Raw genomic sequence first — 49,826 nt, forward strand, 5'->3', positions numbered from 1 at the left:
CTGAAGTAGGCGAGCAAGGCCGCTACCAGCAGGTCGTACTCGCGCGGGGCCTGCAGCAGCATGAAACCGGAGTCGTAGAAGCCGGGACTTTCGTCTTCATGGCACCACAGGCAGCTGGCGGTGAGATTGATGCGTTGCCAACTGCCGGCCTGGCCGGGAATGCGCAACTGAAGTTCGAAGTCGGGTCCGACCAGCAAAGGCAGGGTACTGATCAGCATCAGGCCGTCTTCCGATGCATTGCCCAGATACCCGATGGGCTGCTCGGTAAAACGGTTGTAGACCTTGAGGAAATAGGGAAGCAGATGTCGCTCGATTCGGCGCTCGGTATACATGGCAGTGGGTCGCAATGGATAACCCTTAGAGCAGGGTCGCGCTAGTGCCGTCTTGTACAGGTGCACGCTCTTTGTACACAGTCTGTTTCAATCAGAGTAGCGCAGACCGGGGCAAGGCTTCCAGCGCAAAATTGCCCCGCCCGGCACTCAACGCAGTGGCGCAAGTGGCGCCGGACGCGGCGTCGCGGCCTCGCCTTCACGATAATGTCCAAGCTGTTCAAGCGTTTGCAGACGGGCGCGGGCCCGGTAGGCGTACTCGTTGCCCGGATAGCGCTGAATGATGAATTGATAGGTCTGCGCGGCGTCGACGAACAGCTTCTGCCGCTCCAGGCACTGGCCTCGCAGCAGCGCCGTTTCCGGCCAGATGAACGGCCTTGCACGACTGGTGCGGTCAACCTGCGACAGTTCGAGGGTGACCCGTTCGCAATCGCCGCGATCGTAGGCCCGGTAGGCATTGTTCAGATGGTGGTCCATGGACCAGCGGGTACAACCGACGACACTGGTGGCCAGGGCCAGGACTAGCAGGGCGCGCATGGGAGATCTCCTTTGATAGGCAGTGTATCGGCGGCCGGCGGCCATTCTTCAATCTTTAGCTTCAAGCCTCAAGCAGCAAGATAGAGCGCGGATCGCTGTTTCTTGTAACTTGCCGGTTGTAGCTTGCTGCTCCCCGGCCCGTTCAAACGCCCGCCCTGCCCCCTCCCAAGGTAGTGCAAAGGAACAATGACTACAGCGTTTTTCAGGAGTAGCCTCTCGCTGCGCTTCACTACAGGAGTCTGTGCATGACCATCCGCCGTACCAAAATCGTCGCCACCCTCGGCCCCGCCAGCAATTCACCGGAAGTGATCGAACAACTGATCCTCGCCGGCCTGGATGTCGCCCGCCTGAACTTCTCCCACGGCACCCCGGACGAGCACAAGGCTCGCGCCCGGCTGATCCGTGACATCGCTGCCCGCCACAACCGCCACGTGGCACTGCTGGGCGATCTGCAGGGTCCGAAGATCCGCATCGCCAAGTTCACCAACAAACGAATCGAACTGAAGGTGGGCGACCGCTTCACCTTCTCCACCGCGCACCCGCTGACCGCCGGTACCCAGGAAATCGTCGGTATCGACTATCCGGACCTGGTCAAGGACTGCGGCGTCGGTGACGAACTGCTGCTCGACGACGGCCGCGTGGTCATGCGCGTCGAAACCGCCACCGACGACTCGCTGCACTGCGTGGTCCTGATCGGCGGCCCGCTGTCCGACCACAAGGGCATCAACCGCAAGGGTGGCGGCCTGACCGCCCCGGCCCTGACCGAAAAAGACAAGGCCGACATCAAGCTGGCCGCGGAAATGGACCTGGACTACCTGGCCGTGTCCTTCCCGCGTGACGCCTCCGACATGGAATACGCCCGTCGCCTGCGCGACGAAGCCGGCGGCACCGCCTGGCTGGTGGCCAAGATCGAACGCGCCGAAGCGGTCGCCGACGACGAGACCCTCGACGGCCTGATCCGCGCCAGTGACGCAGTGATGGTGGCCCGTGGCGACCTCGGCGTGGAAATCGGCGATGCCGAGCTGGTCGGTATCCAGAAGAAAATCATTCTGCACTCGCGCCGCCACAACAAGGCGGTGATCGTCGCGACCCAGATGATGGAGTCGATGATCCAGAACCCGATGCCGACCCGCGCCGAAGTGTCCGACGTGTCCAACGCCGTGCTGGACTACACCGACGCCGTCATGCTCTCGGCAGAAAGCGCCGCCGGTGCCTACCCGCTGGAAGCCGTGCAGGCCATGGCACGGATCTGCCTCGGTGCCGAAAAGCACCCAACCAGCAAGACCTCCAGCCACCGCATGGGCACCCAGTTCAGCCGTTGCGACGAGAGCATCGCGCTGGCCGCCATGTACACCGCCAACCACTTCCCGGGCGTGAAGGCGATCATCGCCCTGACCGAAAGTGGCTACACCCCGCTGATCATGTCGCGGATCCGCTCCTCGATCCCGATCTTCGCCTTCTCCCCGCACCGCGAGACCCAGGCCCGCGTCGCCATGTTCCGTGGCGTCTACACCGTGCCATTCGATCCGGCTGCGCTGCCGCCGGAAAAGGTCAGCCAGGCTGCGGTGGACGAGCTGCTCAAGCTGGGCGTGGTCGAACAGGGTGACTGGGTCATCCTGACCAAGGGCGACAGCTACCACACCATCGGTGGCACCAACGGCATGAAGATCCTGCATGTCGGTGATCCGCTGGTTTGATGTTGCTGCTGTAAATGAAAACGCCCGGACTTGAGCCGGGCGTTTTTCATTGTTCTTCCGGGCCCTATCGCTGGCAAGCCAGCTCCCACAGGTGCGGTGCATACATTACCTGGGGGAGCTGGCTTGTCGGATCGCCGCACCGCAGCGATGAGGGCTAGGCATGCCCGACGAACAAATCGGAATAAACCTGATTCCTCGGCACCCCCGCCAAAAACAGCCTGCGGGAAAACTGCTCGACACTCCCCGGCGACCCGCACACCTGCGCCACCGTCTGCCGCGATTGCACCTTCAACCCCGCCAGCGCCACCTGCAGGTCATCCGGGGTGACCAGGTCCACCTGCAACTGCGGATGCAACTCCGCCCTCGCCTTCAGTTCATCCGCCAGATAGTGCCCCTCCCGGTCCCGGGCAAGATGCAGCAGCCGAACCGGCCCGCGATGTTCCTGGCGCAACGCCTCGCGCAGGATGCCCCACAACGGCGCCAGCCCGGTGCCCGCCGCCAGCAGCCAGAGCGGCCGCTCCTGCCAGTCCGGGTCGTAATGCAGGGCGCCGGCACGCAGCTCGCCGAGGCGCAGCTCATCGCCGACCAGCAACTGCCGGGCCGGCGTGCAGAAGGCCCCCGGCTGCCGGCAGTCGATATGAAACTCCAGCCACGGGTCTTCCCCCGGCACGCTGGCCAGGGAATACGGCCGGGCCACCCCCAGCGCATTCCACAACAGCACGTGTTGTCCCGCCTGGTAACGCAGCCCGTTCAGCGGTTGCAGGCGCAAACGCAGGACATCGCCGAACCAGTCCGCCGCCAGCACCCGCGCCGGCTGGCCGTCGCTTTTCGGATCGAACAGCGCCACCCGCAGGTCCATGCCGACCCGGCACTGGCACGCCAGACGCCAGCCCGCCTCGCGCTGCGCCGCACTCAAGGCCTCGGGCCGACCATCCTCCGGGTCGCCCTCGACACAGCGCACCAGGCAGGCATGGCAGCTCCCGGCCCGACAGCTATAAGGCACGCCACAGCCCGCATCATTCAGGGCATCGAGCAGATTGCTGCCGGGCGCAACGGACCACTGGCGTTCGCCGACATGCAGTTCAGGCATTGCTGTTCATCTCCAGGGAATATTCATGCGCCAATCTAGGCTCGTTCTGATCTTCAGGCCAAGAGGAACAGCAAAAACGATGCCGTGCGATCACCGACCATGGTTGGACCACTGGCGCGTGTACCGAAAGCCGAGCCGCGCTATACTGCCGCGCCTTTTTTGCGTCGGACATATTGTCGCGGCGCGTCTGAAAGGTCGTTTCGACACCTCGGCCTGTCCGCGTCGGAATACCTATTGAATGTTCCCGTGTTTAAGAGGAGCGCGCTGCATGACCGTGATCAAGCAAGACGACCTGATTCAGAGCGTCGCCGATGCCCTGCAATTCATTTCGTACTACCACCCCGTCGATTTCATCCAGGCAATGCACGAAGCCTATCTGCGTGAAGAGTCGCCCGCCGCACGCGATTCCATCGCGCAGATCCTGATCAACTCGCGCATGTGCGCCACCGGCCACCGCCCGATCTGCCAGGACACCGGTATCGTCACCGTGTTCGTCCGCGTCGGCATGGACGTGAGCTGGGCCGGCGCCACCATGAGCGTCGACGACATGATCAACGAAGGCGTGCGTCGCGCCTACAACCTGCCGGACAACGTCCTGCGCGCCTCGATCCTGGCCGACCCGGCCGGTGCGCGTAAAAACACCAAGGACAACACCCCGGCGGTCATCCACTACTCCATCGTCCCGGGCAACACCGTGGAAGTGGACGTGGCGGCCAAGGGCGGCGGTTCCGAGAACAAGTCGAAGATGGCCATGCTCAACCCGTCCGACTCGATCGTCGACTGGGTACTGAAGACCGTTCCGACCATGGGCGCCGGCTGGTGCCCGCCTGGCATGCTCGGCATCGGCATCGGCGGTACCGCCGAGAAGGCCGCGGTGATGGCCAAGGAAGTTCTGATGGAGTCGATCGACATCCACGAACTGAAAGCCCGTGGCCCGCAGAACCGCATCGAGGAACTGCGCCTTGAGCTGTTCGACAAGGTCAACCAGCTGGGTATCGGTGCCCAGGGCCTCGGCGGCCTGACCACCGTGCTCGACGTGAAGATCATGGACTACCCGACCCACGCCGCCTCGCTGCCGGTGTGCATGATCCCCAACTGCGCCGCCACCCGTCACGCCCACTTCGTGCTGGACGGCTCCGGCCCGGCCGAACTGGAAGCGCCGTCGCTGGACGCCTACCCGGAAATCGTCTGGGAAGCTGGTCCGTCGGCCCGCCGTGTCAACCTCGACACCCTGACCCCGGAAGAAGTGCAGAGCTGGAAACCGGGCGAGACCATTCTGCTCAACGGCAAGATGCTCACCGGCCGCGACGCGGCGCACAAGCGCATGGTCGAGATGCTCAACCGTGGCGAAGAACTGCCGGTGGACCTCAAAGGCCGCTTCATCTACTACGTCGGCCCGGTCGATCCGGTGCGTGAAGAGGTTGTTGGCCCAGCGGGTCCGACCACCGCGACCCGCATGGACAAGTTCACCCGCCAGATCCTCGAGCAGACCGGTCTGCTGGGCATGATCGGCAAGTCCGAGCGCGGCCCGACCGCAATCGACGCGATCAAGGACAACAAGGCCGTGTACCTGATGGCCGTGGGTGGCGCTGCCTACCTCGTCGCTCAAGCGATCAAGAAATCCCAGGTCCTGGCCTTCGCTGAACTGGGCATGGAAGCGATCTACGAGTTCGAGGTCAAGGACATGCCGGTCACCGTCGCGGTGGACAGCAACGGTGAGTCGGTACACATCACCGGCCCTGCGATCTGGCAGAGCAAGATCGCCGAAAGCCTGGCGGTGGAAGTGAAGTAAGCCTCAAGCGGCAAGTTTCAAGCTGAAAGCAAAAGCGGCGTGGGTGTCCCCCTCGCCGCTTTTTTATTGCCTGCAGAACAGACGCGGGCCCTGTGGGACCTGGCTTGCCAGCGATAGGCATGGGTATCTACACATCTCTGCCATGCTCCCACAGGTACTCGGCGGCCTGTAGCTTCATGGCTGATCTGAAGTTGTGTAGATACCTATGCAGCGATAGGGCCAGACCTGACCCACTCTTTGTCATTGCCGGCCTCATCGCTGGCAAGCCAGCTCCCACAGGGTCCGCGTCGCTTCCTTACGCGAGATCAGTCGCGCCGGTCGAGCAGGTTCACCACCAGGCGGTCCAGCCAGCCCCAGATCCGCTGCTGCACCCGCCGCCACAATGGCCGGGCGCGCCAGTCGTCGAGGCTGACCTCGCTGCTCAAGGCGAAATCACGGACGAAGCTTTCGCTCACCGCCCGGTTCAACCCCGGGTCGATGGCCTCGACATTGGCTTCGAGGTTGAAGCGCAGGTTCCAGTGATCGAAGTTGCACGAGCCGATGCTGACCCAGTCGTCCACCACCACCATCTTCAGGTGCAGGAAACACGGCTGGTATTCGAAGATCCTCACCCCGGCACGCAACAGGCGCGGGTAATAGCGATGCCCGGCGTAGCGCACCGACGGGTGATCGGTACGCGGACCGGTCAGCAGCAGGCGCACGTCGATACCCCGCGAGGCAGCACGGCGCAGGGCACGGCGGACCTTCCAGGTCGGCAGGAAGTACGGGGTCGCCAGCCAGATCCGTTGCTGCCCGCTGTTCAGGGCACGCACCAGCGATTGCAGGATGTCGCGGTGCTGGCGGGCGTCGGCGTAGGCCACCCGGCCCAGCCCTTCGCCGCTGGGAGGCAGGCGTGGCAGGCGCGGCAGGCCGAAATGGGTCGGCGGACGCCAGGCGACCCGGCGCAGGTTGGCCCGCCATTGGCGGTCGAAGAGCATCTGCCAGTCCGCCACCAGCGGGCCCTGGATCTGCACCATGACTTCGTGCCATTCACTGGTGTTCTCGACAGGCTGCCAGAACTCGTCGGTGACCCCGGTACCGCCGACCCAGGCAGCGGACTGGTCGACCAGGAGGATCTTGCGGTGGTCGCGGTACAGGTTGCGCAAGCCCCGTCGCCAGCGCAGCCGGTTGTACCAGCGCAGCTCGACGCCCGCGGCCTGCAAGCGCTGGCGCAGGCCGAGGGTGAAGGCCAGCGAACCGTAGTCATCGAACAGGCAGCGCACCTGCACGCCGCGCTCGGCAGCGCTGACCAGGGCCAGGACCATGGCTTCGGCGCAGGCCCCCGCCTCCACCAGGTACAGCTCCAGGTCGACCTGGAACTCGGCCCGGGCGATGGCGGTGAGCATGAGCGGGAAAAACGCCGGCCCGTCGATCAGCAGTTCGAATTGATTGCCGGAACGCCAAGGGAAGACCGGCCCGGCCATGTCAGCGCGCCGTGAAGATCAGCACCGCACCCACCGGCACCGAGAGATTGATCGACTTGAGCCCGGCCGCCTTGCGCAGGGTTTCCAGGCCCGGCGTCAGGTCGAAATGCTCGGCGCGCAGCACCAGGGGTTCGAGGGTCACCACCTGGAAACGCCGCTCGTCGAGGCGGGTCGCCAGCAACTGGGCGTTGTAGCTGTGGGTCTTGCCGTGCAGAGTCACGCTCAGCGGCAGACGCAGTTCCAGCTGGGCGCCATTGGCCAGGTCGTTGATCGGGCGCAGGTCGAGTTGGGCATTGATGGTCGCTTCGGAGAAAGCTGCGACATTGAACAGGTCCTTGCGCATGCGCTCGTCGCGCAGCGGGATGCCGCTGCTGACCGACTCCATCTCGACCTCGAGTTCTGCCGCGCCCTTGCGATCGACCTTGCCGTGCAGCACCAGGAAGCGGTGTACTTCCGACACATCGCCGTTCTTGCTGGTGATAAAGGAAAGGCGGGATGACTCGTTGTCCAGGTACCAGTTGGCCTGGGCGGGAAGGCAGACGATCGCCAGCAGGGCGAGCAGAAGGCGGAGCGGGCTGAACATGCGAAATCCTGAAACACTTTGGCGCTCAACCTTACCCGCCCGCCCTCACGGCAGCAAGCGACAGCCCTCGCGCGGGCCTTGCCAGCGGGCGCGGGCGTCGCGGCCAAGGCCACTGGCAAACACCTCCCGGGCCTGCTCATCGTCACGCAGAGCGCTGAGCGGCAGCCATTGCTTCACATAGCCCAGGCAGTACTCGGGGTCGAAGCCCGTGACATAGCGACACGAGCAATATTCCTTCGCCGTGTAGGCGCTGAGGATGCCGGGAAAGGCGCTCAGCGCCTCACGTTCGGACCAGCCCCACAGCAGCAGGCCGAGGACGATCAGCAACAGCAGGCGCTTCATGGCTGCTCTCCGGGAAACGCGGCCAGTACCTGGCGCAGCAGGGTGTTGTGCTGGAAGCTGCCGTCGCGGTCGTCGGCGTAGCGCACGATCACCAGCCTTTGCTTAGGCAGCACGTAGAGGGCCTGGCCCCAATGGCCGAGGGCGGCGAAGGTGTCGCCGGGCGCGTCGGGCCAGGCGGCGTTGCTGTTCAGCCACCAGTGGCCGCCGGGCATGGCTTCGTTGACTGGAATGCCGGCCCCGGCGAATGGACGCAGGTTGAAAGCAACCCACTGTGCCGGGAGCAACTGGTGCCCCTGCCAACGACCGTCGTCGAGCATCAGCTGGCCGACCTTCGCCAGCTCGCGGGCGGTCATGTAGAGGTAGGAAGAGCCGACGAAGGTGCCCTGGGCATCCCGCTCCCAGACCGCCTTGTCGATACCGAGGGGGGCAAACAGCGCGGTCCAGGGATAGTCGGCGTAGCGCTCGGCCCCGACCATCTGGCGCAAGGCTGCAGCCAGGACATTGCTGTCGCCGCTGGAATAGAGGAAGCGCTCGCCCGGAGCGGCAGCCCTGTCATGCCCGGCGGTGAACCCGGCCATATCGCTGCGCCCCGTGGTGTAGAGCATCGCCACCACCGAGGACTTCAGCGGGGCGTACTCGTAGTCTTCCTGCCAGTCGAGGCCGCTTGCCCAGTGCAGCAGGTCCTGGATGCGGATCTCGGGATGGTCCTTCATCGGCGGGTAAAAATTCGCCACCGGATCGTCCAGTTTGAAGCGGCCTTCACCGTAGGCAACACCGAGGACGGTGGCCAGCACGCTCTTGCTGATGGACCAGGTCAGGTGCGGGGTATCCGGGCCGGTCGGGGCGGCGTACTGCTCGAACACCACCTGGCCGTCCTGGATCACCAGCAGGGCATCGGTGCGGATGCCTTCGCGGGTCTGTTCGTTGCGCGGCGGGAAGGCGTAGGCCCGGAGGTCTGCCTCATTGGCAAAGGTTGGGCTGGAGAGGAAGAACAGGATGGCAAGGAGCGCGGTGCGCATGGTCTGTACCCGGGGAGCGTGACCGGGCAAGGATAGACGGGCTTCATGACAGGATGGTGGGTGTCGTTTCGGGCCTCATCGCCGGCAACGCCGGCTCCCACAGGTTCAGTGGCGCACACAAAAACCTGTGGGAGCTGGCATTGCCAGCGATGAGGGCAGCAGCCACAACTCAGGAAAAACCTGCCAACCCCCAGGCCTTGGCCAAACGCTTGGCCCGCGCCGCACTGGCAATCTCCAGAATCCCCTGGTCACGCATCCACAGGTTGGCCCACTCGCCCTCGGTCCCCGCCAGCGCCTTGTTGATCTCGTCGCGCATTTCGCCGAACTGGGCGAACAACCCGCCCAGCAGCAGATGGCAAGCCGGCGATTCGGCACTCTGCCGGCTGCCCTCGGCACAGCCGGCCAACAACGCCAGCAGGCGCAGCATCAGGCTCTGGGCCCAGCCATTGGTACGGCCGATACCGTACAACCAGGCTGCCAGGGCGCTAAGGACATACAGGTCTTCCAGCGAGCGAAACGGCTTCACATAGGCATCCCAGCCATCACCGGCCAGCCGCTCGCACAGTGCCTGCTCCAGATGCAGTCGCGCATGCCCCACCTCCGGCATCAGCGGCAGTGCCGGCAGCGGATCGAGGCGTACCCCGGGTTCGCCGGGATAGACCACCGCCAGGCTGATCTGCGGCGCCTCCCCCGGCGCCTCGCTGCGCGCTGCCACCAGCAACCAGTCGGCCTCGTGCCCGCCAGTGACGAAGTCCTTGCTGCCATTCAGGCGCAGCGCCTCCAGGTCCAGGCGCATGTGCATGTCCGCCGGGCGCACGCTGCGTTTCTCGCTGGCGCACAGCGCGCCAAGGCTGTCCGGCGCGCTGGGCCAGAGCACCCGCAGCGCCGCCTGGTAGCCGGTCAGGAACGCCAGGCCCGGAGTCGGCATGGCCTTGCCGCCGAGCACCGCCAGCTCGAACGGCGACACCGGACCCAGGCGGTCGAGCAGCGCCGCCCAGGTTTCATCCAGGCTGTTCAGCAGAGGTTGGGAAAAGGATTGATCGAGACGTTCCAGCCAGCTCATCGAGGGGACTCCTTGGGGCCTGTCATACAAGCATCACCAAACATTCACGGGGGTGACACCCCCTCTACCTAGTCTGAGCTTGCACAACAAAGTCGACCGGCCGCAACCCCATGGCTGGCTTATGGAGACACGCAATGACTCAGATCGCTCGCTCTGGCGACAACAGCACTGAACGCCGTCTGCAAGCCGAACGCCTGGTTGGCCCGGCTGCCCTGCGCGAGGCCCAGGCCCTGCGCTTCAGCGTTTTCAGTGGTGAATTCAAGGCCAAGCTGAAAGGCGCGGAACTCGGCCTGGACATGGACGACTACGACGACCACTGCATGCATATCGGCGTGCGCGACCTCAATAGCGGTCGCCTGGTCGCCACCACCCGACTGCTCGACCATCGCGCCGCCAGCAGCCTGGGCCGCTTCTATAGCGAAGAGGAATTCAGCCTGCACGGCCTGGTCCAGTTGCAGGGCCCGATCCTCGAACTTGGCCGCACCTGCGTGGATGCCGCCTACCGCAACGGCGGGACCATCGCCGTGCTGTGGAGCGAGCTGGCCGAGATCCTCAACGAAGGTCATTACCGCTACCTGATGGGCTGCGCCAGCATCCCGATGCAGGACGGCGGCGTGCAGGCCCACGCGATCATGCAGCGCCTGCGCGAACAACACCTGTGCACCGAACACCTGCGCGCCGAGCCGAAGAACCCGCTGCCGAGCCTGGCTCTGCCAGGCAACGTGGTGGCGCAGATGCCGCCGCTGCTCAAGGCCTACATGCGCCTGGGCGCGAAGATCTGTGGCGAGCCGTGCTGGGACGAGGATTTCCAGGTCGCCGATGTGTTCATCCTGCTCAAGCGCGACGAACTCTGCCCGCGCTACGCCCGTCACTTCAAGGCGGCGGTGTGATGCAGCGCCTGCGGGTGTTCGCCCGCATCAATCGGGTGCTGCTGGTGGTGTTGCTCGGGCTCGGCATGGCCTCGCTGTTCGGCCTGTTCGAGCGCCTGGGCATCAACGCCTCGGCGCAACGCCGGCAGCGCTGGTCGCAGATCTTCATGAAGCGCCTGGTCAATGCCCTGCCGTTCCGCGTGCGGGTTATCGGCCAGTTGCCGCAACAGCCGATGCTGTGGGTCAGCAACCATGTGTCGTGGACCGATATCCCGGTGCTCGGCATGCTTGCCCCGCTGTCCTTCCTGTCCAAGGCCGAAGTGCGCACCTGGCCGGTGGCCGGCTGGCTGGCGCACAAGGCCGGGACCCTGTTCATCCGCCGCGGCGGTGGCGACAGCCAACTGCTGCGTCGGCAGATCAGCCAGCACCTGCAACAGCAATGTCCGCTGCTGATCTTCCCCGAAGGCACCACCACCGATGGCCGCAGCCTGCGCACCTTCCACGGTCGCCTTCTGGCCAGCGCCATCGATAGCGAGGTGCCGCTGCAACCGGTGGCCGTGCGTTACCTGCGTGAAGGCAAGCCGGACCCGATCGCCCCGTTCATCGGTGATGACGACCTGCTCTCGCACCTGATGCGCCTGTTCGCCCAGCCTTGTGCCGAGGTCGAAGTGCAGTTGCTAGAGCCGATCGCCTGCAAGGGTGAAGAGCGTGCCGCCCTGGCCTTCCAGGCGCAGCAGGCAGTCAGCCGGGCGCTGTTCGGCGAAGCTGTGGAACCCTTGCCTCAGCGCCGCGCCAAGGCGGCCTGAGGGTCTTCCAGCGCAGCGGCGGCGAAGGCCTGCAGCTGCGGATAGAATTGGCGGAAGTCCTCCAGCAGCAACGGATACAGGGCTTCCACCTCGGCCATCGCCCCGGCCATGCCTTCCGGCCGTGACAGCCGTCGGGCGATGCCGTTGAACACCTGCTCCAGCACGGCGAATTCGCGATACGAGCCCAGCCAGTCGTGCGCCGCCATCAAGGGCGCGATATGCGCCAACCGTCCTGGCAACTCCGGCTCCGTTGTCAGCACCTGGTACACCCGCGCGGTGAACTGCGGCAGCGGCTGGGTCGCGTAGTCGTGCCAGTGCAGGGCCAGGCAGTGGTCGAAGAACACATCGAGGATGATCCCGGCAAAGCGCCGGCGCTCGGCCGGAAAACGCGCCAGGGCAGCGAGCACCAGCGGATGGCTGTCGGTGAAGCTGTCGATATGCCGGTGCAGGCGGATCGCCCTCTCTAGTGGCAGGGAGAAACGGCCTTCCAGCGGGCCTTTGACGAAGTCGCCATAGAGACTGCCGAGCAGTTGCTCGGGCTGGTCGCCGCCGAGGTGGAGGTGGGCTAGGTAGTTCATGGGGTGTGAGTCTAAGGCATTTGTGTTGCTCTCACCGGCCTCATCGCCGGCAATGCCGGCTCCCACAGGTTTTGTGTACACCATCGCACACTGTGGGAGCTGGCGTTGCCAGCGATGAGGCCCGCAAGAACATCCCATATATCGATTTTCTCGACGCCCCAAACCTTTTCATATTTGTATATCGCGAAATACCGATTTATATTTCGCCCCATCGCGATATACCGCTACACATCCCACGAGCCCGACCATGCCTATTGATCTCGACGAAATAATAAAAGCCCTTGCCCACCCCGTGCGGCGAGAAATCCTCGGCTGGCTGAAAGACCCGCAGAACTGCTTCCCCGAACAGCACCACAGCCTGGAAAACGGCGTCTGCGCCGGCCAGATCGATCAACGCTGCGGCCTGTCGCAGTCGACCGTCTCGGCCCACCTGGCAACGCTGCAACGGGCAGGACTGGTGAGCAGCCAGAAGGTCGGACAGTGGAACTTCTTCAAACGCAACGAGGACACCATCCAGGCGTTCCTCGCGCAACTGAGCCGCGAGCTCTGAACAAGGATTCCCCATGCCCCTCTCACTCCTGATCCTGGCGCTCAGCGCCTTCGCCATCGGCACCACCGAGTTCGTCATCATGGGCCTGCTGCCGGACGTGGCCCAGGACCTCGGTGTGTCGATTCCCGGCGCCGGCTGGCTGGTGACCGGCTATGCCCTGGGCGTCGCCATCGGCGCGCCGTTCATGGCCATGGCTACCTCCCGCCTGCCGCGCAAGCTGGCACTGGTCACCCTGATGGGCGTGTTCATCCTCGGCAACCTGCTGTGTGCGGTGGCCAGCGACTACAACCTGCTGATGTTCGCCCGGGTGGTCACCGCCCTCTGCCACGGCGCCTTCTTCGGCATCGGTTCGGTGGTGGCGGCCAGCCTGGTGCCGGCCAACCGCCGTGCTTCGGCAGTGGCCCTGATGTTCACCGGCCTGACCCTGGCCAACGTCCTCGGCGTACCGCTGGGCACCGCGCTGGGCCAGGTCGCCGGCTGGCGCTCGACCTTCTGGGCCGTGACCGGTATCGGCGTGATCGCGCTGATCGGCCTGGTGCGCTTCCTGCCGCTGCGCCATGACGAGGAAAAACTCGACATGCGCGCCGAACTGGCCGCCCTGAAAGGCGCCGGGATCTGGCTGTCGCTGTCGATGACCGTGCTGTTCTCGGCGTCGATGTTCGCCCTGTTCACCTACGTCGCGCCGCTGCTCGGCGATGTCACCGGCGTGTCGCCGCGCGGCGTGACCTGGACCCTGCTGCTGATCGGCCTGGGCCTGACCCTGGGCAATATCCTCGGCGGCAAGATGGCCGATCGGCGCCTCGGTGCCACCCTGGTCGGTGTGTTCGCCGCCATGGCCATCGTTTCCACCGTGTTGAGCTGGACCAGCGCCGCGCTGATCCCGGCGGAGATCACCCTGTTCCTCTGGGCCACCGCCGCCTTTGCCGCCGTGCCAGCGTTGCAGGTCAACGTGGTGACCTTCGGCAAGGCCGCGCCGAACCTGGTCTCGACCCTGAATATCGGCGCCTTCAACCTGGGCAACGCCCTGGGTGCCTGGGTCGGTGGCGTGGTCATCGAGCAGGGCCTGGGCCTGACCCGCGTGCCACTGGCCGCGGCAGCCCTCGCGGTGCTGGCGCTGATCATCACCCTTATCACCTTCAGCCAGGGCGGCAACAAAGCCGAACTGGCCCCCGCAGCCAACTGAGGTTTGAGCAATGACGACCCTGTTTGATCCGATCACCCTCGGCGACCTCGAATTGCCGAACCGCATCATCATGGCTCCACTGACCCGCTGCCGCGCCGACGAGGGCCGGGTGCCCAACGCATTGATGGCCGAGTACTACGTGCAGCGTGCCAGCGCCGGGCTGATCCTCACCGAAGCGACGTCGGTGATGCCGATGGGCGTGGGCTACCCGAATACCCCCGGCATCTGGTCCAACGACCAGGTCCGCGGCTGGACCAACGTGACCAAGGCCGTGCATGCCGCCGGCGGGCACATCTTCATGCAGCTCTGGCATGTCGGCCGCATCTCCCACTCCAGCTACCTCGATGGCGAACAGCCGGTGGCGCCGAGCGCGATCCAGCCCAAGGGCCATGTCAGCCTGGTGCGGCCGATCACCGACTACCCGACCCCGCGTGCACTGGAAACCGCTGAGCTGGGCGATATCGTCGATGCCTACCGCACCGCGGCGGAGAACGCCAAGGCCGCCGGTTTCGACGGCGTGGAGGTGCATGCGGCGAACGGCTACCTGATCGACCAGTTCCTGCAAAGCAGCACCAACCAGCGCAGCGACCTCTACGGCGGCTCGCTGGAAAACCGCGCGCGCTTGCTGCTGGAAGTCACCGATGCAGTGATCGAAGTGTGGGGCGCCAACCGTGTGGGCGTGCACCTGGCGCCACGCATGGATGCCCATGACATGGGCGATGCCAATCCGCTGGAAACCTTCACCTATGTCGCCCGGGAACTGGGCAAGCGCGGCATCGCTTTCATCTGCTCGCGGGAGAAGGAAGCCGACGACAGCATCGGACGGCAGATCAAGGCGGCGTTCGGCGGACCGTATATCGCCAACGAGAAGTTCGACAAACAGAGTGCCAATGCCGCCCTGGCCGATGGCTGGGCCGATGCGGTGGCCTTTGGTGTGCCGTTCATCGCCAACCCGGACCTGCCGGCACGGCTGGCGGCGGACGCAGCGCTGAACGAGCCGCGGCCGGAGAGCTTCCATGGTGGTGGTGCGGTGGGTTACATCGATTATCCGCGGCTGTAACTGCTCGACCCTATGGCCTCATCGCCGGCAATGCCGGCTCCCACAGGTTTCAGCGGCGCTCGCGAACCTGTGGGAGCCGGCGTTGCCGGCGATGAGGCCCTCAAGGCCACTCAGTTTTTGGCATTGATCTGCTGTTGCAGATTCTGCACCTGGCTTTGCAGCGTATTGATGTTGCGCGTGATCTGCCCGCGGAAGGCATCGAACTCGGCAGTCGAGGCTCCACCCGCCGCTGCTGCAGGCGCCGGACGATTCTCCTGCTCGCTCTTGAGCACGATCAGGTCCTGCTCCAGGCGCTGGGTCGCCGCCGCCTGGTTCTTCAACTGGGTGTCGATCTTGCCACCGTCCACCCGCGCCGCCTTCAGACCCGCCACTTCTTCGTTCACGCTCTTGAACTGCGCCTCGATCTTGCCGCCGTCCAGTTGCGCGGCCTTCAGGGTGGTCAATTCTTTCGCCACCGCCGCCAGCTGGCTTTGCAACTCGTTCTGCAACTGGGCGTTGGCCGCCTGCTGCTGGCTGACCTGGGCCATGGCCGCCTCCAGGCGCTTGCCCAGCTCGCCGGCCTGCCCGGCGACGCCTTCCTGCTGCTTGCCCTGCTCGCTGAGGCTGGCCTGCAACTGCCGCACTTGCAGCTTGAGCGCTTCATTCTCGGTGTTGGCCGACGACTCGCTGGCCGTGACCTTGCCGGAAATCGCCTGCAAGCGCCCCGCCGCCTCCTCGCTGATACGGGCGAAGCTTTCCTGGGTCGCCACCAGTTGCTGCTCCATCAGGGAAATCTGCTGGAAGCTCCACCAGGCCACCCCGGCCAGGGCGATGAAGGAAGCACCGAGCAAGGCCCACAGCGGCCCGACCATCGGTGCCTTCGCGGCCTGTTTGCGCGCGGTGCGCGGATGCGCCGCCGGCGCGAATTCATCATCATCGCGCTCCACCGCCTGGAGGGTGGGCACGTCGTCAAAATCGTCTCGGGCATCGTTACGCATGGGCAGTCGTCAACCACGGTGATAGCAAAATGGGCGCTAGTATAAACCGCTTGGGCGGTGCCCTCATCGACCATGAAGGAAGATTCAGGTTCAGTGACCGCCCTGCTGCGCCTGCCACCAGGCACAGAATTCATCCAGCGCGGCCCAGATGCTGACCTGCGGGCGGTAATCCAGGTAATGCCGGGCGCGGCTGATATCGAGGCTGAAGTCCTTGCTCATCACCTGCACGCCAAGGCGGCTGAGGGTCGGCTGCGGGCGCCCGGGCCAGAGCATGCAGCAGCCTTCGTTGAGCGCTGCGGCCGTGTAGGCGAGGCCGACCGAACGGTAGCGGGTGACCTGCGGCAGCGACATCCGCCGCATCACGTAATTGACCACGTCCCACACCGGCAGCGGCTGCCCGTTGCTGATGTTGTAGGCCTGGCCCAGCGCCTCGGGACCGGCGTTGATCGCGCTGAGCAGAGCCTCGTTGAGGTTCTGCACGCTGGTGAAGTCGACCTTGTTCAGACCGTTGCCGATGATCGCCAGGCGCTTCTTGCGCTGCATCTGCATCAGCCGCGGGAAGATGCTGACATCGCCGGCACCGGTGACGAAGCGCGGACGCAGGGCCAGCACTTCGAGACCGAATTCCTGGGCGCCGAAGACCTTTTGCTCGGCCAGGTGCTTGGTCGCCCCGTAGTGATCGTAGAAGCGCCGCGGCACCTGGTCCTCGGTGATGCCGGTGCGCGAACGACCGGTGAAGTAGATCGACGGCGACGAAAGATGCACCAGGCGCCGCACGTGCTCCTTGAGGCAGGCTTCGACGACGTTCTCGGTGAGCACCACGTTGCCCTGGTAGAAGTCCTGGTAACGCCCCCAGTTGCCCACCGCCCCGGCGCAATGCACCACGGTGTCGATGCCCTGGCACAGGCGCCGGGCCACTTCCGGGTCGGACAGGTCGCCCGGAATGAACTGCGCGCCACGCCGCACCAGATGCTCGACGCCTTCGGCGCGACGGCCGTTGACCCGCACCTGCAGGCCCTGCTCCAGGGCGAACCGCGCAAAGCGACCGCCAATGAAGCCGCTTGCGCCGGTGACCAGAATTGCCATGAACACTCCGCCTACTGTTTTTTTCCTGAGGGTGCAGACGCCGCCTGGGCGTCCCACGGCACCAGCCATTGCCCGGCGCTGCGGCGCAGATGGTCGGTGAGCTGACCGAGGAGCTGCCCGCCGCTGCGCCAGTGATGCCAGTACAAGGGCACATCGATCGGCCGCTCCGGGACGATCTCCACCAGCCTGCCGCTCGCCAGTTGCTCGCGGGCCTGCAACTCGGGGACCAGGCCCCAGCCCAGACCGGCCTCGGTCAGGCGCAGGAAGCCTTCGGATGAAGGGCACAGATGATGCAGGAAACCGTCGCTGATGCCTAATGAAGCCAGGTAGCGATGCTGAAGAAAATCGTCCGGACCGAAGACGATGGCCGGGGTCCGTGCCAGGCGCTGCGGATCGACACCCTCGTGAAAATGCCGGGCCATGAACGCGGGGCTGGCCAGCGCACGATAGCGCATGGCCCCGAGCAGTTCGCTGCGTGCCCCGGCCACCGGGCGTTCGCTGGCGCACAGGCAGCCGGCCACCTCGCCAGCGCGCATACGCTTGAGGCCGACTTCCTGGTCTTCCACCACCAGGTCCAGCAGCACCCCGGTCTCGGCGCAGAACGCCTGTACCGCTTCGGCCCACCAGGTCGCCAGGCTGTCGGCGTTGAGCGCCACCCGCAGGCGCTCGGGCAAGCCCTCCTCGTCCAGGGCCGGCACCTGGCCTTGCAGGTCGCGTTCGAGCAGGCGCACCTGCTGCACATGGTTGAGCAGACGCCGGCCGATCTCGGTGGGAGCCGGCGGCGTGGCGCGTATCAGCACCGGCTGGCCGACCCGGGCTTCGAGCAACTTGATCCGCTGCGAAACGGCCGACTGCGACAGGCCGAGCAACTGGGCTGCACGCTCGAAGCCGGCCTGTTCGATCACTGCGGCGAGGGCGGAAAGCAGCTTGTAGTCGAACATCAGTATTCCTAATGCGGGATGAGGTTTATTGGTTTTTCTTATAGCGCCTTATCCGGGAGAATTGCTAGTCATTGAGGGCCTCATCGCTGGCAACGCCAGCTCCCACAATGACCGCATGTGCCGCCAAACCTGTGGGAGCCGGCGTTGCCGGCGATGAGGCCCTGGAAAGCACTGAAGATCAGGAGTCATCCCCCATGTGGCAAAGCTACCTCAACGGCCTCCTCGTCGCCTTCGGCCTGATCATGGCCATCGGCACCCAGAACGCCTTCGTCCTCGCCCAGAGCCTGCGCCGTGAACATCACCTGCCGGTGGCCGCGCTGTGCGTGCTGTGCGATGCGATCCTGGTCGCCCTCGGTGTGTTCGGCCTGGCCACCGTGCTGGCACAGAACCCCACCCTGCTCGCGGTGGCGCGCTGGGGTGGCGCGGTGTTCCTGGTCTGGTACGGCACCAAGGCGCTGATGCGCGCCTGCTCGAAGCAGAGCCTGGAACAGGGCGAAGGCCAGGGCCTGCGTTCACGCCGCGCGGTGCTGCTCAGCGCCCTGGCGGTGACCCTGCTCAACCCGCACGTGTACCTCGACACCGTGCTCCTGATCGGCTCCCTCGGCGCCCAGCAGACGGTACCCGGCGCCTATGTCGCCGGCGCCGCCAGTGCCTCGCTGCTGTGGTTCTTCACCCTTGCCCTCGGCGCCGCCTGGCTGGCTCCCTGGCTGGCGCGACCGAGCACCTGGCGCCTGCTCGACCTGATGGTGGCGGTGATGATGTTCGCCGTGGCAGCGCAACTGATCTTCACCTGATCGCCATTCATCCGCCGCCGGAAAAGGCTCTGGAACCTCTTGTCCATACACTTGTTGCGTGGTTTAGCCACCGGCCCGGTGCTATGATCCCGAGCCTGCGTCGCAAAGAGTACAAACTCGCCGATGCATTCCGGCCGCCCGTGATCGGCCTTGCGTTCACCGCACCAGACCTGATTAGGAGATTTCACCATGGCTTTTGAATTGCCGCCGCTGCCTTACGCCCACGACGCCCTGCAGCCGCACATTTCCAAGGAAACCCTGGAATTCCACCACGACAAGCACCACAACACCTACGTCGTGAACCTGAACAACCTGGTCCCAGGTACCGAATTCGAAGGCAAGACCCTGGAAGAGATCGTCAAGACCTCTTCGGGCGGCATCTTCAACAACGCCGCTCAAGTGTGGAACCACACCTTCTACTGGAACTGCCTGGCACCAAACGCCGGCGGCCAGCCAACCGGCGCCCTGGCTGAAGCCATCAACGCTGCGTTCGGCTCCTTCGACAAGTTCAAGGAAGAGTTCACCAAGACTTCCGTCGGCACCTTCGGTTCCGGCTGGGGCTGGCTGGTGAAGAAGGCCGACGGCTCCCTGGCCCTGGCCAGCACCATCGGCGCCGGCTGCCCGCTGACCAGCGGCGACACCCCGCTGCTGACCTGCGACGTCTGGGAACACGCCTACTACATCGACTACCGCAACGTCCGTCCGAAGTACGTCGAGGCGTTCTGGAACCTGGTCAACTGGAAGTTCGTCGCCGAGCAGTTCGAAGGCAAGACCTTCACTGCCTGAGTCACGCGCTCCTGAAAAAACCCGGCCCTGGCCGGGTTTTTTTTGCCTGGGCGAAAGCCCGGCGTGCTTGCTGCCAGCACAAGGCGCGCTAACATCAAAGCCTTGGAAATCTTTCGTCGCCCGGCACTCAAGTCCCGCGACAGGTCAACCGATACAGTGCTGAAGGTCCGCCGGACGAGAGGGACCAGGCTGCGGGGGCAGGCAAATCTGCGCAGCGTTCCCGTATAAAAGCCGATAGTGGATTGTCATGGTTGATGGCAAAATGATGCCATGCGCATGGATTAAGGAACTCCCATTGAAGCTGGAATTCAAGAACAGCTTATCGGTCAAGTTGCTCAGGGTTGTCCTGCTTTCGGCGCTGATCGTCGGAGTGGTGCTCAGCTGTGCGCAGATCGTGTTCGATGCCTACAAGACCCGCCAGGCCGTGGCCAGCGATGCCCAGCGCATCCTCGACATGTTCCGCGACCCGTCGACCCAGGCGGTGTACAGCCTCGACCGGGAAATGGGCATGCAGGTCATCGAGGGGCTGTTCCAGGACCAGGCCGTGCGTATGGCCTCCATCGGCCATCCCAACGAAACCATGCTCGCGGAAAAATCCCGTCCGCTGCAGGTCAACAACACCCGCTGGCTCACCGACCTGATCCTCGGCCAGGAACGCTCCTTCACCACCCAGCTGGTTGGACGCGGCCCCTATAGCGAGTACTACGGCGACCTCAATATCACCCTGGACACCGCCAGCTACGGCCAGGGCTTCATCTTCAGCTCGGTGATCATCTTCGTTTCCGGCGTGCTGCGCGCCCTGGCCATGGGCCTGGTGCTGTACCTGGTCTATCACTGGCTGCTGACCAAGCCGCTGTCGCGGATCATCGAGCACCTCACCCAGATCAATCCCGATCGCCCCAGCGAGCACCAGTTGCCACTGCTCAAGGGCCACGAGACCAACGAACTGGGGCTGTGGATCAATACCCACAACCAGTTGCTGGCCTCGATCGAGCGCAATACCCACCTGCGCCACGAGGCGGAAAACAGCCTGCTGCGCATGGCCCAGTACGACTTCCTCACCGGCCTGCCCAATCGCCAGCAGTTGCAACAGCAACTGGACAAGATCCTCATAGATGCCGGGCGCTTGCAGCGCCGGGTCGCGGTGATCTGCGTCGGCCTCGACGACTTCAAGGGCATCAACGAGCAATTCAGCTACCAGGCCGGCGACCAGTTGCTGCTGGCCCTGGCCGACCGCCTGCGCGCTCACAGCGGTCGCCTCGGCGCCCTGGCCCGGCTCGGCGGCGACCAGTTCGCCCTGGTCCAGGCCGATATCGAACAGCCCTACGAGGCGGCGGAACTGGCGCAAAGCATCCTCGACGACCTGGAAGCGCCCTTCGCCCTCGACCTCCAGGAAATCCGCCTGCGCGCCACCATCGGCATCACCCTGTTCCCGGAAGACGGCGACAGCACCGAGAAGCTGCTGCAAAAGGCCGAGCAGACCATGACCCTGGCCAAGTCCCGCTCGCGCAACCGCTACCAGTTCTACATCGCCAGCGTCGACAGCGAGATGCGCCGCCGTCGCGAGCTGGAAAAAGACCTGCGCGAAGCGCTGCCGCGCAACCAGCTGTTCCTCGTCTACCAACCACAGATCAGCTACCGCGACCAGCGCGTGGTCGGGGTCGAGGCGCTATTGCGCTGGCAGCATCCGGAGCTGGGCATGGTCCCGCCGGACCAGTTCATTCCGCTGGCCGAGCAGAACGGCAATATCGTCGCCATCGGCGAATGGGTGCTGGACCAGGCCTGCCGCCAGCTGCGCGAATGGCACGACCAGGGCTTCAGCGAGCTGCGCATGGCGGTCAACCTGTCCACCGTGCAACTGCACCACAGCGAGTTGCCGCGGGTGGTCAACAACCTGCTGCAGATCTACCGCCTGCCGCCGCGCAGCCTGGAACTGGAGGTCACCGAAACCGGCCTGATGGAAGACATCAGCACCGCCGCCCAGCACCTGCTGAGCCTGCGCCGTTCTGGCGCGCTGATCGCCATCGACGACTTCGGTACCGGCTACTCGTCCCTCAGCTACCTGAAGTCGCTGCCGCTGGACAAGATCAAGATCGACAAGAGCTTCGTCCAGGACCTGCTCGACGATGACGACGACGCCACCATCGTCCGCGCCATCATCCAGCTCGGCAAAAGCCTGGGCATGCAGGTCATCGCCGAGGGCGTGGAGACGGCCGAGCAGGAGGCCTACATCGTTGCCCAGGGCTGCCACGAGGGTCAGGGCTACCACTACAGCAAGCCGCTGCCGGCCCGCGAACTGACCGCCTTCCTCAAACAGGCGCAACGCAACCAGGTCTCCATACTCTGAGGCCGACATCACGGTTGTCCGGGGACGACAAGGCGGGATTATTTCCGTGATGGCCTCTTTACATAAAATGCAAATCTTTCGCATTATGTCGCAGCTTTTTTTCGCGTGCGGCCTTCTGCACGCCTGTTCAACCCATCGACGCAGGAATTCGCCATGATTCGTATGCCTCTGGCCACCGCCAGTCTGTTGGCCATTGCCATCTCCCTCGCCGGCTGCGGCGATAGCAGCAAGGACAAGGCTGCCGCTCCGCAAGCCCAGGCTCCGGCAGCCGCCGCCACCCCGGCTGCTGCTCCGGCCGCCGCTGGCGCGGTTGACGAGGCTGCCGCCCAGGCCGTGGTCAAGCACTACAGCGAGATCGTCTATGCCGTGTACAGCGACTCGCTGAGCACCGCGAAAACCCTGCAAGGCGCGGTCGATGCCTTCCTCGCCAACCCGAACGACGACACCCTGAAAGCCGCCAAGGAAGCCTGGTTCGCCTCGCGCGTTCCGTACCTGCAGAGCGAGGCGTTCCGCTTCGGCAACACCATCATCGACGACTGGGAAGGTCAGGTGAACGCCTGGCCGCTGGACGAAGGCCTGATCGACTACGTCGACAAGAGCTACGAGCACGCCCTGGGCAACCCGGCTGCCAACGCCAACATCATCGCCAACACCGAGATTCAGGTCGGCGAAGACAAGATCGACGTGAAGGACATCACCCCGGAAAAACTGGCCACCCTGAACGAGCTGGGCGGTTCCGAGGCCAACGTCGCCACCGGCTACCACGCCATCGAATTCCTGCTCTGGGGCCAGGACCTGAACGGCACCGGCCCTGGCGCTGGCAACCGTCCGGCGTCGGACTACCTGGAAGGCAAAGGCGCTACCGGCGGCCACAACGACCGTCGCCGTGCCTACCTGAAGTCGGTGACCGACCTGCTGGTCAGCGACCTGGAAGAAATGGTCAAGAACTGGGCGCCGAACGTCACCGACAACTACCGCGCCAGCCTGGAGGCCGAACCGGTCGCCAACGGCCTGCGCAAGATGCTGTTCGGCATGGGCAGCCTGTCGCTGGGTGAACTGGCAGGCGAGCGCATGAAGGTTTCCCTGGAAGCCAACTCGCCAGAAGACGAGCACGACTGCTTCAGCGACAACACCCACTACTCGCACTTCTACGACGCCAAGGGTATCCGCAACGTCTACCTGGGCGAGTACACCCGTCCCGACGGCACCAAGCTGACCGGCCCGAGCCTGTCGTCGCTGGTGGCCAAGGTCGATCCGGCTACCGACAAGACCCTGCAGGACGACCTGGCGGCGACCGAAGCCAAGATCCAGATCATCGTCGACCACGCCCTCAAGGGTGAGCACTACGACCAACTGATCGCCGCCGACAACGCTGCCGGCAACCAGATCGTGCGTGACGCCATCGCTTCGCTGGTCAAGCAGACCGGCGCGATCGAACAGGCTGCCAGCAAGCTGGGCATCACCGACCTGAACCCGGACACCGCCGATCACGAATTCTGATCAGCGCCGGTAACGGACAAGAAAGGCGACCTTCGGGTCGCCTTTTTTATTGGCCGGTATCTGGCGGTGCCGCGGCTGGCCTCATCGCCGGCAACGCCGGCTCCCACAGGTACCGCGCCGAGCACAGATCCTGTGGCTTGCCCGAAACCTGTGGGAGCTGGCATTGCCAGCGATGAGGCCAACAGATCATTGCGCCTGGTCAAAACTCCCACAAACCTGACACCAATTTCATGCAGCAAACGCAAATCCCTCTTATTCACTTCGCCCGCTCCTGTTAAGCTTGCGGGCTGTTTTTTCGAACACCGCCCGGGATCGTCCATGCCCTCGTTGCTTCGCCGCCTTCTTCCACTGCTGCTGGCCTTGCCCCTGGCCGCCTGCGACGAAGCCCCGCGCTTCACCCAGGCCGAGCCGGGCGAAGCCCGTGCCGGTGGCGATACCACGGTGAACCGCGGCGACCGCGGGGCCTACCAGATGCCCGCCGCCAACCTGACGCCCGCCCGGCGCCTGGACTTCAACGTCGGCAACAGCTTCTTCCGCAATCCCTGGGTCATCGCCCCCTCCACCACCACCGCCCGCGACGGCCTCGGCCCGCTGTTCAACACCAACGCCTGCCAGAACTGCCATATCCGCGACGGCCGCGGCCATCCGCCGGAGCCCGGCGACAGCAACGCGGTGTCGATGCTGGTGCGCCTGTCGATTCCCGACCAGCCGGAATACGCCAAGCTCATCGAGCGCATGGGCATCGTTCCCGAGCCGGTGTATGGCGGCCAGTTGCAGGACATGGCGATCCCCGGCGTGGCCCCGGAAGGCAAGGTGCGGGTCGAGTACGAGCCGGTCAGCGTCGCCTTCAAGGACGGCACCCAGGTCGAATTGCGCCAGCCGAAGCTGATGATCACCCAGCTCGGCTACGGCCCGATGCACCCGGACACGCGCTTCTCCGCACGCATCGCCCCGCCGATGATCGGCCTCGGCCTGCTCGAAGCCATCCCCGAGGAGGCCATCCTCGCCAACGCCGATCCCGACGATCGCAACGGCGACGGAATCCGTGGCCGACCGAACCGGGTGTGGGACGATGCCGAACACAAGACCGTGCTGGGGCGCTTCGGCTGGAAAGCCGGACAACCAAACCTCAACCAGCAGAATGTCCACGCGCTGTCCGGCGACATGGGCCTGACCACCACCCTGCGCCCGTTCGACGATTGCACCGCGGCCCAGACCGCCTGCAAGGAAGCGCCCAACGGCAACGGCGCCAATGGCGAGCAGGAAGTCAGCGACAACATCCTGCGCCTGATCCTCTACTACACCCGCAACCTGGCCGTGCCCGCGCGCAAGGACGTCGATTCGCCCCAGGTGCTGGCGGGCAAGAACCTGTTCTACCAGGCCGGTTGCCAGGGTTGCCACACGCCCAAGTTCGTCACCTCGGCCAATGCCGCCGAGCCGGAACTGGCCAACCAGACCATCTGGCCCTATAGCGACCTGCTCCTGCACGACATGGGCCCGGGCCTCGCCGACCAGCGCAGCGAATTCGCCGCCGGCGGCCAGGACTGGCGCACCCCGCCGCTGTGGGGCATCGGCAAGAACCAGATTGTCAGCGGCCACACCCAGTTTCTTCACGATGGCCGGGCGCGCAACCTGCTCGAAGCCGTGCTCTGGCACGGCGGCGAAGCGGAGGCCGCCCGGCAACACGTCCTGACCTTCGATGCCAGCCAACGGGAAGCGTTGCTGGCGTTCCTGAATTCACTCTGAGAGAGGAACCGGACATGTTCCGTCCCAAGCTGTTGTTCACCAGCCTCGCCGCCCTCGCGCTGGGCGCCTGCTCGCCGCAAGACCCGCAGGCGGTGACCTCCGCCGCCATCGCCAAGCAGGTGATCATGCCGACCTACAGCCGCTGGGTCGAAGCCGACCGTCAGCTGTCTGTCAGCGCCCTGGCCTACTGCGAAGGCAAGGCCAGCCTGGAAACCGCCCGCGCCGACTTCCTCCACGCGCAGAAAGCCTGGGCCGAACTGCAACCGCTGCTGATCGGCCCGTTGGCCGAGGGCAACCGCGCCTGGCAGGTACAGTTCTGGCCGGACAAGAAGAACCTGGTCGGTCGCCAGGTCGAAGCCCTGGTCGGCGGCGACAAACCGGTGGACGCCGCCACCGTGGCCAACTCCAGCGTGGTGGTGCGCGGTCTGTCCGCCTACGAGTACATCCTCTTCGACAGCAAGCCGGACGCTGCCAACCCCGAGCAGAAGGCGCGCTACTGCCCGCTGCTGGTGGCCATCGCCGACTACCAGAAGACCTTCGCCGAAGACATCCTGAAGAACTGGAACAGCAGCAAAGGCATGCTCGCCCAGATGACCGAGTTCCCCAACGATCGCTACGCCGACTCCCACGAGGCCATCGCCGATCTGCTGCGCGCCCAGGTCACCGCCCTGGACACCCTGAAGAAAAAGCTCGGCACGCCGATGGGCCGCATGAGCAAGGGCATTCCGCAGCCGCTGCAAGCCGAAGCCTGGCGCAGCCAGTCGTCGCTGAAGAGCATCAGCGCCAGCCTGGCCGCAGCGCAGACCGTCTGGGTCGGCGTCGACAACAAGGGCCTGCGTGGCCTGCTGGGCAGCGACCAGAAAACCCTGGCGGACAAGATCGACGCCGCCTACGCTGCCTCGACCAAGCTGCTGGAAGGCAACCAGCGCACCCTCGACGAACTGCTCCAGGACGAAGCCGGTCGCCAGCAGCTCAACGCCATCTACGACAGCCTGAACGTGGTGCACCGCCTGCACGAAGGCGAGCTGGCCAAGGCGCTGAACATCCAACTCGGCTTCAACGCCAACGACGGTGACTGATCATGCTGCGACGCCAGGCCCTGAAACTCGGTAGCGTTCTGCTCAGCGCCCTGACCCTGGGCGGCTGGACCCTGCTGCGGCGAAAGGATCAGCCGCCACTGCTGCTGTCTGCCCGCGACGACGCGGACGGCCAGCATTACGCGGTCGGCTATCGCCTGGACGGCACCCAGGTGTTCGCCACCCGGGTGGCCCAGCGTTGCCACGACATCATCAATCACCCCGACCTGCCCATCGCCCTGTTCGTCGCCCGCCGACCGGGAACCGAAAGCTACCTGGTCGACTTGCGCGACGGGCGTCTGCTGCAGACCCTCGTGTCGCAGCCGAACCGGCACTTCTACGGCCATGCGGTAATCCACAAGAGCGGCGAATGGCTGTACGCCACCGAGAACGACACCACCGATCCGGGACGTGGCGTGCTCGGCGTCTACCGCTTCGAAGGCGAGCGCCTGGTGCATAGCGGCGAGATTTCCACCCACGGCATCGGTCCGCACCAAGTCAGTTGGCTGCCCGACGGGGAAACCCTGGTGGTGGCCAACGGCGGCATCCGCACCGAAGCGGAAAGCCGGGTGGAAATGAACCTCAACGCGATGGAGCCGAGCCTGGTGCTGATGCGCCGCGACGGCAGCCTGATCAGCAAGGAAACCCTTGGCCAGCAGATGAACAGCGTGCGCCACCTGGCCATCGGCAGCGATGGCACGGTGGTCGCCTGTCAGCAGTTCATGGGCGATGCCCACGAAACCGCCGAGCTGTTGGCGATCAAGCGCCCGGGCCAGCCCTTCGAGGCCTTCCCGGTGCCGGAGCACCAGCTGCAATCCATGGCCCAGTACACCGCCAGCGTTGCCGTGCACAGCGAGCTGCGCCTGGTGGCGATGACGGCGCCGCGGGCCAACCGCCTGTTCATCTGGAACCTCGACGACGCCAGCGTGAAACTCGATGCGCCAATGCCGGATTGCGCTGGCGTGGGTGCGGTGGCCGATGGCTTCGTGGTCACCTCCGGACAAGGCCGCTGCCGTCTCTACGACTGCCGCCAGGAAACCCTGGTCGGACAGCCGCTGCAATTGCCTTCGGGGCTGTGGGACAACCACCTGCATCTGGTCTGAAGACAGAACGCCGGGCGTAGGGCAAAAGGACTAAACTTCGCCAACTCGTATCCAAGGAAATGGACTTTATGCTGCGCCGTCGCATGCTGATCATGTTGGGCATCGTGCTGCTGATCGTGTTGATCCTGGGAGGCTATAAAGGCTTCTCGATCTACAAGCAGATCCAGATGTTCTCCGCACCGAAACCCGCCGTCAGCGTGGCGGCGACCGAGGCGCGGGAGCTCTCCTGGCAAAGTCGCTTGCCGGCGGTGGGCAGTCTCAAGGCGCTGCAGGGCGTCGATCTGAGCCTGGAAACCGATGGCACGGTGACCAAGCTGATGTTCGAGTCCGGCCAGCAGGTCAAGCAGGGCCAGCCCTTGCTGGAACTGGACGGCAAAGTGGAAACCGCCCTGCTCGGCACCGCCGAGGCGGACCTCAAGCTGGCGCAGATGGACTACGGTCGCGGCAGCCAGCTGGTGGGCAGCCAGGCCATCTCCAAGGGCGAATTCGATCGCCTGACTTCGCAGTTCCGCCGCAACCAGGCGGTGGTCGACCAGCTCAAGGCGTCCCTGGCCAAGAAAAGCATCGCCGCCCCCTTCAGCGGCACCATCGGCATCCGCCAGGTGGATGTCGGCGAGTACCTGCCCAGCGGCACGGTGATCGCCACCCTGCAGGACCTCAGCAGCCTCTATGTCGACTTCTCGGTGCCGGAACAGAGCCTGCCGAAAGTCGCGATCGGCCAGGATGTGCAGGTCGGCGTTGCCGCGTTCCCCGGCGAGGCCTTCGCTGCCCGGGTCAGCGCGATCAACCCCAAAGTCGAGGACGCCACCCGCAACGTGCTGGTGCGCGCCACCCTGGCCAACCCCGACGGCAAGCTGCTGCCGGGAATGTTCGCCAATGTCCAGGTGCTGCTGCCCAACCCGCGCAATGAAGTGGTGGTGCCGCAAAGCGCGGTGACCTACACCCTGTACGGCAATTCGGTGTACGTCGCGGTGCCGAAGAAGGCCGAGAACGGCGAGCCGGAGAAGGACGCCGACGGCAAGCCGGCACTGATGGCCGAACGGCGCTTCGTCGGCACCGGCGAACACCGTGATGGCCTGGTGGTGATCAGCAAGGGCCTGACGGCCGGCGAACAGGTGGTCACCGCCGGGCAGCTCAAGCTGACCCAGGGCGCGCATATCACCATCAGTCCGGACAAGACCCTGGAAAAACAACCGGACAGCCAGCCCGGCGCCAACTGACAAGGAGGCACCATGGCTTTTACCGATCCGTTCATTCGCCGTCCGGTGCTGGCCAGCGTGGTCAGCCTGCTGATCGTCCTGCTCGGCTTCCAGGCCTGGAGCAAGCTGCCGATCCGCCAGTATCCGCAGATGGAAAACGCCCTGATCACGGTGACCACCGCCTACCCCGGTGCCAACGCCGAGACCATCCAGGGCTACATCACCCAACCCATGCAGCAGAGCCTGGCCAGCGCCGAAGGCATCGACTACATGACCTCGGTGAGCCGGCAGAATTTCTCGGTGATCTCGATCTACGCGCGCATCGGCTCGGACAGCGACCGCCTGTTCACCGAGCTGCTGGCCAAGGCCAACGAGGTGAAGAACAAGCTGCCTCAGGACGCCGAAGACCCGGTGCTGAGCAAGGAAGCCGCCGACGCCTCGGCGCTGATGTACATCAGCTTCTACAGCAGCGAGCTGAGCAACCCGCAGATCACCGATTACCTGTCGCGGGTGATCCAGCCCAAGCTGGCCACTCTGCCGGGCATGGCCGAGGCGGAAATCCTCGGCAACCAGCTGTTCGCCATGCGCCTCTGGCTCGACCCGGTGCGCCTGGCCGGCTACGGCCTCAGCGCCAGCGACGTGACCGAGGCGGTGCGCCGCTACAACTTCCTCTCCGCCGCCGGCGAGGTGAAGGGCGAGTACGTGGTCACCAGCATCAACGCCAATACCGAACTGAAGTCGGCCGAGGCCTTTGCCAATATCCCGCTGAAGACCAACGGCAACAGCCGGGTCCTGCTCGGCGATGTGGCGCGGGTGGAGATGGGCGCGGAGAACTACGACACGGTCAGTTCCTTCGACGGCACGCCCTCGGTGTACATCGGCATCAAGGCCACCCCGGGCGCCAACCCGCTGGATGTGATCAAGGAAGTACGCAAGCTGATGCCGGAGCTGGAGGCGCAGTTGCCGCCCAACCTCAAGGCGTCCATCGCCTATGACGCGACCTTGTTCATCCAGGCCTCCATCGACGAAGTGGTGAAGACCCTGGTCGAGGCGGTGCTGATCGTGATCGTGGTGGTGTTCCTGTTCCTCGGCGCGTTCCGCTCGGTGCTGATCCCGGTGATCACCATTCCGCTGTCGATGATCGGCGTGCTGTTCTTCATGCAGTTGATGGGCTATTCGCTGAACCTGCTGACCCTGCTGGCGATGGTCCTGGCCATCGGCCTGGTGGTGGACGACGCCATCGTCGTGGTGGAGAACATCCACCGCCATATCGAGGAGGGCAAGACGCCGTACGAGGCGGCGCTGGAAGGCGCCCGGGAAATCGCCATGCCCGTGGTGTCGATGACCATCACCCTGGCGGCGGTGTATGCGCCGATCGGCTTCCTCGAAGGACTGACCGGTGCGTTGTTCAAGGAGTTCGCCCTGACCCTGGCCGGGGCAGTGATCATCTCCGGCATCGTCGCCCTGACCCTGTCGCCGATGATGTGCGCCAAGCTGCTGCGCCACGAAGAAAATCCCAGCGGCCTGGCCCATCGCCTCGACCTGATCTTCGACCGGCTCAAGCAGCGCTACCAGAAGATCCTCCACGCCACCCTGGATACCCGCCCGGTGGTGATCGTCTTCGGCGTCATCGTGCTCTGCCTGATCCCGGTGTTCCTCAAGTTCAGCACCTCGGAGCTGGCGCCCAACGAGGACCAGGGCATCATCTTCATGATGGCCACCGCGCCACAACCGGCCAACCTGGACTACCTGAACACCTACACCGACGAATTCACCAAGATCTTCAAGGAGTTCCCGGAGTACTACTCGTCGTTCCAGATCAACGGCTTCAATGGCGTGCAATCGGGGATCGGCGGCTTCCTGCTCAAACCCTGGGGTGACCGCCAGCGCACGCAGATGGAGTTGTTGCCGGAAGTCCAGGCCAGGCTCGACGGCATCGCCGGACTGCAGATCTTCGGCTTCAACCTGCCGGCCCTGCCGGGGACTGGCGAGGGCCTGCCCTTCGCCTTCGTGATCAATACGCCGAACGACTACGAGTCGCTGCTGGACGTCGCCCAGCGGGTCAAGGAGCGCGCCGAGAAGTCCGGCAAGTTTGCCTTCCTCGATATCGACCTGGCCTTCGACAAGCCGGAAGTGGTGGTGGACATCGACCGGGCCAAGGCGGCGCAGATGGGGGTGTCCATGGACGTGCTCGGCAGCACCCTGGCAACCCTGCTGGGCGAGGCCGAGATCAACCGTTTCACCATCGACGGGCGCAGCTACAAGGTGATCGCCCAGGTCGAGCGGGCCTACCGCGACAATCCCGACTGGCTGAACAACTACTACGTGAAGAACCAGGATGGGCAGATGCTGCCGCTGTCGACCCTGATCACCGTCAGCGATCGCGCCCGGCCGCGGCAGCTTAACCAGTTCCAGCAACTCAACTCGGCGATCATCTCGGGCTTCCCGGTGGTCAGCATGGGCGAGGCGCTGCAGGAAGTACGCAGCATCGCCCAGGAAGAAGCCCCGGCCGGCTTCGCCTTCGACTACGCCAGCTCGGCGCGCCAGTACGTGCAGGAGGGCAGCGCGCTGTGGGTGACCTTCGGCCTGGCGCTGGCAATCATCTTCCTGGTGCTGGCGGCGCAGTTCGAAAGTTTCCGCGACCCGCTGGTGATTCTGGTGACGGTGCCGATGTCGATCTGCGGCGCGCTGATTCCGCTGTTCCTCGGGCTGTCGAGCCTGAATATCTATACCCAGGTGGGGTTGGTCACGCTGATCGGGTTGATCAGCAAGCACGGCATCCTGATCGTCGAGTTCGCCAACCAGTTGCGTGAGCAAAAGGGGTTGTCGGTCAGGGAAGCGATCGAGGAAGCGGCGGCGATCCGCCTGCGCCCGGTGCTGATGACCACGGCGGCAATGGTGTTCGGCATGGTGCCGCTGATCATCGCCACGGGCGCGGGGGCGGTGAGCCGGTTCGATATCGGGATGGTGATTGCCACGGGGATGTCGGTGGGGACGCTGTTTACCCTGTTCGTGTTGCCGTGCGTGTATACCTTGCTGGCGAAGAAGGATGCACCGCGGACGGTCGAGCAGACCGTGTAAACAATTAGGGCCTCATCGCCGGCAACGCCGGCTCCCACAAGGTCTGGAACGCTGCGGACATTGTGGGAGCCGGCGTTGCCGGCGATGAGGCCCTCTTGGTTGAAACAGCCCTTCAGCCTTGAGCGCGAAGCCCCTGGCTCATGCCGAACAGAAACAGCAGCAGGTCATGGTCGGGCTGCGCCTGGACCTGCGGTTTCACCGCCCGCGGCAGTGGGCAGTGCGCGGACGCACTGATCACACCCGGACGAGGCTGGTCCCAGGCAGCCACCGCAGCGGTCGCGGTGGCCAGGGCAGCCAGGAGAAACAAACTTCGAGCTATTTCTAGTTTCATCACTCTAAACCTTTGACAGCGCTGCCAAACGCCATGCGGTAAAAGTAGAGCAGTTTTTCCCAGTCGGCGCCCTTGAACGACGAATGGCGGCGTAGCTGGCGCAGGTCATTGGCAGCGGCGCGGTGCTTGCTGATCCGCTTCCGGCACTTCTCCAGGTCCAGCAATGCCACTTCGGCCCTGGCCTGGTCACCCTCGCCCACTACCTTGACGAACACATGCTTCGAATAGAGGCAGCCGTGCTGCCAGTGCCCCATGTGCATGCGCGCCAGGTTGCGCGCCAGGTCTTCGAGAATACGGTCATGCAGGGCCTCGCCATGATGCTCGCGCCCTCCCTTGGCGTACCAGGTGTCGATTTCCTCGAAACCGTCCAGCGCCTCGCTGACCAACAGCGCTCGCCATTGACGGTCGGCATCGCGCTCGACGCCGCAATAGACGATGTTCGGAACCCGTACCCCGAGCTGTTCGCAACTGGTCAGCGCAGCGTATTCGCGCAAGACCGTGGGACGACCGAAGGGGTGCAACAGACTGCGGTAGATATGGCCGACCTGGCGTTTGGCATACAGCAGGTGCCCACTGTCGTCACGCAGGCGCTGTACTCCGCTTTCACCACCGCGGCGCTGATTGGGCTCTTCCACCCATTCACCCTGCTGCTGCCAGAAGTACTCGAATCGGTCATTGCCGGTGAGCCGGCCCGCGTCTGTCACGTCCATTCAATTCAACCCTTTCGTAATACGTAAACCCGCCACATGGCATAGAACGGCAGGAAGTCCATTCGTTCCTGGATGCGGAACCCCGACGCCTTGAATTCTTCTTCGACCGTGGCCGCAGGTAACACGAAGCGGTTCTGGTAACCCCCGCTTTCGCCACGCGCACTGCGTTGTGCTTCGAGTTTTTTCCGGCGCCACGCCTTGACGTTGCCATCAACCCACAGCGAAAGAATCACGCTATCACGCGTAACACGTTGAAATTCCTTAAGAATTTTCATCCTGTGAGAGGCTTCACCGATATGGTGGAAAAGACGCATGCAGAAAATGCTGTCGACGGCGTTATCAGGCAAGTCAATGTCGAACGCAGATGTCTGCAAGGGACGTACCCGTTCCACGATATTGGCCGGCTGCGAGCGGCAGGCGGTCTCCAGCATCGCCGCCGAGTTGTCGGCACCGATGATCACGCGGTTGGGCTTTTCCGCCAGCAGCGGCCAGAAACGACCGGCGCCGCAAGGCAGATCGAGGACCAGGCCGGGATCGCCCGCCAGGGTCAGGGCACGCCGGGCCAGTTGCTCGTCGCGCTGGTGGGACAGGCGCCGGGACAGGCTGGCCTGGTGCTTCTCATAGTATTCCTGGGCGTGCTGGCGGTCGTACTTGTCGGAAAACTCGAGTTTGATCGGACTGGACATGGGATACCTCCTGACTGCAATGCGCCCCACGTTACGTGGGGCAACGTTGCCGTCAGGTCATGTCCTTGTGAAAAAAACGTCAGATATAACCCGAGGTTTTACAAAGTATTACGCATCGTACTTCTCACTTCAGGCGTCCGGCGCCATGCCCTTGTCGCCCAGGCTGACATGGAAGCGGCAACCATGGGGCTGGGTTTCACTGAGGCTGACCACCCAGCCCTGGTCGTCGCAGATCCGTTGCACCAGGGACAGGCCGAGCCCCAGGCCCTCGCCGCGCTTTTCACCGCCACGCACGAACGGCTGGAACATCGCCTCGCGCTGCTCCTCGGGAATACCGACGCCGCTGTCCTCGACGGTAAATCCGTCGGCTTCGAGGGTCAGGCGGATAAAGCCCTCGTCGGTATAGTGCGCCGCGTTGCGCAGCAGGTTGCCCATCACCGAATGCAGGAAGGTCGCGTTATACAGCGTCGGCGACAGGCCGTTGACCACAAGGCTCAGCTTCAGGCCTTTCTGCTCGATGGTATCGCGCCATACACCGATCAGTTCGTCGCTGACCTCTTTCAGGGTCGTGCGCGAGGCCACCGCGCCTTCATCACGCTGGGCCCGGGCGAGCATCAGGAAGGTCTTGACCAGTTCGCGCATTTCCTCGGTGGCACGGGCAATCCGCTCCACCTGGGCGCGTGCCCGGGGATCGAGGCCGGGATACTCCATCAACAGCTCGCAGGAGCTGGCGAGCACCATCAGCGGCGTGCGCAGTTCATGGCTGACGTCACTGGTGAACAGACGTTCACGGGTCAGGGCGTCACGCAGGCGGCCGAGGGTCGCGTCGAACGCCACAGCCAGTTGTCCCACTTCGTCCGCGGCGTAATCAGGTGCCAGTGGTGGCGCCAGGCCGAGCAACTGGTCGCGATGACGGACCTGCCGGGCCAGGCGAATCACCGGCGCCATTACCCGCCGCGCCAGGACCCAGCCGAGGAACACCGCCAGCGCCAGGCTGAGCACGAAGCCCACCACCACCACGGCGAACAGCACCCGCTCGCGCTCTTCGAAGTCGCTCTGGTCCTGCAACAGCACATAGCGGCGACCATCCACCACTTCAACCATGGCGTGGTAGGACAGATGTTCGCGGAATACCTCGTGGAACCCCGGATTGAGATGGCGCAGGTCCGACGGCAAGGCGAAGTCGTCGCGGCCACCGCTGTAGTAGAACAACTGGTCCGGGCGCGGCCGATGGCTCCATTCACTGACGCTGTCCATCAGCAGCAAGCGCTGCAGGTCACCGCCCAGCACCGAGGAAATCAAGCGTTCCTCCACCAGGTGCACGGTGGCGACGATACCGAAGGCGAACGCCCCGGCCACCAGCGCGCTCATCAGCGCGAAGGCGATGATGATCCGTTGCGCAAGGCTCTGCTTAAACTCCATCACGGCCCTCGGCCAGGCGATAACCGACACCATGCACGGTATGCAGCAGCGGTTTGTCGAACGGCTTGTCGATGACCTGGCGCAGTTGGTGAACGTGGCTGCGCAGGCTGTCGCTGTCGGGGCAGTCGTCGCCCCACAGGGCATCTTCCAGCACCTCACGACGCAACACATGGGGGCTCTTCTGCATCAGCACGGCCAACAGCTTGAGACCGACCGGGTTGAGCTTGAGGTGACGGCCCTGGCGGGTGACTTCGAGCGTATCGAGGTCATAGCTCAGGTCGCCCACCTGCAGGCTGCGCCGCCCGCCACCCTGGGCACGACGCAACACCGCTTCGATGCGGGCAGCCAGTTCGGAGAGGGCGAACGGCTTGAGCAGGTAATCGTCGGCACCGGAGCGGAAGCCCTGGAGGCGATCATCCAGTTGGTCGCGGGCGGTGAGCATGATCACCGGGGTATCGCGGCGGGCATCTTCGCGCAGGCGCTTGCACAGGGTGTAGCCATCGATGCCGGGCAGCATGATGTCGAGGACGATCAGGTCATAGTGCTCGGTGGCCGCCAGGTGCAGGCCGGACAGACCATCCTGGGCGCAATCCACGGTATAGCCCTTGAGCCCGAGGTAGTCGGCCAGGTTGGCCAGGATATCGCGATTGTCTTCAACCAATAGAATGCGCATGGCGTCCCTCTCGTGTACGTCTGCCCGGGTCTGGCTGAACCCATGGCCTTGTGGTGGCGCAGCTTACGGTCATAGTAGACAACCCGCTAGGCCATTCGACCGATATTGTCACCTGACGTTTTTTTCACGACTGATTCACGAACACCCCATGCGGCAAGGTGGAAAATCGCCGGTTGTCTCAGTCCCGTCAGGATCGCCCCATGCCCGCAACCGCCGATCTGCGCCCTTCGCGCCCGCTCAATCCCTGGATTGTCCTGGGTATTCCCCTGTTAACCGCCGTGGTCCTGATTCTCCTGGAACTGACCGACCTGGACATGATCCTGGCCAACCAGCTCTTCGATCACAGCACCGGCCAGTTCATCGGTCGCCACAGCTACTTCCTGGAAGACATCCTGCATGACCGGGCCAAGCAGGTGGTGATCGGCTTCAGCGTCCTGGCCATCCTCGGCTTCCTTGCCAGCATGGTCGTGCAACGGCTGAAGCCGATTCGCCGCGAACTGGGTTGCCTGGTCCTGGCGATGGGCCTGTCCACCGGCTTCGTCACCCCGCTCAAGGCCGTGACTGCGGTGCAGTGTCCGTGGAGCCTGAGCGAATTCGGGGGCCAGGAAACCTACAGCAAGCTGCTGGAAGCACGGCCGGATACCGACAAGCCTGGCCGTTGCTGGCCAGGGGGACATGCGGCCACCGGTTTTACCCTGTTTGCCCTGTTCTTCGTGCTGCGTGATCGCCGCCCGCGCCTGGCCAGGGCCGCCCTGCTCTTCGCCTTCACCCTGGGCACGGTGTTCTCCATCGGGCGCATGCTGCAAGGTGCGCACTTCTTCTCGCACAACGTCTGGACGGCGGTGTTCTGCTGGTTGATCGGGCTGGGTTGTTATTACCTGGTGCTGTATCGCCGGCAGGCGCCGGTTGAAAGTGCTGCTGCCAGCAAGGTGGCGCAGGCGGGATAGTTTTCAAGCGATGCGAAAGTTGTGAGTCCGCGTCAAGCTTTCTTGCAGGCAAAAAAAAGCCCCGCATCTAGCGGGGCTCTTTTTTGCAGCAGGGTGAGGCTGGCTTACATCATGCCGCCCATGCCACCCATACCGCCCATGCCACCCATGTCTGGCATGCCGCCAGCTGCCTTGTCTTCAGGCAGGTCGGCAACCATGGCTTCGGTGGTGATCATCAGACCGCCGATCGAGGCCGCGGCTTGCAGAGCCGAACGGGTTACCTTGGCTGGGTCCAGGATGCCCATTTCGATCATGTCGCCGTACTCGCCGGTAGCAGCGTTGTAACCGAAGTTGCCCGAACCTTGCTTGACCTTGTCGACCACCACGCTTGGCTCGTCGCCGGCGTTGGCAACGATCTGGCGCAGTGGCGCTTCAACAGCGCGGCGCAGCAGAGCGATACCGACGTTCTGGTCTTCGTTGTCGCCACGCAGGTCAGCGATCGCTTGCAGCGAGCGAACCAGGGCAACACCACCGCCAGGTACCACGCCTTCTTCGACGGCTGCACGGGTAGCGTGCAGGGCGTCTTCAACGCGGGCTTTCTTCTCTTTCATTTCAACTTCGGTGCCGGCACCGACCTTGATCACGGCAACACCGCCAGCCAGCTTGGCCAGACGCTCTTGCAGTTTTTCACGGTCGTAGTCGGAAGAAGTCTCTTCGATCTGGGCACGGATCTGCTTGACGCGAGATTCGATGTCGGCTTCTGCACCAGCACCGTCGATGATGGTGGTGTTTTCCTTGGACAGGGTTACGCGCTTGGCGTTGCCCAGGTGCTCCAGGGTAGCGGATTCCAGGCTCAGGCCGATTTCTTCGGAGATCACGGTACCGCCGGTCAGGACGGCGATGTCCTGCAGCATGGCCTTGCGGCGGTCGCCGAAGCCAGGTGCCTTGACCGCAGCGACCTTGACGATGCCGCGCATGTTGTTGACCACCAGGGTGGCCAGCGCTTCGCCTTCGACGTCTTCAGCCACGATCAGCAGCGGACGGCCGGACTTGGCAACGGCTTCCAGGACTGGCAGCAGTTCGCGGATGTTGGAGATCTTCTTGTCGACCAGCAGCAGCAGCGGGCCTTCCAGCTCGGCAACCATGGTGTCCGGCTTGTTGACGAAGTAAGGGGACAGGTAGCCACGGTCGAACTGCATGCCTTCCACGACGGACAGTTCGTTTTCCAGGCCCGAGCCTTCTTCGACGGTGATCACGCCTTCTTTACCGACTTTTTCCATGGCTTCGGCAATGATGTCGCCGATGGAGTTGTCGGAGTTGGCGGAGATGGTGCCTACCTGAGCGATGGCCTTGGAGTCGGCGCATGGCTTGGACAGGGCTTTCAGTTCCTTGACGATGGCCAGGGTGGCCTTGTCGATGCCGCGCTTCAGGTCCATCGGGTTCATGCCGGCGGCAACCGATTTCAGACCTTCGCTGACGATGGCCTGGGCCAGTACGGTAGCGGTGGTGGTACCGTCACCGGCTTCGTCGTTGGCCTTGGAGGCAACGTCTTTCAGCAGCTGGGCGCCCATGTTTTCGAAGGCGTCTTTCAGCTCGATTTCCTTGGCGACGGAAACGCCGTCCTTGGTGATGGTCGGAGCGCCGAAGCTCTTGGCCAGGACCACGTTGCGGCCTTTCGGGCCCAGGGTCGCTTTTACCGCGTCAGCCAGTACGTTGACACCAACGAGCATTTTCTTGCGGGCGGAATCGCCGAATTTTACGTCTTTAGCAGCCATGATCGTTTAATCCTTGAATACTTTGGAGTAACGGGAAACCAGCGGAATCAAGCTTCGACAACGGCGAGGATTTCGTTCTCGCTCATTACCAGCAGGTCTTCGCCGTCAACTTTCACAGTGTTGCTGCCCGAGTAAGGGCCGAAAACCACTTTGTCACCCACTTTCACGGCCAGCGCGCGCACTTCACCGTTGTCCAGGATGCGACCGGTGCCGACGGCGACGACTTCGCCACGGTTTGGCTTCTCGGTGGCCGAGCCTGGCAGAACGATACCGCCAGCGGTTTTCGATTCTTCTTCGCTGCGGCGGATAACGACGCGGTCATGCAGAGGACGAAGCTTCATTGTCGATCTCTCCTGATTGTGGTTTTCATCGGCCGGTATCGGTACCGGCGGGTGGATGCTTCCGGCGTTGCCGGTCGGGGTTCGCGTGGGCGAACCACCTTTGTCTTTGCCTGGTGCGGATGCCCAGAAACCTTGCGGTGACCCATACATAGGGGCACGTGGAAGGATTACAAGGCTCGCAAATGATTTTTTTTGCAATGAAAGGCCGGGAATGAAAAACGGCCCCTGCGGGGGCCGTGTTCATTAGCGGTGCAACGATCAGGAGTCGCGGTGCTCGTACTCGCCTTCGATCACGTTCGGCTGCCGTGGATTGCGCCCTTGAGCGCCCGGCTGGCCATTATTGAACTCATCGGCGAACGCCCGCTGGCGCATGGCCTGGGCTTCCGCGCGCTGGCGCAGCTTGCGGCCGAGCAGACGGCGGACGAACGGCAGCAGCAGAACCAGGCCGAACACGTCGCTGATAAAGCCCGGGATCAGCAGCAGACCGCCGCCCAGCGCCAGCATCAGGCCGTGGAACATGTCCTCGGCGGGCATTTCGCCACGCTGCAGGCTGTCACGGGTACGCAGCGCGGTGGCCAGGCCGGCCACCCGCACCACCAGCAGGCCCAGGGCCGAGCCGGCGAAGATCAGCAGCAGCGCGGCAAAGAAGCCGATGGAACTGCTCACCTTGAAAAAGACGTACAACTCAAGGATCGGGAAAACGAGAAACAACAGTAGAAAGGCACGCATCGAGGTTTCCTCAGCGGAAGACATCTTCCAATAGACCCCAGATGGTAACTTTAGCTCTCGATTTCAAGCCTCGGCAGCCTGCGCCTCTGGCCATTTGTCGGCGTGGGCCAGCAAAACCAGGGCTTCGCGAACTTGTGTCGGCGTGTTGCAAGGCTCGGGGAAGGCCAGCCAGTACAGTGCCTGACCGATACGCAGGTGCATGCCCTCGCTGTCGATTCCGGCCAGTTGCGCCGGCACCGAGCTCGGCAAACCGCTGAGCTCGACGTAGTGGGCGATGGCCTTGGCGTGGTCGCTGTTCATGTGCTCGACCATGCTCAGCTCGGCCTTGCCGGCGAAAGGATTGGCCAGGGTCAGCTGGTCGATCCAGTGGATCGCGCCAAAGCCGCCGATATAGCGGTGGCGCACCGGCTGCAGCACCCAGAAGTCGAAATCATGGGCGCTGTGGTAATTGCGCGACTCGGGGAAGTAACGGTAGTAACGCTCGGCGGCGGCTTCGATGGCCTCTGCCTGCTCCAGCTTGCGCGCCTCGGCCAGCACGGTCAGGCGGCCTACCGCCTGGACGTCCTCGGCACCCCGCTCACCCACCAGCAGCGAGCATTTCGGGTCCTTCTGCAGGTTGTGGGTGTGCTGGGCGATGCGGCTGATCAGGATCAGCGGATTGCCATCGGCATCCAGGCAGTACGGCACCACGGAGCCGAACGGAAAGCCGGGCATCGACTTGGAATGGGTCGAGAGCACCCCGCGGTACTCTTTCAACAGCAATTCTCGGGCTGGCCTGGCGACGTTGGCGCTCACGTGTGCACTCCTGGAAAAACGGACCGCCCGGCACGGGCGGCGATAGCGACAAGCTAATCATTATCGTTGCCGATGCCAAGGGGCCGTTTCCCCCTGCCGCGTTACCAGGTCACGCCGAAACCGGCGGTGTAGCGGGTCTTTTCCAGGTCGCTGTCGTCAGTACCGCTGATGATGTCCCTCTCCGCCTTGAGGTTCAGCGAGGCCCACTCGGTGACCTTGTAGCGCAGGCCCACTTCGGCATCCAGGCTGTAGTCGGCGACACCACCCAGCGGCTTGCCGACTTCACCATTGGTGAACAGCTCGACGCTCTTGCCGATCAGGAAGCGGTTGTAGTTCCACTTCATGCCGATGGAATAGAAGTTGTCCTTGCCGCCGTCGGCATATTCGTAGTCGGTGCGGTTGAGCAACGAGCCGAGGGAGAAGGCGCCCAGCTCGTCATCCCAGAACTGGTAGCCCGGGCCGGTACCGACGGTACGCTGGCGCGCCAGGTCTTCGATATGGTCGCGCTTGTATTCGAGGCGCCCCTGCCAGAACCACTTCTCGGTGATGAAGCGGTCGAGGGCGTACTCGGCGCTCCAGTTGTTGGTGGTGGTGACATCGTCCTTGCTGTCGCGGTTGTATTCGCCCTCGGCGTTATGCCGCCAGCGACCGTGACGGGCGGTGGTCTTGAAGTCGACGTCGTAGTCGTCGGTGTTGCTCTCGGCGCGCTTGTAGTCCAGGGCCAGGTCGACGTTGCCTTTCCAGATCAGGTCCTCGACCATCGGCTTGGGTTTCATGATCTGCTGGATGCTGGCCAGCTCGACGGTCTTCGGCGCCTCGCCATTGGCCAGGGTCACCTTGCCGGCGTCCGCCGCAGTGAGGGACTTGGCCCGCTCGCCGCTGTATTCGTCCTGCTTGACCAGCAGTTCCTGGTCGCTTTCCAGGGTCTTGACCTGCTTCCAGTCGAGGGCGATCGAACCGCCGTAGGGGGTCTCCAGCAGCAGCTTGCCGCCATCGAACACCTTGATCTTGCCGCTCAGGCGGTCACCGTTCTTCATCCATACGGTATCGGCGAGAGCCGGCGCGCAAGCGCCGACCAATGCAAGGCACAACAGGGTTCTAGAATACATAGGCAATACTGGAATTCAGGTTCGCGAAAAAAGTCGGGCATTATCCGGATGCCCGAGACCAGAGCAAGGAAAGACCCGATCAATGCCAATGAGTTCAATTACCAGGTATTTCCCCGCATGCCCCAGCCCGGCGGAAACACGCGTATGAGTGTGGCTCCCGACATGACCCAGGAAAACAACGAGAGCCGACGAACGGCGCTCTACCTGGTGCTGGACCAGATCCCGCCGGGCAAGGTAGTCAGCTACGGCGAACTGGCCCAGATGGCCGGGCTGGGCCGCGCTGCGCGCTGGGTCGGACGCACGCTGAGCCAGTTGCCCGCCGATACCCGCCTGCCCTGGCACCGGGTGCTGGGCGCTGGCGGCCGGCTCAGTCTTCAGCCGGGAACGCCATCGGGCGAGGAACAAAGGGCGCGCCTGCGCGCCGAAGGGGTCGGCCTGCGCAATAATCGCGTCGATATGTCGCGCCATGGCTGGCGCCCAATGGATCACAACAGTTAGAGTGCGCGCTTTGTGTTCGTAATCTTGAGGCAGATGTTGGCCCATGCCCCGTAAAACCTGGCGCGCTGCGCTCGCTGCCTATGCCAGCCCGTCGACCGTGGTGCTCCTGCTGCTCGGCTTCGCCGCCGGCCTGCCTTACATGTTGGTGTTCTCGACGCTTTCGGTCTGGTTGCGCGAGGCCGGGGTGGCCCGCGAGACCATCGGCTATGCGAGCCTGATCGGCCTGGCCTACGCCTTCAAGTGGGTCTGGTCGCCGCTGCTCGACCAATGGCGCCTGCCACTGCTCGGCAAGCTCGGGCGGCGGCGCTCCTGGCTGGTGCTGTCGCAGATCCTGGTAGTGATCGGCCTGATCGGCATGGGCTTCTGCGACCCGCAGAAGCATCTGTCCTGGCTGATCGCCCTGGCGGTGCTGGTGGCCTTCGCCTCCGCTACCCAGGACATCGCCGTCGACGCCTACCGCCTGGAAATCGCCGACGATCAGCGCCAGGCCGCCCTCGCCGCCAGCTACATGGCCGGCTACCGGGTCGCCGCCCTGCTCGCCACTGCTGGCGCGCTGTTCTTCGCCGAATGGTTCGGCTCCACCGGTTTCAGCTACATGCACAAGGCCTGGACCGGCACCTACGTGCTGTTCGGCGTGATGATGCTGCCCGCGGTGATCACCACCCTGCTGATGCGCGAACCGCCGGTATCGCTGCGTACCCAGTTGCAGGCCGCCCGCTATGGCTTCACCCATCAGCTGATGTCGGTATTCGTGCTGATCGTGCTGCTGGTCTCGGTCCCGGCGATGTTCACCCAGTTGTACAACACCGATTTCGCCAGCGTGCTGTTCGAAGGTGTCAGCCTGCTCGACCTGCTCCTGGAAGACCGCGCCTTCCTGCGCGCCATCCTCTACACCACCCTGACCTGCCTGTGCCTGTCGTCCATGGGCCGCCGCGGCCTGGCGCCGGTGCTGACCCCGGTCAACGACTTCATCCACCGCTACCGCTGGCAGGCACTGCTGCTGCTTGGCCTGATCGCCACCTACCGCATGTCGGATACGGTGATGGGCGTGATGGCCAACGTGTTCTACATCGACCAGGGCTTCACCAAGGACCAGATCGCCAGCGTCAGCAAGATCTTCGGCCTGATCATGACCCTGCTCGGTGCCGGCGTCGGCGGCCTGCTGATCGTGCGCTTCGGCATCCTGCCGATCCTGTTCATCGGCGGTGCTGCCTCGGCCGCCACCAACATCCTGTTCCTGATGCTCGCCGACATGGGCCCGAACGTGGAAATGCTGGTGGTGACCATCTCCCTCGACAACTTCAGTTCGGGCCTGGCCACCTCGGCCTTCGTCGCCTACCTGTCGAGCCTGACCAACCTGAAGTTCTCCGCCACCCAGTACGCCCTGCTCAGTTCGATCATGCTCCTGCTGCCACGCCTGATCGGCGGTTACTCGGGTGTGCTGGTGGAGAAGTTCGGCTATCACGACTTCTTCCTGATCACCGCCCTGCTCGGGGTGCCGACCCTGATCCTGATCGCCCTGCACTGGCACCAGGAGATCCGCCGCGGCAAGGAGCCGGAGCAACAGGCAGAACAGCCGACCAGCGCCCCCGTCAGCGAACAGCAGCAGCCCTGATCAAGGCTGCTGCTTCAACACTCCCCGCAGCGGCCACAGCGCCAGCACACCCGCCACCGCCGAGGCCAGGGCAAAGGCCAGCAGGCTGGCGCCGGCGCCGAACATCGCCATCACCACGCCACCCAGACCCAGCAGGGCGATGGTGATCATCCCCAGCATGGCCGAAACCAGCCCCTTGCTCTGTTCGCTGCTGAACAGGGTCATGCGGTACAGCACGGCGTTGCCGATGCCCAGGCCCAGCGCATAGATCGACAGGCCGACCACCAGGCTCGGCACGCTCGGATGGATCCAGGTCGCCAGCAACGCCGCCGCCAGCCCGATCAGGAACGGCCAGAGGGCACCACGCACCAGAGACGTCAGCGGATAGCGATCGGCGATGCGGTTGATGATCAGATTGCCGAGGATCAGCCCGCCGAACACCGGCAACTGCCACAGGGCGTATTCCATCTTGCTCAGGCCCTCGTCAGTGATCAGCAGCACCGGCGACAGGCCGATCCAGCCGATCAGCGGCAGGCCGATCAGGCCCAGGGCGGCACTGCCGGCGACGAAGCGGCGATTGCCGAGCAACTGCGCATAGCCGGACAGCAACGGCAGCAGATGAATCGGCTGGAACGCCAGGCGTGAACCATCACGCCGTTCGACACCCAGGGTCTCCGGCATGAAGCGATACAAGGCAAACCAGGTCAGCACGGCGCTGATGCCGAACAGCACGAACAGCCAGCGCCAGGACACCCACTCCAGCAGCAGCGTGCCTACCAACGGCCCGAGCAGTGGCGAGAGCAGCGCGATATTGGCCAGCAGCGCCATCATCCGCACCGCGTCGGCCTCGCTGAACGCCTCGTTCAATGCCGGGTAGCTGACCGTGACCACAAAGCCCAGGCCGATGCCCTGCAACAGGCGCAGCAGGTTGAAGACTTCGATGCCATCGGCCCAGTAGGTGAGCAGGCACATCACGCAGAAAAATGCGCAGCCGCCGAGCAGCAGTGGTCGCCGGCCATAGCGGTCGGCCAGCGGACCGATCAGCCATTGCAGTACCACCCCACCCAGCAGGTAGAGATTCAAGGCATGGGGAATGTACTCGGGGCTGGCCTGCAGGTCGGTCACTACCTGCGGCATGGCCGGCATGACCACGTCACTGACGAGGTAGGTAAGCAATTCGAACAGGGCCAGGGTCAGGGCGAAGCACAGGGCCCTGAACGGCGTGATATTGAGCAGCGGAGTCATGATTCGGTCGGCAGTTGCAAAAGAGACCGGCTTGTATGCCAGAAAAGCCTGTCGGACCGATAGTGTGGAGAGGTGAAGAAGTGTAATGCCTTGCGGGCCTCATCGCCGGCAACGCCGGCTCCCACAGGGTCCGCGTACACCGACGAACCCTGTGGGAGCTGGCATTGCCAGCGATGAGGCCATCAGCAACAACACAAGGCTGCTTACTGGGCCGCAGTCTCCTGCACCACTCGAATCACCCGTTGCGGAAAGGGAATGTCGATCCCCTCGCTTTTCAGGCGGTCACGGGCATGCTCGTTGAGCATGAACATCACATCCCAGTAGTCCGCGGTATTCACCCAGATACGCAGTGAAACCGTGATCGCACTGTCGCCCAGGGTCGCGACCACCGCCTGCGGCGCCGGGTCCTTGTGCACCCGTGGGTCGTTGTTGGCCAGGTCGAGCAGGACGTTGCGCGCCTTCTGCAGGTCGGCTTCGTAGTCGACGCCGACGTCGAACACCACCTTGCGGGTCGGCTGGCGGTTGTAGTTGGTGATGATGCCGTTGGACAGATTGCCGTTGGGCACGATCACCGTCTTGTTGTCACCGGTGCGCAGCACGGTGTGGAAGATCTGGATGCTGTCCACGGTGCCGCTGACACCCTGGGCCTCGATCCAGTCGCCCAGGCGGAACGGGCGGAACAGCAGGATCAGCACGCCACCGGCGAAGTTCGCCAGGCTGCCCTGCAAGGCCAGGCCGATGGCCAGGCCGGCGGCACCGATGGCGGCGACGAAGGAAGTGGTTTCCACGCCGATCATCGACGCCACGCTGACGAACAGCAGGATCTTGAGGACGATGTTGGCGAGCGTGCTGATGAAGCCTTGCAGTGCCTTGTCGGAATTGCGGATCGCCACCAGGCGCCCGAGTTTGTTGGTCACCTTGTTGATCACCCACCAACCCACGGCCAGGGTGATCAGCGCCAGTGCCAGGCGGCTGCCGTATTCCATGATCAATGGAATCCAGGTCTGCGAAGTCCTGACCAGTTGATCGACCTCGGCGTTCAAATCCATCGTTGTGTTCTCCTCGCCGTGCGGCAAAAAACTGTGAAAAAGGTGCCGCAAACGATTCAGCGGCCCCAGCAACCTCGGACGCCATCAAAACGCCAAGGTTCCGGAGCCGGGACCATCAATCGCGGAAATTGTTGAACTGCAGGGGCATGCCGAACTCCTTGGCACGCAGGGCGGCGATGCATTCCTGCAGGTCGTCGCGCTTCTTGCCGGTAACGCGGATCTGCTCGCCCTGGATGGCGGCCTGGACCTTGAGCTTGGCGTCCTTGATATGGGAAACGATCTTCTTCGCCAGCTCTTTATCGATGCCTTCCTTGAACACCGCTTCCTGCTTCATTTCCTTGCCGGAAGCGTAGGCGTCCTTCAGTTCCAGGCACTGGACATCGATCTTGCGCTTGACCAGGGCCAGACGCAGGATCTCGACCATGGCCTCCAGCTGGAATTCGGCTTCGGCAGTGAGCACGACGGTCTGGTCCTTTTCCTTGAACTCGAAGCTGCCCTTGCCCTTCAGGTCGTAGCGGCGGTCCAGCTCCTTGATGGCGTTTTCCACGGCGTTGGTGACTTCGTGCTTGTCCAGTTCCGATACCACGTCGAACGACGGCATACCTTGCTCTCCAAAAAATAAAAGGTGCGCTGGCGCCCCTTGCAGTGGGGAGCGCGATGGAGCGCACCGGGTTTGACGGTTAAAATGCGGGCTCATTATAAACGCTTGGGAAACGCTGATGAGCAGCACCTGGCATATTCTCGGCGCCGGTAGCCTCGGCAGCCTCTGGGCCTGCCGCCTGGCCCGGGCTGGCAGGCCGGTTCGCCTGATCCTGCGCAGCCCGCAACGCCTGCAATCCTACGCAGCGACGGGCGGCCTGACCCTGGTCGAGCAAGGCCGACCGACGACCTTCGACATTCCCGCCGAAACCCTCGATGCCGACACGCCGATCCGCCGCCTGCTGGTGGCCTGCAAGGCCTATGACGCGGAAAAGGCCGTGGCCAGCATCGCCGGGCGCCTCAGTCCGGACGCCGAAGTGATCCTGTTGCAGAACGGCCTGGGCAGCCAGGACGAGGTCGCCGCCCGCGTGCCACAGGCCCGCTGCATCTTCGCCTCCAGCACCGAAGGCGCCTTCCGCGAGGACGACTGGCGGGTGAATTTCGCCGGCCACGGCTTCAACTGGCTGGGTGATCCGGCCAATCCCCTGGCCCCGACCTGGCTCGACGACCTCACCCAGGCCGGCATTGCCCATGAATGGACCCCGGATATCCTCACCCGTCTGTGGCGCAAGCTGGCACTGAATTGCGCGATCAATCCGCTGACCGTGCTCTACGACTGCCGCAACGGCGGGTTGGCCGAACACCGTTGCGAAGTCGCCACCTTGTGCGCCGAGCTGGCCGAACTGCTGCAGCGCTGCGGCCAGCCCCAGGCCGCCGAAGCACTGGAAAGCGAAGTGCAACGGGTGATCCAGGCCACCGCGGCGAACTACTCTTCGATGTACCAGGATGTGCGCAACGGCCGTCGCACCGAGATCCACTACCTGCTCGGCCACGCCTGCCGCAGCGCGACCCGTCACGGCCAAGCGCTGCCGCATCTGGAACGGCTCTATCGACGCCTGGTCGAATACCTCGACGGCCACGGATTGCCCAGCGACTGAGGGCAGCGTTACCCTGCCCCTTCACCCACAGGACCACGCCTTCACCATGCCCTTGCGCGAACGCCTGGAAAACCTGCCGGTCGGCCAGAAACTGCTGGCCGCCCTGCTGGTGCTGCTGATCACCATCCTGCTGGTGGCCAACCTGACCTTTATCAGCGCCGCCTACTGGATCTCCCAGGAGGCCATGGCGCCCCAAGCCCTGCAGACCATCGGTCGGCTGGTGTCGAGCCCGCAACTGGCGCAGCAGGCGACCGACTCGCCGGAAGCCGCCAATCGCCTGCTCGACGAGCTGGACACCTACACCCCGCTGCGCGCCGCGGCGCTCTATGGCTCCGACGGCAAGCTGCTGGCGCAGTTGCAGCACGGTGAGCCGATCGCCCTGCCCAAGCGCTTTCGCAATATCGAAGGCTGGCGCCTGACCGAATTCCGCAGTACCCAACTGGTGCGCCTGTCCCGCCCCGGCAGCCCGCCCGGGCATCTGCTGCTGGTCGCCAGCAGCGAACTGCCCACCGCCTTCTACACCGGTACCCTGACTGCGAGCCTGGGCATCCTGGTGTTCAGCGTGCTGTTGTGGATGATCATCGCCCGGCAGATCAAGCGCCTGATCACCCAGCCGATCTACCAGCTCGAACAGCTGTCGCGCCAGGTGACCCGGGAAGAGAACTACGCCCTGCGCGCCAGCCCCGGCAACCACGACGAGATCGGCAGCCTGGCCGAGGCCTTCAATACCATGCTGTCGCGTATCGAGGCCCGGGAGCAGCAGCTCAAGCGCGCCCGCGACGAGTTCCAGCAGGCCTACGACCAGGCCCAGGGACTGGCCGAGGAAACCCGCCACACCAACCGCAAGCTGGAACTGGAAGTGCAGGTGCGCGGCAAGATCGAGCGCAAGCTCACCGGCTTCCAGAACTACCTCAACAGCATCATCGACTCGATGCCCTCGGCGCTGATCGCCCTCGACGAACAACTCTACGTGACCCAGTGGAACCAGGAGGCCAGCAGCCTTTCCGGGACGCCGCTGGACGAAGCGCTGAACCAGCCGATCTTCCTTGCCTTCGAACCGCTCAAGCCGTTTCTGCCGCAGCTCAAGGAAAGCGTCGAGAAGCACCGGGTGGCCAAGATCGAACGGGTCACCTGGACCCGCGACGACGACCCCCGCCACTACGCCCTGACCTTCTACCCGCTGATGGGCGGCGGCGGCCGTGGCGTGGTGATCCGCATCGATGACATCACCCAGCGCCTGTCGCTGGAGGAAATGATGGTGCAGTCGGAGAAGATGCTCTCGGTGGGCGGTCTGGCGGCGGGCATGGCCCACGAGATCAACAACCCGCTGGGGGCGATCCTGCACAACGTGCAGAACATCCGCCGGCGCCTGTCGCCGGACCTGCCGAAGAACCTGGAAGCCGCGAGCGAAACCGGCATCGACCTGGGCACGGTCAACCACTATCTGGAGGAGCGCCAGGTTCCGCAGTTGCTCGATGGCATCCAGCAGGCCGGGGCGCGGGCGGCGAAGATCGTCACCCACATGCTCAGCTTCAGCCGTCGCAGCAACCGGCAGATGGCGCCCTGCGACCTGCCCGCACTGATCGACCAGGCGGTGGAGATCGCCGGCAACGACTTCGACCTGGCCATCGGTTTCGACTTCAAGGGCCAGGCCATCGTCCGCCAGTTCGACCCGCAGCTCGGCCCGGTCCCAGGCACCGCCAACGAACTGGAGCAGGTGCTGCTCAACCTGCTGAAGAACGCCGCCCAGGCCATCCACCTGCGCGAGGACGACCGCGAGCCCGGACGCATTACCCTGCGCACCCGGCTCAATCCGCCCTGGGCGGAAATCCAGGTCGAGGACAACGGTATCGGCATGCCCGAGGCCGTGCGCAAACGCACCTTCGAGCCGTTCTTCACCACCAAGGAAATTGGCCAGGGCACCGGCCTTGGCCTGTCCGTGTCGTACTTCATCATCACCAACAACCACAAGGGCCAGATGGAAGTGCAGTCGAGTCCGGGCCAGGGCACCTGCTTCACCCTGCGCCTGCCGCTGGTTGCCACACCCCTGCCCGCCTCACGCAAACTGGAGTCATAAGCCATGGGCTTTCGCCTGTCGAAGATCTACACCCGCACCGGCGACAAGGGTGAAACCGGCCTTGGCGATGGTCGCCGGGTACCGAAGGACCATCCCCGCGTCGAAGCGATTGGCGAGGTGGATACGCTGAATAGCCAGCTGGGACTGCTGCTTGCCGGGCTGGCGGCAGAAGGTCTGGATGAGCTGAGCGAGGTGCTGGCGCCCTGTCAGCATCGCCTGTTCGACCTCGGTGGCGAGCTGGCGATGCCCAGCTACCAGGCGCTGGATGCGCCGGAGGTGGAGCGGCTGGAGGCGGCGATCGACCGCTGGAACGAGGAACTGGGGCCACTGGAGAATTTCATTCTGCCGGGCGGGTCGACGCTAGTGGCACAGGCTCATGTGTGTCGCAGCCTGGCGCGCAGTGCAGAACGGCGTTGTCAGCAGTTGAACGCGGTGGAGCCGCTGGAGGGGGTTGGGTTGGCGTATATCAACAGGCTTTCGGATCTATTGTTCGTAGCCGCACGCCTGATCGCCCGCCGCCAGGGCATCGGCGAAATCCTCTGGCAGGCCGCCGCCAAACCTTGAAGCATAACGCGGCCCCTGTGGGAGCTGGCTTGCCAGCGATTGCAATGGTGAATTCACCAAAGTCATCG

The 49,826-nt window shown here is 64.2% G+C and carries 47 protein-coding genes (1 of these 47 running past the window's edge); 22 read left to right on the top strand and 25 right to left on the bottom strand.

What is annotated here, in order from left to right; genetic code table 11:
* Together ACODSK_RS13145 and ACODSK_RS13150 are read right to left on the bottom strand one after the other, a co-directional pair.
* A protein-coding gene (locus tag ACODSK_RS13145) for a PilZ domain-containing protein (protein ID WP_489016564.1) crosses the window boundary here: on the bottom strand, window positions 1-332 show its 5' portion. 28 nt of this gene lie to the left of the window's left edge; 332 of the gene's 360 nt are visible here — the first part of the coding sequence; its start codon is at window positions 330-332; its stop codon lies off the left edge, out of view.
* Window positions 333-479: 147 nt separating this feature from the next.
* Complete coding sequence (locus tag ACODSK_RS13150) at window positions 480-866, bottom strand: tetratricopeptide repeat protein (RefSeq protein WP_489016565.1); 387 nt, start codon at window positions 864-866, stop codon at window positions 480-482.
* Between the two features lie 245 nt (window positions 867-1,111).
* Here ACODSK_RS13150 and pyk point away from each other — a divergent pair, with 245 nt between their 5' ends.
* Window positions 1,112-2,563 (top strand): pyruvate kinase, encoded by a 1,452-nt coding sequence (gene pyk / locus ACODSK_RS13155; protein ID WP_489016567.1) that lies wholly within the window; start codon window positions 1,112-1,114, stop codon window positions 2,561-2,563.
* A gap of 154 nt (window positions 2,564-2,717) precedes the next feature.
* On the opposite strand, the gene ACODSK_RS13160 is transcribed toward pyk, so the two are convergent.
* Window positions 2,718-3,653 (bottom strand): iron-sulfur-binding ferredoxin reductase, encoded by a 936-nt coding sequence (locus ACODSK_RS13160; RefSeq protein ID WP_489016569.1) that lies wholly within the window; start codon window positions 3,651-3,653, stop codon window positions 2,718-2,720.
* Window positions 3,654-3,921: 268 nt separating this feature from the next.
* Here ACODSK_RS13160 and ACODSK_RS13165 point away from each other — a divergent pair, with 268 nt between their 5' ends.
* A complete protein-coding gene (locus ACODSK_RS13165; RefSeq protein ID WP_489016571.1) occupies window positions 3,922-5,445 on the top strand; it encodes a fumarate hydratase in 1,524 nt (507 codons plus the stop codon).
* A gap of 305 nt (window positions 5,446-5,750) precedes the next feature.
* Here the strand turns inward: ACODSK_RS13165 and ACODSK_RS13170 are convergent, their stop codons facing one another.
* From ACODSK_RS13170 to ACODSK_RS13190, 5 genes are all read right to left on the bottom strand, one after another.
* Window positions 5,751-6,908, bottom strand: coding sequence for a phospholipase D-like domain-containing protein (locus tag ACODSK_RS13170; protein WP_489016573.1), 1,158 nt, complete (start codon window positions 6,906-6,908; stop codon window positions 5,751-5,753).
* Window position 6,909: 1 nt separating this feature from the next.
* Complete coding sequence (locus ACODSK_RS13175) at window positions 6,910-7,491, bottom strand: YceI family protein (protein WP_489016575.1); 582 nt, start codon at window positions 7,489-7,491, stop codon at window positions 6,910-6,912.
* 45 nt (window positions 7,492-7,536) lie between these two features.
* A complete protein-coding gene (locus tag ACODSK_RS13180; RefSeq protein ID WP_489016577.1) occupies window positions 7,537-7,833 on the bottom strand; it encodes an amidase in 297 nt (98 codons plus the stop codon).
* Window positions 7,830-8,852, bottom strand: a complete 1,023-nt coding sequence (locus tag ACODSK_RS13185) for a serine hydrolase domain-containing protein (protein ID WP_489016578.1) — start codon at window positions 8,850-8,852, stop codon at window positions 7,830-7,832. Before ACODSK_RS13185 ends, ACODSK_RS13180 begins: the two co-directional genes overlap by 4 nt.
* A gap of 169 nt (window positions 8,853-9,021) precedes the next feature.
* Entirely contained in the window at window positions 9,022-9,915 is an 894-nt protein-coding gene (locus ACODSK_RS13190; protein ID WP_489016579.1) for an acyl-CoA dehydrogenase family protein, read from the bottom strand.
* Between the two features lie 134 nt (window positions 9,916-10,049).
* On the opposite strand from ACODSK_RS13190, the gene olsB reads away from it, so the two are divergent.
* Entirely contained in the window at window positions 10,050-10,805 is a 756-nt protein-coding gene (gene olsB, locus ACODSK_RS13195) for an L-ornithine N(alpha)-acyltransferase (RefSeq protein ID WP_489016581.1), read from the top strand.
* Window positions 10,805-11,590 carry a lysophospholipid acyltransferase family protein gene (locus ACODSK_RS13200; protein ID WP_489016583.1) on the top strand — a complete coding sequence of 262 codons (786 nt, stop codon included), beginning with the start codon at window positions 10,805-10,807 and terminating at the stop codon, window positions 11,588-11,590. Before olsB ends, ACODSK_RS13200 begins: the two co-directional genes overlap by 1 nt.
* Here the strand turns inward: ACODSK_RS13200 and ACODSK_RS13205 are convergent.
* A complete protein-coding gene (locus tag ACODSK_RS13205) occupies window positions 11,566-12,168 on the bottom strand; it encodes an acyl carrier protein phosphodiesterase (RefSeq protein WP_489016584.1) in 603 nt (200 codons plus the stop codon). The genes ACODSK_RS13200 and ACODSK_RS13205 overlap by 25 nt on opposite strands.
* 247 nt (window positions 12,169-12,415) lie before the next feature.
* Here ACODSK_RS13205 and ACODSK_RS13210 point away from each other — a divergent pair, with 247 nt between their 5' ends.
* Genes ACODSK_RS13210 through ACODSK_RS13220 form a run of 3 tightly spaced genes read left to right on the top strand, consistent with a single transcriptional unit; the run spans window position 12,416 to window position 14,961 of the window.
* Window positions 12,416-12,718 (top strand): ArsR/SmtB family transcription factor, encoded by a 303-nt coding sequence (locus ACODSK_RS13210; protein WP_489016586.1) that lies wholly within the window; start codon window positions 12,416-12,418, stop codon window positions 12,716-12,718.
* A gap of 13 nt (window positions 12,719-12,731) precedes the next feature.
* Window positions 12,732-13,901, top strand: coding sequence for an MFS transporter (locus ACODSK_RS13215; RefSeq protein WP_489016587.1), 1,170 nt, complete (start codon window positions 12,732-12,734; stop codon window positions 13,899-13,901).
* Between the two features lie 10 nt (window positions 13,902-13,911).
* Entirely contained in the window at window positions 13,912-14,961 is a 1,050-nt protein-coding gene (locus ACODSK_RS13220; RefSeq protein ID WP_489016588.1) for an alkene reductase, read from the top strand.
* A gap of 110 nt (window positions 14,962-15,071) precedes the next feature.
* Here the strand turns inward: ACODSK_RS13220 and ACODSK_RS13225 are convergent, their stop codons facing one another.
* From ACODSK_RS13225 to ACODSK_RS13235, 3 genes are all read right to left on the bottom strand, one after another.
* Complete coding sequence (locus tag ACODSK_RS13225; protein WP_489016590.1) at window positions 15,072-15,938, bottom strand: ATPase; 867 nt, start codon at window positions 15,936-15,938, stop codon at window positions 15,072-15,074.
* 90 nt (window positions 15,939-16,028) lie between these two features.
* Window positions 16,029-17,024, bottom strand: coding sequence for an NAD-dependent epimerase/dehydratase family protein (locus tag ACODSK_RS13230; protein WP_489016591.1), 996 nt, complete (start codon window positions 17,022-17,024; stop codon window positions 16,029-16,031).
* Window positions 17,025-17,035: 11 nt separating this feature from the next.
* Window positions 17,036-17,971: a LysR family transcriptional regulator ArgP gene (locus ACODSK_RS13235; protein WP_489016641.1), complete on the bottom strand. Its 936-nt coding sequence runs from the start codon at window positions 17,969-17,971 to the stop codon at window positions 17,036-17,038.
* Window positions 17,972-18,159: 188 nt separating this feature from the next.
* Here ACODSK_RS13235 and ACODSK_RS13240 point away from each other — a divergent pair, with 188 nt between their 5' ends.
* The 9 genes from ACODSK_RS13240 to ACODSK_RS13280 all read left to right on the top strand — a co-directional run bounded on the left by ACODSK_RS13240 (window position 18,160) and on the right by ACODSK_RS13280 (window position 31,597).
* On the top strand, window positions 18,160-18,759 hold the full coding sequence (locus tag ACODSK_RS13240; protein ID WP_489016592.1) for a LysE/ArgO family amino acid transporter: 600 nt from the start codon (window positions 18,160-18,162) through the stop codon (window positions 18,757-18,759).
* 189 nt (window positions 18,760-18,948) lie between these two features.
* Window positions 18,949-19,545, top strand: coding sequence for a superoxide dismutase (locus ACODSK_RS13245; RefSeq protein ID WP_330073339.1), 597 nt, complete (start codon window positions 18,949-18,951; stop codon window positions 19,543-19,545).
* A gap of 265 nt (window positions 19,546-19,810) precedes the next feature.
* Window positions 19,811-21,892 (top strand): putative bifunctional diguanylate cyclase/phosphodiesterase, encoded by a 2,082-nt coding sequence (locus tag ACODSK_RS13250; RefSeq protein WP_489016642.1) that lies wholly within the window; start codon window positions 19,811-19,813, stop codon window positions 21,890-21,892.
* A 153-nt stretch (window positions 21,893-22,045) separates the two neighbouring features.
* Window positions 22,046-23,392, top strand: coding sequence for an imelysin family protein (locus tag ACODSK_RS13255; protein ID WP_489016594.1), 1,347 nt, complete (start codon window positions 22,046-22,048; stop codon window positions 23,390-23,392).
* 318 nt (window positions 23,393-23,710) lie between these two features.
* A complete protein-coding gene (locus ACODSK_RS13260) occupies window positions 23,711-25,138 on the top strand; it encodes a di-heme oxidoreductase family protein (RefSeq protein ID WP_489016595.1) in 1,428 nt (475 codons plus the stop codon).
* 14 nt (window positions 25,139-25,152) lie between these two features.
* Window positions 25,153-26,217 carry an imelysin family protein gene (locus ACODSK_RS13265; protein ID WP_489016597.1) on the top strand — a complete coding sequence of 355 codons (1,065 nt, stop codon included), beginning with the start codon at window positions 25,153-25,155 and terminating at the stop codon, window positions 26,215-26,217.
* Between the two features lie 2 nt (window positions 26,218-26,219).
* Window positions 26,220-27,317 (top strand): DUF1513 domain-containing protein, encoded by a 1,098-nt coding sequence (locus ACODSK_RS13270; RefSeq protein WP_489016599.1) that lies wholly within the window; start codon window positions 26,220-26,222, stop codon window positions 27,315-27,317.
* Between the two features lie 68 nt (window positions 27,318-27,385).
* Complete coding sequence (locus tag ACODSK_RS13275; RefSeq protein ID WP_489016600.1) at window positions 27,386-28,537, top strand: efflux RND transporter periplasmic adaptor subunit; 1,152 nt, start codon at window positions 27,386-27,388, stop codon at window positions 28,535-28,537.
* A gap of 12 nt (window positions 28,538-28,549) precedes the next feature.
* Window positions 28,550-31,597: a multidrug efflux RND transporter permease subunit gene (locus ACODSK_RS13280; protein WP_489016601.1), complete on the top strand. Its 3,048-nt coding sequence runs from the start codon at window positions 28,550-28,552 to the stop codon at window positions 31,595-31,597.
* 112 nt (window positions 31,598-31,709) lie between these two features.
* On the opposite strand, the gene ACODSK_RS13285 is transcribed toward ACODSK_RS13280, so the two are convergent.
* From ACODSK_RS13285 to colR, 5 genes are all read right to left on the bottom strand, one after another.
* Complete coding sequence (locus ACODSK_RS13285; protein WP_489016603.1) at window positions 31,710-31,928, bottom strand: hypothetical protein; 219 nt, start codon at window positions 31,926-31,928, stop codon at window positions 31,710-31,712.
* The gene (locus ACODSK_RS13290) at window positions 31,928-32,638 is read right to left on the bottom strand and encodes a lipopolysaccharide kinase InaA family protein (protein ID WP_489016605.1); all 711 of its coding nucleotides are present in this window, start codon (window positions 32,636-32,638) and stop codon (window positions 31,928-31,930) included. The genes ACODSK_RS13285 and ACODSK_RS13290 overlap by 1 nt, the downstream gene beginning before the upstream one ends.
* Window positions 32,639-32,643: 5 nt before the next feature.
* The gene (locus ACODSK_RS13295) at window positions 32,644-33,324 is read right to left on the bottom strand and encodes a class I SAM-dependent methyltransferase (protein ID WP_489016607.1); all 681 of its coding nucleotides are present in this window, start codon (window positions 33,322-33,324) and stop codon (window positions 32,644-32,646) included.
* 129 nt (window positions 33,325-33,453) lie between these two features.
* Window positions 33,454-34,746, bottom strand: coding sequence for a sensor histidine kinase (locus tag ACODSK_RS13300; protein ID WP_489016609.1), 1,293 nt, complete (start codon window positions 34,744-34,746; stop codon window positions 33,454-33,456).
* On the bottom strand, window positions 34,736-35,419 hold the full coding sequence (colR, locus tag ACODSK_RS13305) for a two-component system response regulator ColR (protein WP_075806470.1): 684 nt from the start codon (window positions 35,417-35,419) through the stop codon (window positions 34,736-34,738). The genes ACODSK_RS13300 and colR overlap by 11 nt, the downstream gene beginning before the upstream one ends.
* Before the next feature lie 200 nt (window positions 35,420-35,619).
* Between colR and ACODSK_RS13310 the strand changes: the two genes are divergently transcribed.
* Entirely contained in the window at window positions 35,620-36,366 is a 747-nt protein-coding gene (locus tag ACODSK_RS13310) for a phosphatase PAP2 family protein (RefSeq protein WP_489016611.1), read from the top strand.
* Between the two features lie 104 nt (window positions 36,367-36,470).
* Here ACODSK_RS13310 and groL read toward each other — a convergent pair whose 3' ends face one another.
* The 5 genes from groL to ACODSK_RS13335 form a co-directional block, all read right to left on the bottom strand.
* Window positions 36,471-38,120: a chaperonin GroEL gene (gene groL, locus ACODSK_RS13315; RefSeq protein WP_489016612.1), complete on the bottom strand. Its 1,650-nt coding sequence runs from the start codon at window positions 38,118-38,120 to the stop codon at window positions 36,471-36,473.
* Between the two features lie 47 nt (window positions 38,121-38,167).
* Window positions 38,168-38,461 carry a co-chaperone GroES gene (locus tag ACODSK_RS13320; RefSeq protein WP_489016614.1) on the bottom strand — a complete coding sequence of 98 codons (294 nt, stop codon included), beginning with the start codon at window positions 38,459-38,461 and terminating at the stop codon, window positions 38,168-38,170.
* A gap of 258 nt (window positions 38,462-38,719) precedes the next feature.
* A complete protein-coding gene (locus ACODSK_RS13325) occupies window positions 38,720-39,190 on the bottom strand; it encodes an FxsA family protein (RefSeq protein WP_489016616.1) in 471 nt (156 codons plus the stop codon).
* 63 nt (window positions 39,191-39,253) lie between these two features.
* Complete coding sequence (locus tag ACODSK_RS13330; RefSeq protein ID WP_489016617.1) at window positions 39,254-39,985, bottom strand: HugZ family pyridoxamine 5'-phosphate oxidase; 732 nt, start codon at window positions 39,983-39,985, stop codon at window positions 39,254-39,256.
* A gap of 101 nt (window positions 39,986-40,086) precedes the next feature.
* Window positions 40,087-41,094 (bottom strand): DUF481 domain-containing protein, encoded by a 1,008-nt coding sequence (locus ACODSK_RS13335; protein ID WP_489016619.1) that lies wholly within the window; start codon window positions 41,092-41,094, stop codon window positions 40,087-40,089.
* Between the two features lie 144 nt (window positions 41,095-41,238).
* On the opposite strand from ACODSK_RS13335, the gene ACODSK_RS13340 reads away from it, so the two are divergent.
* Both ACODSK_RS13340 and ACODSK_RS13345 read left to right on the top strand, forming a co-directional pair.
* Entirely contained in the window at window positions 41,239-41,592 is a 354-nt protein-coding gene (locus tag ACODSK_RS13340) for an MGMT family protein (RefSeq protein ID WP_489016620.1), read from the top strand.
* Window positions 41,593-41,635: 43 nt separating this feature from the next.
* On the top strand, window positions 41,636-43,207 hold the full coding sequence (locus tag ACODSK_RS13345) for an AmpG family muropeptide MFS transporter (RefSeq protein ID WP_489016622.1): 1,572 nt from the start codon (window positions 41,636-41,638) through the stop codon (window positions 43,205-43,207).
* On the opposite strand, the gene ACODSK_RS13350 is transcribed toward ACODSK_RS13345, so the two are convergent.
* The 3 genes from ACODSK_RS13350 to ACODSK_RS13360 form a co-directional block, all read right to left on the bottom strand.
* Complete coding sequence (locus tag ACODSK_RS13350; protein ID WP_489016624.1) at window positions 43,208-44,431, bottom strand: MFS transporter; 1,224 nt, start codon at window positions 44,429-44,431, stop codon at window positions 43,208-43,210.
* Between the two features lie 203 nt (window positions 44,432-44,634).
* Window positions 44,635-45,480: a mechanosensitive ion channel family protein gene (locus tag ACODSK_RS13355; RefSeq protein ID WP_489016626.1), complete on the bottom strand. Its 846-nt coding sequence runs from the start codon at window positions 45,478-45,480 to the stop codon at window positions 44,635-44,637.
* A 115-nt stretch (window positions 45,481-45,595) separates the two neighbouring features.
* The gene (locus ACODSK_RS13360) at window positions 45,596-46,081 is read right to left on the bottom strand and encodes a YajQ family cyclic di-GMP-binding protein (protein ID WP_489016628.1); all 486 of its coding nucleotides are present in this window, start codon (window positions 46,079-46,081) and stop codon (window positions 45,596-45,598) included.
* A gap of 118 nt (window positions 46,082-46,199) precedes the next feature.
* Here ACODSK_RS13360 and ACODSK_RS13365 point away from each other — a divergent pair, with 118 nt between their 5' ends.
* From ACODSK_RS13365 to ACODSK_RS13375, 3 genes are read left to right on the top strand one after another with little or no spacing between them, the layout of a single operon-like run.
* Window positions 46,200-47,117 carry a putative 2-dehydropantoate 2-reductase gene (locus tag ACODSK_RS13365; protein WP_489016629.1) on the top strand — a complete coding sequence of 306 codons (918 nt, stop codon included), beginning with the start codon at window positions 46,200-46,202 and terminating at the stop codon, window positions 47,115-47,117.
* A 46-nt stretch (window positions 47,118-47,163) separates the two neighbouring features.
* Complete coding sequence (locus ACODSK_RS13370; RefSeq protein WP_489016631.1) at window positions 47,164-49,194, top strand: ATP-binding protein; 2,031 nt, start codon at window positions 47,164-47,166, stop codon at window positions 49,192-49,194.
* 3 nt (window positions 49,195-49,197) lie between these two features.
* On the top strand, window positions 49,198-49,758 hold the full coding sequence (locus tag ACODSK_RS13375) for a cob(I)yrinic acid a,c-diamide adenosyltransferase (RefSeq protein ID WP_489016633.1): 561 nt from the start codon (window positions 49,198-49,200) through the stop codon (window positions 49,756-49,758).
* Window positions 49,759-49,826 lie beyond the last annotated feature (68 nt).

The organism is Pseudomonas sp. FG98, assembly GCF_057808595.1.

Excerpts from the sequence above, each read along its gene's own strand:
- colR (WP_075806470.1), bottom strand. The coding sequence starts at position 35,419 with ATGCGCATTCTATTGGTTGAAGACAATCGCGATATCCTGGCCAACCTG.
- ACODSK_RS13175 (WP_489016575.1), bottom strand. The coding sequence starts at position 7,491 with ATGTTCAGCCCGCTCCGCCTTCTGCTCGCCCTGCTGGCGATCGTCTGC.
- ACODSK_RS13310 (WP_489016611.1), top strand. The coding sequence starts at position 35,620 with ATGCCCGCAACCGCCGATCTGCGCCCTTCGCGCCCGCTCAATCCCTGG.
- ACODSK_RS13270 (WP_489016599.1), top strand. The coding sequence starts at position 26,220 with ATGCTGCGACGCCAGGCCCTGAAACTCGGTAGCGTTCTGCTCAGCGCC.
- ACODSK_RS13160 (WP_489016569.1), bottom strand. The coding sequence starts at position 3,653 with ATGCCTGAACTGCATGTCGGCGAACGCCAGTGGTCCGTTGCGCCCGGC.
- ACODSK_RS13375 (WP_489016633.1), top strand. The coding sequence starts at position 49,198 with ATGGGCTTTCGCCTGTCGAAGATCTACACCCGCACCGGCGACAAGGGT.
- ACODSK_RS13205 (WP_489016584.1), bottom strand. The coding sequence starts at position 12,168 with ATGAACTACCTAGCCCACCTCCACCTCGGCGGCGACCAGCCCGAGCAA.
- ACODSK_RS13250 (WP_489016642.1), top strand. The coding sequence starts at position 19,811 with ATGCCATGCGCATGGATTAAGGAACTCCCATTGAAGCTGGAATTCAAG.
- ACODSK_RS13200 (WP_489016583.1), top strand. The coding sequence starts at position 10,805 with ATGCAGCGCCTGCGGGTGTTCGCCCGCATCAATCGGGTGCTGCTGGTG.
- ACODSK_RS13365 (WP_489016629.1), top strand. The coding sequence starts at position 46,200 with ATGAGCAGCACCTGGCATATTCTCGGCGCCGGTAGCCTCGGCAGCCTC.
- ACODSK_RS13185 (WP_489016578.1), bottom strand. The coding sequence starts at position 8,852 with ATGCGCACCGCGCTCCTTGCCATCCTGTTCTTCCTCTCCAGCCCAACC.
- ACODSK_RS13290 (WP_489016605.1), bottom strand. The coding sequence starts at position 32,638 with ATGGACGTGACAGACGCGGGCCGGCTCACCGGCAATGACCGATTCGAG.
- ACODSK_RS13260 (WP_489016595.1), top strand. The coding sequence starts at position 23,711 with ATGCCCTCGTTGCTTCGCCGCCTTCTTCCACTGCTGCTGGCCTTGCCC.
- ACODSK_RS13345 (WP_489016622.1), top strand. The coding sequence starts at position 41,636 with ATGCCCCGTAAAACCTGGCGCGCTGCGCTCGCTGCCTATGCCAGCCCG.
- ACODSK_RS13230 (WP_489016591.1), bottom strand. The coding sequence starts at position 17,024 with ATGGCAATTCTGGTCACCGGCGCAAGCGGCTTCATTGGCGGTCGCTTT.
- ACODSK_RS13350 (WP_489016624.1), bottom strand. The coding sequence starts at position 44,431 with ATGACTCCGCTGCTCAATATCACGCCGTTCAGGGCCCTGTGCTTCGCC.
- ACODSK_RS13240 (WP_489016592.1), top strand. The coding sequence starts at position 18,160 with ATGTGGCAAAGCTACCTCAACGGCCTCCTCGTCGCCTTCGGCCTGATC.
- ACODSK_RS13295 (WP_489016607.1), bottom strand. The coding sequence starts at position 33,324 with ATGTCCAGTCCGATCAAACTCGAGTTTTCCGACAAGTACGACCGCCAG.
- ACODSK_RS13220 (WP_489016588.1), top strand. The coding sequence starts at position 13,912 with ATGACGACCCTGTTTGATCCGATCACCCTCGGCGACCTCGAATTGCCG.
- ACODSK_RS13170 (WP_489016573.1), bottom strand. The coding sequence starts at position 6,908 with ATGGCCGGGCCGGTCTTCCCTTGGCGTTCCGGCAATCAATTCGAACTG.
- ACODSK_RS13215 (WP_489016587.1), top strand. The coding sequence starts at position 12,732 with ATGCCCCTCTCACTCCTGATCCTGGCGCTCAGCGCCTTCGCCATCGGC.
- ACODSK_RS13190 (WP_489016579.1), bottom strand. The coding sequence starts at position 9,915 with ATGAGCTGGCTGGAACGTCTCGATCAATCCTTTTCCCAACCTCTGCTG.
- ACODSK_RS13180 (WP_489016577.1), bottom strand. The coding sequence starts at position 7,833 with ATGAAGCGCCTGCTGTTGCTGATCGTCCTCGGCCTGCTGCTGTGGGGC.
- ACODSK_RS13225 (WP_489016590.1), bottom strand. The coding sequence starts at position 15,938 with ATGCGTAACGATGCCCGAGACGATTTTGACGACGTGCCCACCCTCCAG.
- ACODSK_RS13165 (WP_489016571.1), top strand. The coding sequence starts at position 3,922 with ATGACCGTGATCAAGCAAGACGACCTGATTCAGAGCGTCGCCGATGCC.
- ACODSK_RS13325 (WP_489016616.1), bottom strand. The coding sequence starts at position 39,190 with ATGCGTGCCTTTCTACTGTTGTTTCTCGTTTTCCCGATCCTTGAGTTG.
- ACODSK_RS13285 (WP_489016603.1), bottom strand. The coding sequence starts at position 31,928 with ATGAAACTAGAAATAGCTCGAAGTTTGTTTCTCCTGGCTGCCCTGGCC.
- ACODSK_RS13300 (WP_489016609.1), bottom strand. The coding sequence starts at position 34,746 with ATGGAGTTTAAGCAGAGCCTTGCGCAACGGATCATCATCGCCTTCGCG.
- ACODSK_RS13340 (WP_489016620.1), top strand. The coding sequence starts at position 41,239 with ATGAGTGTGGCTCCCGACATGACCCAGGAAAACAACGAGAGCCGACGA.
- ACODSK_RS13255 (WP_489016594.1), top strand. The coding sequence starts at position 22,046 with ATGATTCGTATGCCTCTGGCCACCGCCAGTCTGTTGGCCATTGCCATC.
- ACODSK_RS13210 (WP_489016586.1), top strand. The coding sequence starts at position 12,416 with ATGCCTATTGATCTCGACGAAATAATAAAAGCCCTTGCCCACCCCGTG.
- pyk (WP_489016567.1), top strand. The coding sequence starts at position 1,112 with ATGACCATCCGCCGTACCAAAATCGTCGCCACCCTCGGCCCCGCCAGC.
- ACODSK_RS13280 (WP_489016601.1), top strand. The coding sequence starts at position 28,550 with ATGGCTTTTACCGATCCGTTCATTCGCCGTCCGGTGCTGGCCAGCGTG.
- ACODSK_RS13360 (WP_489016628.1), bottom strand. The coding sequence starts at position 46,081 with ATGCCGTCGTTCGACGTGGTATCGGAACTGGACAAGCACGAAGTCACC.
- ACODSK_RS13275 (WP_489016600.1), top strand. The coding sequence starts at position 27,386 with ATGCTGCGCCGTCGCATGCTGATCATGTTGGGCATCGTGCTGCTGATC.
- ACODSK_RS13335 (WP_489016619.1), bottom strand. The coding sequence starts at position 41,094 with ATGTATTCTAGAACCCTGTTGTGCCTTGCATTGGTCGGCGCTTGCGCG.
- ACODSK_RS13150 (WP_489016565.1), bottom strand. The coding sequence starts at position 866 with ATGCGCGCCCTGCTAGTCCTGGCCCTGGCCACCAGTGTCGTCGGTTGT.
- ACODSK_RS13370 (WP_489016631.1), top strand. The coding sequence starts at position 47,164 with ATGCCCTTGCGCGAACGCCTGGAAAACCTGCCGGTCGGCCAGAAACTG.
- ACODSK_RS13320 (WP_489016614.1), bottom strand. The coding sequence starts at position 38,461 with ATGAAGCTTCGTCCTCTGCATGACCGCGTCGTTATCCGCCGCAGCGAA.
- ACODSK_RS13245 (WP_330073339.1), top strand. The coding sequence starts at position 18,949 with ATGGCTTTTGAATTGCCGCCGCTGCCTTACGCCCACGACGCCCTGCAG.
- ACODSK_RS13265 (WP_489016597.1), top strand. The coding sequence starts at position 25,153 with ATGTTCCGTCCCAAGCTGTTGTTCACCAGCCTCGCCGCCCTCGCGCTG.
- olsB (WP_489016581.1), top strand. The coding sequence starts at position 10,050 with ATGACTCAGATCGCTCGCTCTGGCGACAACAGCACTGAACGCCGTCTG.
- ACODSK_RS13355 (WP_489016626.1), bottom strand. The coding sequence starts at position 45,480 with ATGGATTTGAACGCCGAGGTCGATCAACTGGTCAGGACTTCGCAGACC.
- groL (WP_489016612.1), bottom strand. The coding sequence starts at position 38,120 with ATGGCTGCTAAAGACGTAAAATTCGGCGATTCCGCCCGCAAGAAAATG.